Source organism: Hoeflea phototrophica DFL-43 (assembly GCF_000154705.2).
In the GTDB taxonomy this organism is placed as follows: domain Bacteria; phylum Pseudomonadota; class Alphaproteobacteria; order Rhizobiales; family Rhizobiaceae; genus Hoeflea; species Hoeflea phototrophica.
The window spans coordinates 3,829,697-3,887,367 of sequence record NZ_CM002917.1 but is presented as its reverse complement, the minus strand read 5'-3'; the positions used below and the strand labels follow the sequence as shown (position 1 = coordinate 3,887,367).

The window sequence follows — 57,671 nt, the reverse complement described above, 5'->3', positions numbered from 1 at the left end:
CGGCGACCGACATTTCCCACCGCAACACGGCGATTGTTGTGGCTGGCAAGGGCGCGCGGGCGACGCTTGAGGGCGGATGTCCGCAGAACCTGAGCGACGCGGCATTTCCCGTAGGCGCGGCAGCGCGAACTGTCCTGGGAAAAATCGAGGTTGTGATCCACCGCAGCGGTGAGACGGACTATCGCGTCGAATGCTGGCGCTCGTTCTCCGACTACGCCTTTGGCTTCCTGACGGAAACCTCAAAGGACTGCCTGGCCTGAAGGACAGTGTCGGGCATCGCGTGACGCTGGCGTCCGGTCAGCCGGCGTCTTGCGGGCGATCCTTGGGATCGAACTGGCTGATGGTCAGCCAGGTGGCGGTGAGCGCAGGTTTCTTGCTGCCCTCGATCTCGATGGTTACCAGATAGGTCAACATGATCATGCCCGCTCCACGAAAGCGGGCGGCTTCCAGCACGAACCGGCCGCGGATGCGTGTGCCTGCAGGGACCGGGGCCATGAAGCGGACTTTCTCAAAGCCGTAATTGATCCCCATGGTCTGTTCGCGCACAGTGGGGACGCAGTCATAGTTCATGGCTGACAGCATCGACAGTGTGAGAAACCCGTGTGCGATGGTTCCTCCGAATGGCGTCTCTGCTGCCCGTGCGGGATCGACATGGATGAATTGGTGGTCACCGGTGGCGTCGGCGAATGTGTCGATCCGCGACTGAGGAACCTCAATCCACTCTGATACGCCAAGTTCCGTGCCAACAAGGCTCTCGATGTCGGCGAGTGAAATCTCTCGTGCCACGCTGGCCTCCAAATGTCATATTGCAATGCGGAACCTTACAGCGATGCGTGGAGCAGTGCATTGGCAATTTTTGTCGATACCCAGTTTCCGGCATCTCATCGCGGCCGCAAAGTCAGGTATCTGTTTCCCGCCAGACGGTCACGGAGCGGCCTGGGGATTTCTCGTCAAGGGGTGTTCCTGAAAGCGCAGAAACCCATTGGCCCGCAGTCGCCGGAAGAGCTGGATCAACCGCACTGAAGCCTCGGTTGAAGAGGGTTGCTATTCGGTTGCCGGGTGCTCCTAGAACCATCACGAAGGCTGTGCGGTTTGCGTCTTCCCAATCTTCCGGCGTCATCGGTTTGCCGTCGGAGGTGAGCCAGGCAACCTGATCGGGAGTGTCCGAACCGTCTGCGCTACTGAGAAACTCCAGACGTCCAAGCAGCTCCGAGTTGGCCCTGAGCTTCGACCAGGCGCGGGTAAAGGCGAGCCGCTCATGGTTCAGTTGCGACCAGTCGCGCCACGTTATGGCATTGTCCTGTGCATAGGCGTTGTTGTTGCCCCCCTGGCTGTGGCCGAACTCATCACCAGCCGTCAGCATGATCGTGCCGCGGGTGGAGAACAGGGTGGCGAGCAGCGCCCGTGCATCTGCTTCGCGCGCGGCGGCTACAGCCGGGTCTTCGCTCGGGCCCTCTATACCATTGTTCCATGAGTGATTGGCGTTATGGCCATCGCGGTTGTTTTCGCCATTGGCCTCATTGTGTTTGGTTTCAAACATCACCAGATCGCCAAGCGGAAAGCCGTCATGGGCGGCAACGAAATTGATGCTGCGGGTCTTGCGCGCACCATTGCGCGCGAAAATATCCGATGAGCCTGAAAGCCGCGTTGCCAATGCCCCGGTCATCCCCGGATCGCCGCGCCAGAAGCGCCGAATGTCGTCTCGCGCGCTGTCGTTCCATTCAAGCCAGGGAGGGCCGAAATTGCCGAGCTGGTAGCCGCCGGGCCCGATGTCCCAGGGTTCGGCGATCATCACCCGGTCATGCAGGACCGGATCATCCACAATGGCTTGCAGAAGCTGGGCGTCCGCTGAAAAGCCGTCCTGCGAGCGGCCCATGACCGGAGCCAGATCGAAGCGGAAGCCATCAATCCCGGCCTGGGTTACGAAATGGCGAAGTGCGCTGAGAACCAGCGTCTGAACTTCCGGCCGGTCACAGGCCAGCGTGTTGCCGCAACCGGTGTCGTTGACCGGGCTTCCGGGATCATCCCGCTCATGCCGATAGTAAGTGGCGTTGCCGAGCCCTCGCAATGAAAGGGTCGGCCCGTGATTGTCGCTTTCGCCGGTGTGGTTGTAGACAACGTCAAGAATGACGCCGATCCCTGCTTGATGAAGCGCCTCGACGGCGAAACGAAGATCGGCAATTCCGCCCGGTACAAGGCGTGGGTCGAGTGCCAGCATGGTGACGGGATTGTAGCCCCAGGCATTGCTGAGGCCGAGCGGCGGCAGATGCCGTTCATCGATCCAGGCAGCGATCGGTAGCAACTCCACGGTGCTTACATTGAGCGAAACCAGATGGTCGATGATCGCAGGATGCGCCAGAGCCCTGAGCGTGCCGCGATCGCCTTCAGGAACATCCGGGTGCAGCATGGTGAAGGCGCGAACGGGAAGCTCGTAAACCAGACCCCCGGGTACAAAGACCGGTTTGCCGGGGTTGAGGGATGGGAGCGGCGGCTCAAGCACGGCCTTGGGGACCAGGCTTGCGGTGTCCTCCCCAAAAAGGCCGAGGCGCGGGTCGTAGGAAAAAGGCCGGTCGAGCCTTGTGGCGTAAGGGTCAACCAACAGCTTTGACGGGTCGAACCGATCCCCCCTTGCTGGCGCCCAGGGGCCGTGCGCGCGCAAACCGTAGCGCTGGCCAGCGCTCACCCCTTCAACCAAACCGGTGAACAGGCCATCGCCGCTTGCGTCAAGGCTGTGCCGGGCGACTTCGGTGTCGATCTGATCAAACAGGCATACCGAAACCGCCTCGGCACCGGGTGCCTGAACCACGAACCGTGCGCCGGAGGCCGTGAGTGCGGCTCCGGCCCTGAAGGCTGCAGCAGCGTCGTTGATCAACCTCATCAGGTGATGACAGTGGGGGCGTCGCGCCCGGTGCGCTCGCGGATTCCGGCGAGGGTTTCCGCAGCTTCGATCACCGGTGCCAGCGCGGCCTGAGCTTCCTGCTGATGCAGGGCTGGATCAGGCTCATGGCGCTCCATATAGACCCTAAGCGTCGCGCCAGAGGTGCCGGTGCCCGAGAGCCGGAACACCAGGCGTGCGCCACCTTCAAACAAGATGCGAAGCCCCTGATTGCGGCTGATCGAGCCGTCGACCGGATCATGATAGGTGAAACTGTCCGCGCGCTCGACGGTGAGCGATCCGACTGACTGGCCCGGCAATTCGGGGAGCCTGTCTTCCAGCGCCTTCATCAAATGGTTGGCCTTCTCGCTCTCAATGGCCTCGTAGTCGTGGCGTGAATAGAAGGTCCGTCCGTAGGTGGCCCAGTGATCGTTGACGATGTCGCTTACACTTTGACGGCGCACAGCAAGGATGTTGAGCCACAGCAAGATCGCCCACAGGCCATCCTTCTCGCGAACATGATCGGAACCGGTGCCTGCGCTTTCCTCGCCGCAGATCGTGCAGCGGCCCGCGTCGAGCAGGTTGCCGAAGAACTTCCAGCCGGTCGGTGTTTCGTGCATCTCGACGCCGAGCTTTTCAGCGACCCGGTCGGCAGCACCGCTCGTCGGCATCGAGCGGGCAATCCCTTTGAGGCCGGCCTTGTAGCCCGGGGCCAGATGCGCATTGGCGGCTAGCATCGCCAGCGAATCCGACGGGTTGACGAAAACACCCTTGCCGATGATCAGATTTCGGTCGCCATCGCCATCGGAAGCAGCGCCGAAATCCGGCGCATCGGCACTCATCATCGTGTCGTAAAGCGCCTTTGCATGGACCAGGTTTGGGTCAGGATGGTGCCCACCAAAATCCTCAAGCGGGACGGCATTGAGCACCAGGGCCGGGTCGGCGCCCAGGCGCCGGACCAAAATCTCCTTGGCGTAAGGGCCGGTCACCGCATGCATGGCATCAAACGTTGCCCTGAAACCGCCGGCAATCATTGCGCGGATTGCGTCGAAGTCGAACAGCGTTTCCATCAGTTCCGCGTAATCGGTGACCGGGTTGATCACTTCGATGATCATTCCGCCCGCTTCAAAGGTTCCGATCCGATCGAGATCGACGTCGTCGAAATCTTCGATCAGGTAGCGGTCGATCACCTTGCTGCGGGAATAGATCGCATCGGTGAGCTTCTCTGGCGCTGGGCCACCATTGGCGACATTGTATTTGAGGCCGAAGTCTTCGTTCGGACCACCGGGATTGTGGCTTGCCGACAGGATCAGGCCGCCGAATGCTTCATTTTTGCGGATCAGATGCGAGGCGGCCGGTGTCGAGAGAATTCCGCCCTGGCCAACCAGCACCCGGCCAAACCCATTTGCCGCCGCCATGCGTATGGCTGTCTGGATGACCTCCCGGTTGTAATAGCGGCCATCGCCGCCAATCACCAATGTGGTCCCGGCATACCCTTCCAGGCTGTCAAAGATGGATTGGATAAAAGCCTCGGTGTAGCCCGGCGTCTGAAACACCGGAACCTTCTTGCGCAGTCCTGAAGTGCCTGGTTTCTGGTCGGCAAAAGGGGTGATTTTTATGGTCTTGGTCATCAAATATTACTCTGTTCAATCGCTGGAAACGGAAGCAATGATGTCACGGTACATCGTCGCGTAGCGTGCTGCACTTCGCTCCCAGGAGACATCTGAATCCATCCCCTGATTTTGCAACCTAGCCCAGACCTTGGGCTCGGCAAAGGCTCTGGTCGCGCGGCGCAGTGTCTCGCGCAGGGCATCGGGCGTGACTGGAGAAAACTGAAAGCCTGTGGCGACACGGGCGGCGCTTGCAGCCTCATTGGCGTCGATTATGGTGTCGGCCAGGCCGCCGGTGCGAGCGACCACCGGAACATTTCCATAGCGCAGCCCGTAGAGCTGGGTCAGTCCGCAAGGTTCGAACCGTGACGGGACCAGGAGCGCGTCGCCACCTGCCTGCATGAGATGGGATAAGGCTTCATCATAGTCGATGATGACGCCGATATGGCCCGGGTGACGGGCAGCTGCGGCCAGGAGCGCGTCCTCAAGTTCGGGATCGCCTGACCCCAGAACCGCAAGCTGACCGCCCATGGTGACGATGTCATCGGCAACCTCGGCCAGAACATCCATCCCTTTCTGCCAGGTCAACCGGCTGACCACGGTGAAGAGGAGCCCATCTTGCTCGGTCAAGCCGAACCGATCGGCAAGTGCTTTGCGGTTTGGCTGACGTTTTTTGAGTTTTCCTTCGGAGTATTTGGCTTCAATCAGCGGGTCGCTCGCCGGATCCCAGACCGTGGTGTCGATTCCATTGACAATACCGTACAGGTCCGCCGCGCGCGCGTTGACCAAGCCTTCAAGGCCCATGCCGAATTCCGGGGTGCGGATTTCCTGGGCGTATGTCGGGCTTACCGTTGTGATCACGGACGCCAGCTGCAGGCCGCCCTTCAGGTAGCTCACGTCGCCATAATACTCGATGCCGTCGACCGAGAAGACCGAAGGCGGCAGACCAAGCTCGGCAAAGATCGCGGCCTTGAACTGGCCCTGAAACGCAATGTTGTGAACCGTCATGACGCTGGGTGTGGCTGCCGCCGGGCCATGTTGGAGATAGGCCGGAACCAGACCCGCCTGCCAGTCATGGGCGTGAACGACGTCCGGAATCCATCCATCCAGTCCTTCTTCGGCGATGCTGGCGGCCGCGCGGCACAGCGCTGCGAAGCGCCGCCAGTTGTCCGGGAAATCGGTGCCTGATGCATCCGTGTAGGGACCGCCATCGCGGTCAAAAAGATCCGGAGCGTCCAGTACGAGATACTGAACCCCGCCCATCCGGTAGGCCATGATCACTGCCTTGACGCCGAAGAGATCATCGAACTCCATCATCCGAACCGGATTGACGAGCTTGGCCATGACAGGCTTGTAGCCGGGGAGAAGCACCTGCATGTCTACGCCGTGCGCCGCCAATGCGGCGGGCAGGGCGCCGGCGACATCCGCAAGCCCGCCGGTCTTGATCAGCGGATAGACTTCTGACGCAACAGAGAGAACCTTCATTCGTAAATCAGCCCCTCACGGTCGAGCATTTCCTGGGTTATGAGACAGATCCCTGACTCGGTTCGACGAAAACGGCTGGCATCGAGTTCCGGATCCTGGCCGACAACCAGTCCGGCCGGAATCTTGACGCCCCTGTCGAGCACGACGCGGGAGAGATTGGCGTGACGCCCGATGACACATTCGGGCAATACCACCGCTTCGTTGAGTTTTGAATAAGAGCGGCACAGCACACCGGAGAAAAGCAGCGAGCGATGCAATTCTGATCCGGAAATGATGCAATCGCCCGACACCAGTGAGGAAAGCGCCGTGCCGCGACGGCCATCTTCATTGTGCACAAATTTGGCCGGCGGGCGGATCTCCGCATAGGTCCAGATCGGCCAGGACCGGTCATAAAGGTCGAGATCGGGCAGTATTTCGGTCAGATCGATGTTGGCTTGCCAATAGGCGTCCATGGTTCCGACATCCCGCCAGTAGGCTTCATGCTCCGGTGTTTCCCGAACGCAGGAATCGGCGAACCGATGTGCCACCGCTTTACCGTGCTGGACGATGTAGGGGATGATGTCCTTGCCGAAATCACGGCTTGAGCCAGGGGTTTGAGCATCCCGCCGCAACTCCTCCATCAGGAAACCGGTGTTGAAGACATAGATTCCCATCGACGCCAGAGCCATGTCGGGATTGCTTGGGATGCCGGGCGGGTCGACGGGTTTTTCGACGAAGTCTATGATCTGGTCGGTTTCATCGACATGCATGACGCCGAAGCCTGTTGCTTCCATGCGTGGCACCTCGAGACAGCCGACAGTAACGTCGGCGCCGGAATCGACGTGCTGTTGCAGCATCAATTCGTAGTCCATCTTGTAAATATGATCACCGGCCAAGATCACCATGTATTTGGGCTCGTAGCCTTCGATAATGTCGATGTTCTGGAACACGGCATCTGCAGTGCCGTCGTACCATTGGGTCTCTGACACGCGCTGGCTGGCCGGCAGGATGTCGAAACTTTCATTTCGCTCGGGGCGTAGGAAGTTCCAACCACGTTGCAGGTGCCGGATCAGTGAATGTGCCTTGTACTGGGTCGCGACGCCGATGCGGCGAATCCCGGAGTTGAGGGCATTGGAGAGGGCAAAATCAATAATCCTGGTCTTGCCGCCAAAATAAACGGCTGGCTTGGCGCGCCGGTCGGTGAGCTCTTTCAACCGGCTGCCGCGGCCGCCGGCCAACACATAGGCCATGGCGTCTCGTGCCAGTGGCTGTGCCCTTTTCTGCTCCATTTCATCCTCCCCAGACTCAGTTTCGCGCCCGGTTCATCCTGGCGTCAGCATAATTGTCGCCAATGGCGGCAATGTCAGATCGGCGATGATGTGTCCGTCCTCGAGACGTGTCATCACTTCGCCCATGTTCCCCTGTCCAGAGCCACCATAGATGGTGGCGTCGGAATTGAAGACTTCAAGCCAGTTTCCTGCTTCAGGCAAATCAAGCTGATAGCCGGTTCGCACTTTTGGCGTGAAGTTTGTCACGATAACGACTGACTTTTCGCCAGGAGCCCGCCTGATCCAGGCAAAAACCGAGTTGGTGCTGTCATCGGCAATGAGCCACTCAAAGCCTTCGGGTTCGCAATCGCGTGCATGCAGGGCCGGCAGTCTCGCATAGAGCCGGTTAAGGTCACGGACCAGATCCTGCATGCCATGGTGGCGGGGATCATCGAGATGATCCCAATCGAGCTGGCGGGCTTCGCTCCATTCACCGCGTTGGGCGAATTCCTGGCCCATGAACAAGAGTTTCTTGCCCGGATAGCCCCACATGAAACCGAAATAGGCGCGCAGATTGGCAAATTTCTGCCATTCGTCGCCCGGCATCTTGGCCAACAGCGAGCCTTTGCCATGCACCACCTCGTCATGGGAAATCGGCAGTACGAAATTTTCAGAGAATGCGTAGAGCAGTCCGAAGGTGATCTCGTCGTGGTGGTGCTTCCGGTGAACCGGATCGCGGCTGATATAGGACAGGGTGTCATGCATGAATCCCATGTTCCATTTGAAACCGAAACCCAGCCCGCCCTCATGCACTGGGGCGGAAACCTTGGGCCAGGACGTCGATTCTTCCGCAATGGTGACTATGCCGGGATGGCTTGCGTAGACTGCCTTGTTCATGGCGCGCAGGAAATCGACTGCTTCTAGATTTTCGCGGCCGCCATCCTTGTTGGGCACCCATTCCCCGTCCTTGCGCGAGTAGTCTAGGTAAAGCATGGAAGCCACAGCATCCACACGCAGGCCGTCAACATGATAGGCCTCCGCCCAGAACAGGGCGTTGTTGACGAGATAGGAGGACACTTCCTTACGACCGAAATTGTAGATGGCCGTGTTCCAGTCGGGATGAAAGCCCTGACGAGGGTCTGCATGTTCGTAGAGCGCGGTGCCGTCAAAATGCGCCAGGCCATGCTCGTCGGTGGGAAAGTGGGCAGGGACCCAGTCGACAATGATGCCGATGCCGACCTGATGCGCGCCATCGACGAACCGGGCAAACCCCTCAGGTTCGCCGAACCGCGCCGAGGGCGCATACAGCCCCGTTGTCTGATAGCCCCAAGATGGATCGTAGGGGTGTTCGGAGACCGGCAGAAACTCGATATGCGTGAATCTCATCTCGGTGCAGTAGGGGATCAGTTCATCGGCGAGCTGATCCCAACTGAGAAAGGCGCCATCGGCATGGCGGCGCCACGACCCCGGATGCACCTCGTAGATTGACATCGGCTGACGCCGGGCATCCACGTTTGCCCAATGATTACGGTGTGCCTGATCGCCCCATTCATGTGCAATTTCGGTGGTCACGATCGAGGCGGTGGCCGGCCTGAATTCGGCTTGTCTGGCGAAGGGGTCCGCCTTGAGTGGCAGCTTTTCTCCCTGGGCCCCGATGATTTCGAATTTGTAAGCGGTTCCCGCGATCACTCCGGGCGCGAAGATCTCCCAGACGCCGACATCGCTCCGGCGGCGCATGACATGACGGCGTCCGTCCCAGGCATTGAAATCACCCACCACCGACACGCGCCGGGCGTTGGGCGCCCAGACTGCGAAATGCACCCCCTTAGCACCTTCATGCTCAATCGGGTGGGCGCCAAGGCGGTCGAACAGTCGCAGATGCGAGCCTTCGGCAAACAGGTGGTCGTCCACCGGTCCGAGCACGGGGCCGAAACTGTAGGGGTCATCGACCGTCCATATGTCAGTCGAGTCACCAGTGGTTCTTGATGCCTTATAGCGCAGCGGTTGCCGCGTCTTGATATCAACCTTGCCTTCGAAAACGCCTGAGACGGCGCCAGCGTCGAGCTTGCCTGCCGGGGAGCCGTCCAGGATTGTCGCGAAGACGGCATCAGCCCCCGGGATGAAAACACGGGCAAGAAAGCCATCTTCAAATTGGTGAATGCCAAGAACAGAAAAAGGGTCCGCATGCGCTCCCGAAGCGATTGCTTCTGCTGTATCCGCCGGCAGGGCAATGCCTGTTTTGTCGGCGTTACGCGCGGTTCCCTTTTCGATCATGGGCCGGCTTTCCAGATTTCCTTTGCATACTGCCGAATGGTGCGGTCCGAAGAAAACCATCCCATGCGCGATGTATTGAGGATAGTACGGCTATACCATGCCTCTTCGTCAACCCACAAAGCGTCGACCCGGCGCTGAGCGTCGGCATAGGCCTCGAAATCGGCGGCGACCATGAACCAGTCATGGTCATAAAGCCCTGCTACCAGCCCTGCGTAACGATCGCGGTCATCGGGGCTGAAAACACCCGAGGCGATGGCCGTGAGGGCCTGCGACAGTTCCCGTGAGGCCTCGATGATGGGACGAGGTTCGTGACCATTTTCGCGGCGCTCGGCAACTTCCTCGGCTGTCATGCCGAAAATGATGATGTTGTCCTTGCCGACATGTTCCTGGATTTCGACATTGGCGCCGTCGAGGGTTCCGATGGTCAGCGCGCCATTCAAGGCAAACTTCATATTGCCGGTGCCCGATGCCTCCATACCGGCGGTGGAAATCTGCTCCGACAGATCGGCTGCCGGCACCATGATCTCGGCAAGGGAGACATTGTAGTTTGGCAGGAACGCTATTTTCAGAAGACCGCGCACGGCCGGATCATTGTTGATCACCCGGGCGACATCATTGGCCAGTTTGATGATGTATTTTGCGTTGTGATAGCTTGGTGCAGCCTTTCCAGCCAGGAACTTGACGCGCGGCACCCAGTCGCGCTCCGGGTGGGAGCGGATCTGGTCGTAGAGCGCAATGGCTTCAATGATATTGAGCAATTGCCGCTTGTATTCATGGATGCGCTTGATCTGGATGTCGAACATTGCCGAAGGATCGAGCTTGATGCCCATGCGGCGGGCGACGAGATTGGCGAGCCTGACCTTGTTGTCGCGCTTTACTGCGGCGAAGCGGGCGCAGAACTCGCTGTCACCGGCAAAGGCGTCGAGGGCTGAGAGCGCCTCGGTGTTGTCCATGAATTCGTCGCCAATGGCGTCGCGGATCAGGCTGAACAGGCCTGGGTTGCACTGCATCAGCCATCGCCGCGGGGTGATGCCGTTGGTCTTGTTGTTGATGCGGTCGGGGTAAAGGCCATGAAGATCCGAGAACACGGTCTGCTTCATCAGATCGGTGTGCAGAGCCGACACGCCGTTTATCGAATGGGAGCCGACAAAGGCCAGGTTGCCCATCCGGACGCGCCGGTCGCCGCCCTCGTCGATCAGTGAGACTGATCGGATCTGGTCTTCATCAAAGCCGCGCTCCAGCCGGGCGTTGCGAAGAATCTTCGCGTTGATGGCGTAGACCAGTTGCATGTGACGCGGCAGAAGCCGTTCGAACAGTGGCACCGGCCAGCTCTCCAGTGCCTCGGGCAGCAGCGTGTGGTTGGTGTAGCTGAACGTCTTCCTGGTTATCTCCCAGGCGGCATCGAACCCGAAGCGGTGGATGTCGATCAACAGCCGCATCAGTTCGGCAACGGAGATGGCCGGGTGTGTGTCGTTGAGCTGAATGGCGACCTTGTCGGGCAGTGAGCGCAGGTCCCCATATTCCTGAAGATGCCGGCGCAGAATGTCCTGTAGCGAGGCGGAGGAGAAGAAATACTCCTGCCGAAGCCTGAGTTCCTGTCCCGCGGGCGTCTGGTCGGCCGGATACAGAACCCGGGCCAGAGCTTCAGCCTTGTTGCTTTCGCGCAATGCACCGATGTGGTCTCCGGCATTGAACGCATCGAGCAGGATCGGATCGATCGGCTGTGCGGTCCAGAGCCTCAATGTGTTGACGCGCTTGGCCCGCCAGCCGACCACAGGCGTGTCATAAGCCACGGCAACCATTCGCTCCTGGGGTTTCCAGACACAGCGCTGGGTCTCCGCGGGGTTGGCGCCGATGCCGTCAACCGAACCGCCAAAGCCGATCTCATAGGCGCTTTCCCGGCGCTGAAATTCCCAGGCATTGCCGTTGGCGAGCCAGGTCTCGGGCAGTTCAACCTGCCATCCGTCGCTCATCTGTTGGCGGAACAGTCCGTGGACATAGCGGATGCCGTAGCCAAAGGCGGGTACGTCGACAGTGGCCATCGATTCCATGAAGCAGGCCGCCAGGCGACCAAGCCCGCCATTGCCCAACGCCGCATCCGGCTCAAGCGATGTGACGGCATCGAAATCCACACCCAGGGAACCGAGTGCTGCGCGCACCTCATCAAGCATTCCTAGATTGGACACGGCATCGCGCGTCAACCGTCCGATCAGGAACTCGAGAGAGAGGTAGTAGACCCGCTTGCCGCCCGTATCGTAGGTTTGACGGGTGGATTCCATCCAGCGGTCGATGACCCGGTCGCGAATGACAAGAATTGTTGCCGTGAGCCAGTCATGTGGCTTGGCAACCTTTGCGTCCTTGCCGATCGAATAGGTCAGCCGTTCGATGATTTCGGCGGCCAACGCATCGGGATCGGCGCTGCGCGGGGCAGGTGAGGGCAGGTCGGCTAGGGCAGACTTGGAAATCATGGTCGGTTCCCGGTGAGTAGGAAATGGAGCAAGATGGCGCGAGTTTACTCAGCAGAGTCTTGATTAGATCCTACAGCAATGGCGGATTTTGGAGCCAATATCCAGCAATTAAATCCATTAGATTGACCTAATTGCCGTGCATCATCCAAGGCTGTGCTGTCTCGATGACTGTGTTTGTAAGCCGGAACCGGATTGCAGCGCTTGTTCAACGCTGTCAATCGGCAATCACTGCAGAACCAGATCCCCTGACGCAATCCGGCGTCCGATATGCGTATCAACGGCCTCCCTGTCGGGGCAGAAATACAACTGCCCGCCGCACCGCTCCCTGAGGGCGGAGAGGTCGGCGAACATTGGTGATTTGTCCAGTCCAGCTGCGTCCAACAAGGAAACGCCAAGGAAGCCGATATCAAGTTCGGCGGTATCAAACGGCTTCATGTCGAGGTCCACGCCGAATCCATGGACCGTGAAATAGGTCTCGTAGGCGCGGGAGCGAAGATCGTTCATGGCAAATCCGGGATCGGCGTCCGACAAGATTTGTTTGGTTGCGAAGGACTGGTGATCCCCGAATTCGAGAACAATGGAAGGGTGGGTGGCCTTTTCTGCCTTAGATTGAGCCAGGAACCAGCCGAAATCCGCCTGAGACTGTACAACCCGCTGGACATATTCATCCAGTTCGGGATCTCCGGAGTTGATCCCCTCTCCGCTGAGCGGGGTGGCCATGTTGTCGGAATAGGGCGAATGGGCGAACATGGTCTGCACCTGCAAGAAGAGCGGCCGGCCGTCATTTGCGCGGTGTTCTTCGATGAATGCCCGCGCCGCTTCAAAGTAGAACCGATCTTCGTGGGCATACTGGCTGGCGCCGATCTGGTCGTAGTCCAGGATATCTTCAAAGCCGATCGATTCCAGGAAAGGGCCCTCATTGACAAAGCTGTGCTGCATCGGCATCAGCGCCGCTGTTCTGTAGCCACAGCCTGCGAGTTCTGTCGCCAGCGAGCGATGAACCCTGTTTTCAAGTATGGTGGTCAGATAAGGGGCCTGCCAGCCGAACTCGAGACTCGACAGACCGGTCATCAGCGAGAAATTCGAGATCCAGGTGCCGCCTCCAAAGGTTTCGACCCTGAGACCCCTGCGTTTTCCGTCGCCGGAGCGCTGGCTGGATGGAAAGCGTTGGCTGATCCCATGGCGGTCGATACTGCCCAGTTCGATCTGGCTTTCGCTGAGCACGATGAAAATATCGGGTTTTGATATGTCCGAACTGCAAGCGTCGGCCGCGGGGAACGGCTCTTCAGGTGGTCTGTTCGCAAACCGGGATGCAGCATCTTCACCGAGTGCAGCATCCTTCAGGTCGAGCAGCGAGACGAAGAAAGATGAAGCGTTGAAACCGCTCAAATAGTGGAAATAGCGCGGTTCTTCCGCCTGAAGCGGATAGGTTGCGGGAATCAGGCTCAGGACCGCCGCGGCAAGGCCCAGCCGCCATTTCACCGCAAGCCCGGTTTTTTTATCTTTCGAGAACATGAAGCCGAGACACAGCAGGCTGCAAAGCAAAGCCAAAGCAACCGGAACAATCAACACTGTGAATTCCGATAGCAGGAAGCTGAAAGCGCTGGCGTCGGTTCCGGTAAAGACAACATCGTAGATATGCAGGTCAAAGCCCTTGTTGCGGTATTTGACAACGGATGCTGCCGTCAACAGCACGCTCACTCCCAACGCCGTGTAGATCGAAAAGTAGAGCCGGCGACAGAACAGGAAAAGAAGTGCTGAGAGTCCCAGTGTCGACATCAGAACAAACGGCATGTGTGCGATGGCCCGCTCGGCCATATACAAAAACAACGCGCAGAGCACGGCAGCCATGACAGCGGCAGCCGGTGTAAACAATATCCTGAGCATGGTTTTGATTGTCGCCACGGTTGGTGGTCCTTCAGCATGCGCCATTCCCGAGGGACCCCTCTGAATGGAAAAGTCTGGGCTTTGTTTCAAATCAGGACAGCGCCTTTTTTCCGTCCAACTGGGCGTGCGACACAGAAGCATTGCCTATGGTTGGAAACAACGTCTATGCTTGGTTAACCCTAACGACGTTTCTAACAATCGCGCTTCCGCAATGGCCGATGCTGCCCATGCGGATATCTTCTATTGCTGTCGTGGTTGGGTAATCACACAGAGTGAGCGTTTGACACGCTCTGCCCAAGGGGCTGCCGCGAAGCAGCTCTATCAAAGGGGCTTAGATGCACCGGAACTCATCTTGTGGGCCAGATGGTGGGCGTGACAGGGATTGAACCTGTGACCCCTACAATGTCAATGTAGTGCTCTCCCGCTGAGCTACACGCCCATCTGATGCGGCGCATACACCACAAAAAGCCATGTGACGTCAACATGAAAAGAAATCGATTTTCAGCTTAGCCCGGCTTTGCCGGTTTGCGCGGCCGTTGATGTGGCAAAGTGGTCCAGTCAGGCGCCCCGCCGGGGCGACTGGGAGGTTCAATGCGCCGTCGATTCCATTCAAGTCTGCCGTCAGGCGGCAACGATCATCTTGTTGACCTCGTCCACCAGATCGCGCAGGTGGAAAGGCTTGGAGAGCACCTTGGCATCGCGAGGCGCCTTCGAATCCGGATTGAGCGCAACTGCGGCAAATCCGGTGATGAACATCACCTTGAGATCAGGGTCGAGTTCTGTTGCCCGGCGCGCGAGTTCGATCCCGTCCATTTCCGGCATGACGATATCCGTCAGCAGAAGGTTGAACGGCTCTTCGCGCAGACGGTCATAGGCGCTGGCGCCGTTGTCGAAAGACCGGACTTCGTAGCCGGCCTTCTCGAGCGCCTTGACCAGAAACCGGCGCATATCATTGTCGTCTTCTGCGAGAAGAATTTTTGGAGTCATTGTGTTTCCAAACCTGTCATCATGCTCATGGAGCTTTGTCTGCGACGATCATGCGGCATGCCAGTAAACATCCGGTGAATGATGGCGCTTTTGCGGTGAGATGGGAGCTGGACTGGACAGGCTCCAGCCCAACTGGCAAGGTGAATCAGGGAATTGCCGGGACAAAGGGTGTGACATGGGCGATGCCGAAAGGCCACTTGCGGGGAGCAAAACAGAGGCTTCGCACGCAATCGCACCGTTCGAGCTTCACCGCCCGGCACAGCAAACACAGCCATTTGTATTCAATTCACCACATTCGGGACGGATTTATCCCGAAGCCTTTCTGGGCATGTCGAGGCTTGACCGCCGGTCAATACGGCGTTCAGAAGATCATTATGTTGATGAGCTTTTTTCAAGTGTCGTGCAATTGGGAGCACCGCTGCTCGCAGCGTTGTTTCCGCGCGCCTGGCTTGATGTCAACCGGGAACCGTATGAACTCGACCCGCACATGTTCGATGGTGCCCTGCCGCCTTTCGCGAATATCGGTTCAATGCGTGTGGCTGGTGGGCTCGGGACGATTCCACGTCTTGTTGCCGAGAACATGGACATTTACCGCGGAAAACTGAGTGTCGAGGAGGGGCTGTCGCGCATTGAACAGGTGTATCGACCGTATCATGCCTGCCTGCGCAAGACCATTGCCCAAACCCATGTGCAATTTGGCAAGGCGATCCTGATCGACTGCCATTCCATGCCGGCCAATGTGCGTGTGGCCGGAGGCAATCGCAGGCCCGACTTTATCATCGGTGACCGCTATGGCGCGAGTGCTGCGCATGATTTGTCGCGCGCCGCCGTCTCGTTTCTCTCCGGACTTGGCTATCACGTGGTTCGCAACAAGCCTTATGCGGGTGGCTTCATCACTGAGCATTACGGCCGCCCGGGCCGTGGCCTTCATGCATTGCAGATCGAGATCAACCGCGGTCTTTATGTGAATGAGGAAACATTGGAGAAAACGTCCGGGTTTGACCTTTTGCGTGCGGATTTGAGCGACTTTGCGGCCCGGATGATGGCCCATGTGCGCGATGAAGCCGCCGATCAGCGGCTTGCTGCCGAATAGGGTTTGTCTGCCATCACCTGAAGGCCGGTCGCAGCCGCCCGGCAAAGCCCACGGCCTCAAGATCATTCAAAAAAAACCGCGCTCGAAGCGCGGCAGAGTCTAGGGAGGAAACGCCCAAGGAGGGCATTTACAGTCAAAGACTGTAAACAGAATCTAATGTTGCAGCGCACAAATGTCAAGCTTGAGCTGGTCGATTCGGTTCGCGGTTGCGAAGAGATGAGTCGCGCTGGACATAGCCCCTTGCTTTTTTGTCCACAGCGGGCGAGGAGGAGAAGCTGCCGGCACCCTGCTGCAATCGACCCTCCACATATCCTCACGGAGTTCCCGATGCTTCCCGATTTCGCCTTTTTTGAAGCCATCGCCGAGGCCGCGGCGGCTGAAACCCTGCCCCGATTTCGGATGTCGGTCGCTGTGGACAACAAGGAAGCCGCCGGCTTTGACCCGGTTACGGAGGCAGACCGCGAGGCCGAGCGTGCGATCAGAACGCTGATTTCAGACCGGTTTCCAGATCACGGCATTCTTGGCGAAGAGCATGGTGATGTCGGTCTTGATCGAGAGTATGTCTGGGTTATCGACCCGATTGATGGCACACGCGCCTTCATTTCCGGATTGCCGGTCTGGGGGACGCTGGTCGGCCTTTACCACAAGGGCAAGGCGGTGATGGGCATGATGGATCAGCCCTTCACCGGCGAACGTTTCATTGCGGAGCCAGGGAATGCGGTGGTTCAGCGCAATGGCAAGGTGGATCTGATCCGCAGCCGTTCAGGCGTCGACCTCGATCAGGCGATCCTGATGACGACGTCTCCGTTCATCTTCCCCGATGATCTCAAACCAGCCTATCAGCGTATTGAGCAGTCGGTCCGGCTCGCCCGCTATGGCTGCGATTGCTATGCCTATGCGATGGTTGCTGCCGGTCACATCGATCTGGTGGTGGAAAGCGATCTCAAGCCCTACGACGTCGGCGGGCTTATTCCACTGATTGAGGAGGCCGGTGGCAAAATGACCACCTGGGATGGCGGCGCACCAGAAAACGGCGGCAATATCGTTGCCGCCGGATCGCCAGAATTGCATGCCCAAGCGCTCGAAATGCTCAATCGTCCGGATTGAAGGGCGGGTTTACGAATCGCCACCCTGGTCGGGTGGAATAAAGGCATCGATCGCGGCCAGCGCTGCAAACCGGTAGCGGTCGGCTTCCTGCAGAAGTTCATGACGGGCACCATCAATGATGACCGACCGTCCAGCCCTAAAACGGTTGCCGAGTTCCTCAATCGCGTGGGCGGCGACGATTTGGTCATTGCCGGCTCCTATCAGCAGCGTCGGCACCTTGATCTTGTGAAGGTGCTCGACACGTGTGACGCGGCTCATGGCCACGAGCATCTCGCTGACCCAGGAAGCGCTGGGCGGGCCGAGCCGCAATTCCGGGTGTTGCATATACAGCGCGATGTTTCTGTCGAACCGTGCCCGGTCACTGGTCAGCACATTGTTCTCGAAGGCGCGCGGGAACCTGTCCTTGCCTGTTGCCAACCAGCCGAGCCCGAGCATTCTGAACATGCGGGTCAACGTCCGGATAAGACCGGTGGGCAATTTCTGGTTTGACAGCTCAATGAAGGGAGCCAACAGAACCATGCGGTCAATTCGGTTGCCTAGCCGGGGCGCCATCGACAGGGCGACCAGTGCCCCCATCGAGTGGGCCACCATACAAAAGGGCAAGCGGGTTTCAGGCAGCACGATCGTTTCAAGAAAGATCGAAAGATCTGCCTGCAGATCCTTGAACCGGCGAACATGACCGCGTTGCGGGTTCTTTGTCAGCCGCTCGGAAAGGCCCTGGCCCCGCCAGTCGAATGTTGCAACCCAGAGGCCACGACGGGTGAAATGCCCAATGGTTTCGTAGTATTTCTCGATGCATTCATTGCGGCCTTGCAACAGAACCACGGTGCCGCGCGCCGTCGTCGTCTCCGATTTGAAGATTGCATAGCGCAGCCGTTTTCCGCCGGCGCTGTCGAACCAGCCCGCGACATGGTTGCCGGGAACCGGGTTCCCTGGGGTTTCTATCAGAAGCGAAGCGTCCTGTTTCATGATCCACCGGATTAGGCGTTCACTGCACGCAGGTCAAAAGGAAAAGGCTTTCCTGATTCCGATCAAAGCCTGCCGACTGAGCGAAGAAATGGTTTGTGGGGCTCATCGCTGGGGAAAATGGGCATGGTCTTGAAGCACCGGATTTCAATTCCCACATTGTGTTTGCGGACGCCAAATACCGGGTCCGCTGGCCGGGATGCCGCCCATTGTGGGGCAAACCAGATGCCAAAACGCAAAACTGAATGTCGCTCTGAAGGAGGACCCTTATGCGTCACGTTGATTTTTCACCGCTGTATCGTTCCACTGTGGGATTTGACCGGCTTCTGACCATGCTTGATAGCCTGGCGCAGCCCGAACAGACTCAATCCTATCCGCCCTACAACATCGAACGCACGGGTGAGACCACCTACCGCATCACCATGGCTGTGGCCGGTTTCGAAGAGGCCGAAATCTCCATCGAGGCTCGTGAGCATGCGCTTACGGTCAAAGGTGAGAAGGCTGATGAGCAGGATGTCGACGGCGTCGAATTCCTGTATCGCGGGATTGCCAAGCGCGCCTTCGAACGCCGTTTCCAACTTGCTGAGCATGTTGAGGTGACCGGGGCATCTTTGCGAAGCGGACTTCTCCATATCGATCTCACACGCGAGATCCCTGAAGCGATGAAGCCGCGCCGTATCGCGATTTCCAGCGACGCCGGCACCGAGCCGAAGCAGATCGAAGCCAACAAGGCCTGATTCCGTCTCCCCCAGATGGAATGGGTTTCATGGCGCTCAGGAGACTGAGCGCCATGTTCATATCTTGCATGATTGACGCCTGAAGTGCTCAGGCGTGAACCATCCGGCCCATGCCCTGCCGTCTGCGGGCCAGCAATGCATCAATCGACAGCAGCCCTGGCCCTTTGAGGGCGATCACCACGAGCGGCACCATCCAGAGCAGGCGCTGATCGGCGATTACCGCATTTGGAAAACGGTCAAACAGCGATCCAATGGCTTCTGCTCCGATCTGGTGAACGGTGACATCGACATATGTCTGGACCGCGATGAAAACGACCATACCGACGGCCGCAATTCGTGAGAACAGTCCGATCACCAGCAACAGAGGCAGGATGAACTCGGCATAGGTCCCGAGCAACACGATCAGACCCCATGGAATGAACGACACCGCGCCGACATCACCGCCGGCGGCTTCGACCGCCGGGTAAGCGATCTGGTAGTAAGCGCCGGACTGGATGGAGAAGAACCCGGTTATGCCTTCGCCCACCTTGGTTCGGGCCGAATTGAGAAAATAGCCCCAAAGCACTGCTGCGAAGACGAAACGGGCAAACAATCCCAAAAGCCAGCTGTCGGCTGCGCGTTCAAGAAAACCGAAGATCCGGTGGTGCAGATCAACGAGCAAGTCGATTGTTGCTTTCATGGAATATCCTTCCTGGTTGGCTGGCCCTCAGGCTGGCACTTGGTGAATGCGCCGGACTCCAGCATGGCTGTCAGGGCACTTGGCAGATCAAAGCTCGGGTTCTGCTCAACTGTTTGTTCCGCCGCTTCGCCTAAAGTCCGCCCAGCGATCAACGCTTCGAAGAACGGTGCTGCACCAGGCGGCAGAAGACGGATCTGCACTTCGTCCAATGGCCGCGTGACAAGTCCGGCCTCCGGCGTGAGCGGCTTGATCTGGTCAAGCGGCTTGTTTGAACGGCTGGCCGAGAAGATCGAAACTGCTGCAAAGCGGCTGTTGACTGTTCGGGTTGCCGGGTGCGGCGTGAAGCAGAGACTCCCCAAATCTTCAGGTGCAACGGCGGCGAGTGCCTCGGGTGCCAGCGGCTCGGCGTCCGCGGCGTGATAGGCGTCAAGCCAGCTACGTTCGAGACGCGCGACATCTGGAAGGTAGGGGAGTTTTGAGACAGGTTCAAAATGCTCGAGAAATGCTGCGAATCCGTGGCCATATTCAAACAGTCGGGCGGATTGCGGCGGCTCGTGGCTCATATAGAGACGGGCCATGCTGCGGAAGAAGTCCTCGCCGACCAGTCGTGCCACAGCGGGAAAAATGTCCGCCAGCGCGTTTACAAGACTGACCGTGACATTGTTGCGATAGACGGCAAAGCGTTTTGTCGCCGCTTTGCCGCGCGGGCCAACAACACCATGGGGCAGCGGCAAGTCCGGGTCGAGAAGCGCCGCGCCAAACGCCGGCTGTCCGGTCTCTGGCAAGATCTCATTCGGCGGCATGGCGCGATCCAAGCATGGATATCGGGCCGAGCCGGTCGAGAATCCTGTCAACCAGTTGTGCCTCATGGCGCAGCACCGGCCATTCGGGAACGTCATTGTCCCATTCGACCAGTGTTGGCAACGGGCCGGCCTGGCTGATGACGATTTCGTAGAGTTTCCAAACGTCGTCGGCGACGGGCCGGTCATGGGCATCGATCAAGAGCAGCTCGCCTTCATCGTCGGTGTCCTCTGCGTGGCCTGCTAGGTGGATTTCCTCAACCATTTCAAGCGGGAAATCGCGCAGGTACTGCATCGGCTTCCAGCCGTGATTGGTGGCTGAGACAAACACATTGTTGATGTCGAGAAGCAGGCCGCAGCCAGAGCGGCGGGCGATCTCGCGAATGAAATCCGTTTCGCTCATGGTTGTGTCTTCGAACGCCACATAGGTCGATGGATTTTCGAGAAGGATTCTGCGTTTGAGCCGGTCCTGGATCTGACCAATATGGGCGGTGACGCGCTCCAGTGTTTCGCCATTGTAGGGCACCGGAAGCAGGTCGTTGAAGTATCCCGCATCATGGCTTGACCATGCCAGATGCTCGGACACCATGCCGGGCTGATAGCGCTCGACAACCCGGGCGAGGCGTTCGAGATGGTCGGGATCAATTCCGCCTGCCGAGCCAATGGAAAGGCCGACACCGTGTACGGAAAGTGGGAACTCGGCTCGGATGGCGGAAAGGGCACGATGCGGTGGCCCGCCGTCGCCCATATAGTTTTCCGCATGAACCTCCAAAAAGCCGATACGGTAGTCATCCGCCAGGATGGCGTCGATGTGTTCGGTCTTCAATCCCGCTCCCGCACGAGGCGGGAGCGGGTAGCTCGGGAAAGGGGAGCTTCCAGCAGATGTGGTTTCATGGGCGGACCGCGTCATGCCTTGGTTCCCGTTCCTTAAGAGTTGCGCAATCAGGCCGGAAGATCGCGGTCAAGCGGCTCAAGCGAGCCCATGCGATCGCCTTCGGCGCTCATGGTTGTGCATGTGCCGGCGTCAACACTTTTCCAGGCGTTGCCTTGGAAATCGACTGTCGAGGTGCCTGCACATGTGGTGCCTGGGCCTGCTGCGCAATCGTTCTTGCCTGCCAAGGCGATGCCGTAGCACTTTTCAGTGGCAGCGGCGGCGTCGCCGGTGGAAGCGACGAAGCTGGCACCGGAGATGGCCATGGCCACGGCGCCTGCGAGCGCCGAAGCGCCAATGATTGATTTCTGCGACATGTTGATCTCCTTGAAGATGATTTTAAACCGTTACCGGGTGCTGTTTTTGTTCCGGCAGGGAGACCATGACAAAATGCCACATCACTTGGAAATCAAGCGCACGTTATCGGACATCACTTGCCTGTGAAGCAGATGTGAAGAGAATTTTTCGATGCAGGTGTTCGCCTGCGAACCCGATCTACTTGGTTTTGAGGCTTTCAGCCCAGCGCTTCGACGAAGCGGTCAACGTCATCTTCGGTCGTGGCAAAGCTGGTTACCAGCCGAAGCATGGTTTCACCCTCTTTCACCAGGTTCGGATGTGAGCGGGGCGGGTGCCATTCGTAGAACATTGCCCCTTTCTCCGTAAGCGTTTCGGCGAGGGGAGATGCAACGATGGGGAAGATCTCGTTGGCATCACAATGCCAGCCGAGCCGGGCATTTGGTGATGCCAAAATGCCCTGCTGCAACCTTGCCGCCATCCGGTTGGAATGGCGGGCAATCTCAAGCCAGAGATCATTTTCGAAGTAGGCGTCGAACTGGGCCGAGATAAACCGGCTCTTTGAGAAGAGCTGTGCCGCGCGCTTGCGGATGAAAGGAGCCTGGGTGGCCATCGCGGGATCTAAAAACACCAGGGCCTCTGCGCACCAGCAGCCATTCTTGGTGGCGCCGAAAGAAACGATGTCAACCCCCAGATCCACAGTCATTGCCTCCGGGGTGAGGTCGAGCGCCACGAGTGCATTGGCAAAACGCGCACCATCCATATGCAGCGGCAGGCCGTGGGCCTTGGCAATCTTCGAAATCGCGCGGATCTCGTCGGGATTGTAGACAGTTCCGGCTTCGGTCGCCTGGGTTAGCGTGATCGCCATCGGCTGACCACCATGGACGAACTCTTTCGGATAGCGCGCAATCTCGGCTTCAAGCCTGGACGGATCCATCTTGCCTTCCGCTCCCTCAACCGATGCAAGACGTGCGCCCTGGCTGAAGAACTCCGGAGCGCCGCATTCATCGGCAATGACATGTGCCTCGCTATGGCAGAAGGAGACGCCGCCGGGCCTGTTGACCGCCGACAGTGCGAGAGAGTTTGCAGCGGTGCCGGTGCCAACGAAAAACACTGCAACTTCGCGTCCGAAGATTTCGTTGAACCGCTCTTCAACTGTCCGATCAATCTCGCTTGTGCCATACGCGGATGCGTAGCCGGTGGCATGGGCGTTCAGCGATGCTGCAATCGCGGGGTGGGCACCGGCCCAATTGTCCGAGGTGAAAATCATGCGAGCTCGTCTCCGGAGTTTTGTCTCGATCGGCTATCGCATGAATTGCTCAGGGTTTCAAAGTCCGGTTGGATATCCCGGTGGCCGCGCGTGATGCGGTGTTGCGAGCACGTTGGGGCTCGCAAGGCGTTACACCGAAAGGGCACAGCAAAACACTGGAAAATTGATCTGAGGTGTAATAATATTGCGCAAAATCCTCGCTGGAAAACATAATCGGTCTCGGCCGTGGTATTTTTTGGCTTCCCAGTCTTGCGTAGCGTTGCACATTCTGTCATAGGATACGCTAAATAGGACAGCCTTGCTGTCCTATTTGTGTCTGTTGCGGCCATCTGGCTGAGGCCGGGACAGGCATTGTGGGCTTTCGAGCGGCATTTTGCGAATGGGCGATCCATCGTCTCAAGGTGACCGTATCGCCCCTACATGCTACATAAGCGCGCCGCGCCCCGGATGTTCTCCGGGTGCGGTAAAACGGCGCGCGAGGCCAGACGACAAATGCATCGGCAATGCAAGCGCCACCATCCGTGGCGATCGCGCTACGATGCGCCGGGAATCGACCGCTACGGCGGCCATGAAGGAGGAATGAAGATGGCAGAAGTGTCACCATCTGAGATCGCAGCAAACGCTTGTGAGGCCCGCGCCGAAACCAAGCCGGCCGCAATTCATGGCTTTGGCCAAACCTTCGGATTGCCGGCGAAACAGGGTCTTTATGATCCTCGCAACGAGCATGACGCCTGCGGTGTTGGTTTCGTCGCCCACATGAAGGGTGAGAAGTCCCATCAGATCGTTCGTGACGGTCTTTTCATGCTCGAAAACCTGACCCACCGCGGCGCGGTGGGGGCTGATCCGCTGATGGGCGACGGTGCCGGCATGCTGGTACAGATCCCTGACCGCTTGTTTCGCGAAGAAATGTCGCTGCAGGGTGTAACCCTGCCGGAAGCCGGGCAATATGCGGTCGGCTTTCTGTTCATGCCGCAGGATGAAACCCTGCGCGAGCATCTCAAGTCGATCATCGCCGAGGTGGTGAGTGCGGAAGGCCAGATTCTGCTTGGTTTCCGCGAGGTGCCCGTAGACAATTCTTCGCTGTCGAAGGCCCCGGAGATCGCGGCAACCGAACCCTGTCACGTGCAGGTGTTTATCGGCGCCGGCGATGGTGTCGCCAATCAGGAGGAGCTGGAGCGCCGGCTGTTCGTGCTGCGCAAGGTGATTTCCAACCGGGTCTATGATGAGACCGAGGGCGGCGACAATGGCTTCTATTTCGTGTCGCTGTCGACGCAGACGATCGTCTACAAGGGCATGTTCCTGGCCTATCAGGTCGACGCCTATTACACCGACTTGAAGGACCCGCGGTTTGAATCCGCCGTGGCTCTTGTCCACCAGCGTTTCTCGACCAATACCTTCCCGTCGTGGAAGCTTGCGCACCCCTACCGCATGGTGGCGCACAATGGCGAGATCAACACCTTGCGCGGCAACGTCAACTGGATGGCGGCCCGCCAGGCGTCGGTTTCTTCGCCGCTATTTGGCGACGACATCTCCAAGCTGTGGCCAATCTCTTATGAAGGCCAGTCGGACACGGCGTGTTTTGACAATGCGCTCGAATTCCTGATCCGTGGCGGCTACTCGATGGCGCATGCGGTAATGATGCTGATCCCGGAAGCCTGGGCCGGCAACACGCTTATGAGCGAGGACCGTAAGGCCTATTACGAATACCACGCAGCACTGATGGAGCCTTGGGATGGTCCCGCAGCCGTTGCCTTTACCGATGGCCGTCAGATCGGCGCGACGCTCGACCGCAACGGGCTGCGGCCTGCGCGTTACATCGTGACCAATGATGACCGGGTGATCATGGCATCCGAAGCCGGTGTTCTGCCGGTCGAGGAGAGCAGCATTGTTGCCAAGTGGCGGCTGCAGCCTGGAAAGATGCTGCTCATCGACATGGAAGAGGGCCGGATCATCTCCGATGAGGAGGTCAAGTCACGGCTTGCCGCCAAGCACCCATATCGTGAGTGGCTCGAGCGCACACAGCTCATCCTGGAAGATCTCAAGCCGGTCGAACCACGGGCATTGCGCAAGGATGTGTCGCTGCTCGACCGCCAGCAGGCCTTTGGCTACACCCAGGAAGACACCAAGATCCTGATGTCTCCGATGGCGACGACCGGCCAGGAGGCGATTGGCTCGATGGGCACCGATACGCCGATTTCGGCGATGTCGGAGAAGTCAAAGCTGCTCTACACCTATTTCAAGCAGAACTTCGCGCAAGTCACCAACCCGCCGATCGATCCGATTCGTGAAGAACTTGTGATGAGCCTGGTGTCGTTCATCGGCCCGCGCCCGAACCTGCTCGACCACAAGGGGGCTGCAAAGAAGAAGCGGCTTGAAGTCCGTCAGCCAATTCTTACCAATGGCGATCTGGAAAAGATCCGCTCGATTGGTCACACCGAAGACCGCTTCGACACCAAGACGCTCGATTTCACCTATGCGAGCGAAAAGGGTGCGGACGGGATGAAGGGCGCGCTGGAGCGTCTGTGCTCCCGTGCCGAAGAGGCGGTCACCGGCGGCTACAACATCATCATTCTGTCCGACCGTCAGGTCGGTCCGGACCGGATCGCGATCCCGGCGTTGCTGGCGACGGCGGCGGTGCATCATCACCTGATCCGCAAGGGCCTTCGCACATCGGTCGGCCTTGTCGTGGAATCGGGCGAGCCGCGTGAAGTGCATCACTTCTGCTGTCTGGCCGGTTTTGGCGCCGAGGCGATCAACCCCTATCTGGCCTTCGACACGCTGCTCGACATGCACGGTCGCGGTGAGTTCCCGCCGGAAGTCGATCCTTACGAAGTTGTGTCGCGCTACATCAAGGCGATCGGCAAGGGTATCCTCAAGGTGATGTCGAAGATGGGTATTTCCACCTATCAGTCCTATTGCGGGGCGCAGATCTTTGATGCGATCGGACTGTCGAGTGAATTTGTGGACACCTACTTTACCGGCACGGCGACGATGATCGAAGGCGTCGGGCTTGAAGAGGTTTCGGTCGAGACGACCGACCGCCACCGCCTTGCGTTCTCCAATGATCCGGTGCTTGCCACCTCGCTCGAGGTGGGTGGTGAATATGTCTACCGCATGCGCGGCGAAGGTCACGCCTGGACGCCTGATGCTGTCGCCACCCTCCAACACGCCGTGCGCGGCAATGCTCAGGATCGCTATCGGGAATTTGCCGATATGGTCAATGCCTCGACCTTGCGGATGAATGCAATCCGCGGGCTGTTCAAGATCAAGAGTGCAGAAGAGGCTGGCCGTCAGCCGGTGCCGCTTGATGAGGTCGAGCCTGCAGCCGATATCGTGAAGCGGTTCTCGACCGGCGCGATGTCGTTCGGCTCGATCAGCCGCGAGGCGCACACCACGCTTGCCGTTGCCATGAACAGGATCGGCGGCAAGTCCAACACCGGCGAAGGCGGTGAGGAGCCGGACCGCTATCTGCCGCTGATCAACGGCGATCGCAATCCGGAACGCTCGGCGATCAAGCAGGTTGCATCCGGACGGTTTGGCGTGACCACAGAGTATTTGGTCAATGCCGACATGATCCAGATTAAGGTGGCCCAAGGCGCAAAGCCCGGCGAGGGTGGGCAGCTGCCCGGCCACAAGGTTGACGCGACGATCGCCAAGACCCGGCACTCCACACCTGGCGTTGGCCTGATTTCGCCGCCACCGCATCATGACATCTATTCGATCGAGGATCTGGCGCAGCTGATCTTTGACCTCAAGAACGTCAACACCTCCGCCGATATCTCGGTCAAGCTCGTCTCCGAAGTGGGCGTGGGCACCGTGGCTGCGGGAGTGGCCAAGGCGCGCGCAGACCACATCACAATTTCGGGTTATGATGGCGGCACCGGTGCATCGCCGCTGACCTCGCTCAAGCATGCTGGTAGTCCATGGGAAATCGGCCTTGCCGAAACCCATCAGACGCTGGTTCTCAACGGTTTGCGCTCGCGCATTGCGCTGCAGGTGGATGGTGGACTGAAGACTGGTCGCGACGTCGTTGTCGGCGCGCTGCTGGGTGCTGACGAGTTCGGCTTTTCAACCGCGCCGCTGATTGCAGCGGGCTGCATCATGATGCGCAAGTGCCATCTCAACACCTGCCCGGTGGGCGTGGCCACGCAGGACCCGGTTCTGCGCAAGCGTTTCAAGGGGACGCCCGAGCATGTCGTCAATTACTTCTTCTTTATCGCGGAAGAAGTGCGTGAGGCGCTTGCTGCCATGGGCTACCGCAAGCTCGATGACATCATCGGTCAGTCCGAGTTGCTCTCCAAGGACGAGATGATCGAACACTGGAAGGCCAAAGGCCTCGACTTCAGTCGCGTCTTCTACAAGCCCGAGGCTGAAAAGGCCAAAACCTACTGGACAGAGCGGCAGGTGCACCCGATTGACGACGTGCTCGACCGTCGCCTGATCGAACAGGCAATGCCTGCTCTGGAGAGCAAGCAGAAGGTCGAGTTCGGTGTCGAGATCAAGAATGTCGACCGGTCGGCGGGCGCGATGCTGTCGGGTGAACTTGCCAAGCGCCATGGTCACAAGGGGCTTGCGGAAGACACCATCACGGTCAAACTTACCGGTACCGCCGGTCAATCATTCGGTGCGTTTCTCGGGCATGGTATCACCTTCGATCTGGCTGGTGACGCCAACGACTATGTGGGCAAGGGCTTGTCTGGCGGATGCATCATTGTGCGGCCGCCGGAAAACTCGCCAATCGTTGCGGAGAAGTCGATCATCATCGGCAACACCGTGCTTTATGGTGCTGTCGAAGGCGAGTGCTATTTCCGCGGTGTCGCGGGCGAGCGCTTTGCCGTGCGCAACTCGGGCGCCATCGCGGTGGTCGAGGGCGTGGGTGACCATGGTTGCGAATACATGACCGGTGGTCTTGTCGTGGTGATTGGTGAAACCGGCCGCAACTTTGCAGCCGGCATGTCCGGCGGCGTTGCCTATGTGCTCGACGAGGCCGGTGATTTTGCCAGCCGCTGCAATATGGCAATGGTCGAGCTCGAACCAGTGCCTGAAGAGGATGACATCCTCGAAAAGCTGCATCACCATGGCGGCGATCTGGCGCACAAGGGGCGGGTGGATGTATCCGGAGACATGACCCGGCATGATGAGGAGCGGTTGTTCCAGCTGATCTCCAACCACATGCATTACACCGGTTCGACCCGGGCCAAGGACATCCTCGACAACTGGGCCGATTTCCGTCCGAAGTTCCGCAAGGTGATGCCGGTCGAATATCGCCGGGCGCTTGAGGATATGGAACGGATGCGCATGGGGGTGGCTGCTGAATGAGCCGGATGATCACATCAACCACCAACTCGATCGAAGCCCGGCAGATTGTGGAATACAAAGGGATCGTCACCGGAGAGGCGATTCTTGGCACAAACATCTTTCGTGATTTCTTTGCCGGTATTCGCGACATCGTTGGCGGACGTTCCGGGGCCTACGAAAAGTCCCTGCGCGAAGCACGCGAGATTGCGCTTGCAGAAATGCAGGACGAAGCGGCCCGACAGGGTGCCAATGCCGTGATCGGCGTTGATCTCGATTATGAAAACATCTCCGCTGGTGGCAGTTCCTCGATGCTGATGGTCTCAGCTTCGGGGACGGCCGTGGTACTCAGGTGAACAGGACAGCGATATGGGTAAGGTAACGGGTTTTCTCGAAATCGACCGGCAGACGGCGAAGTATCAGCCGGCATCTGACCGGATTCGCCATTTCCGCGAGTTCTCCATCCGGATGAGCGATGAGGAAGTGACCAAGCAGGCGGCGCGCTGCATGGATTGCGGCATTCCCTATTGCCACGGGCCGACCGGTTGTCCAGTGCACAACCAGATCCCCGACTGGAACGATCTGGTCTATAACGGCAATTGGGAAGAGGCGATCCGCAACCTGCATTCGACCAACAACTTCCCCGAATTCACTGGCCGCATCTGCCCGGCGCCGTGCGAGGAGGCCTGCACGCTCAACCTCGAGGACGCACCGGTCGCGATCAAGACTGTCGAACAGGCGATTGCCGACAAGGCCTATGAAATGGGCTTCATCGTGCCGCAGGCGATTACCAGCAAAACCGGCAAGAAGGTTGCGGTGGTCGGATCGGGCCCGGCCGGAATGGCGGCGGCGCAGCAGCTTGGCCGTGCCGGACACGAGGTCCATGTCTATGAGCGTGAGAGCCGCCCGGGTGGCTTGCTGCGCTATGGCATTCCTGACTTCAAGATGGAGAAGCACTTCATCGACCGCCGCATCGAACAGATGGAAGGCGAGGGCGTGACCTTCTTCTGCAACGTCAATGTCGGCGTCGACAAGACGACGGAAGAGCTGCTCGGCGCCTATGATGCCGTGCTGTATTGCGGTGGTTCGGAAAAGCCGCGCGATGTCGGCATTCCGGGTGCGGAGCTTATCGGCGTCCATGATGCGATGCCCTATCTGGTGCAGCAAAACAAGCGCGTGGCGCGCGAGAGCATCGACAATGTCGGCTGGCCGTCCGAACCAGTCCTTGCCGGCGGCAAGCATGTGGTGGTGATCGGTGGCGGTGACACTGCGTCCGACTGTGTGGGCACGGCCTTCCGGCAGGGCGCTGTCCGGGTGACCCAGCTCGACATCCGTCCGCAGCCGCCAGAGAAGGAAGACAAGCTTGCCGTGTGGCCCTATTGGGCAACCAAGATGCGGACTTCCTCCTCGCAGGCTGAAGGTGCAGTCCGGGAGTTTCAGGTCGGCACGCTGGAGCTGATTGGCGAAAACGGCATTCTGTCTGCAGTCAAATGCTGCCAGGTTGATGAAAAGCGCAAGCCGATTGCCGGCAGCGAATTCCTGATCAAGGCGGATCTGGTGTTCGTCGCGATCGGTTTCCGTGGCGCCTATGATGATGGCGTCATCAGCGAACTTGGCGACAGACTATCGATCAGTCAGGACCGCCGCGGCTCGACCAATGTTGCTGCCAGTGACACCGACTACAAGACGTCGGTGGACAAGCTATGGGCTGCAGGGGATGTGCGCCGTGGCCAGAGCCTGGTGGTCTGGGCGATTCGTGAGGGGCGTCAGGCTGCGCGTGCAATCGATATGAGCCTGATGGGTGCGACTGATCTTCCAAGCTGATCGTCACGGGTCTGTTTTGGTCAGGGCAGCGGTCGTGCAGGTCTCGAGGGCCGGACCTTACGGTTCCGATCGTGGCCAGGCAAAGTTGTCGGCGCGGCCTTCAGGCGCGTCAGACAACATCCCGTCAATCACCAGCTGGTCACGCGGAGACCTGACCAGACTGGCGGTCGCCGGCATTTCGCCCAGAAGTGCGGAACCGCCGTCGAGATCCGGGTCGGTCATCGCGACAGGTCGTGTGCGCATGATCGCGGCGGGCGTATCGCCCGGTGCGGGCGGCATGAAAATCTCAGGCAGGTTTTGAGTGCCCAATGTTGTGACGTTCACCGAAGCCGCATCGCCAAGAAGGCGGCGCGCGGGTTTTTCGATGTAGAATGCAATCTTGCGCCGCCCAGCGCGAGTGACGTTGATCCCGTCTGATCCCCGCAATCGCACCTGCTGGCCATTGATATCGGACCCGGTGAAAATGAACTTGCCGCTCTCATCCACAAACCCGTCCCAGATATCGATGAATTCGCCGCCGGCGAGCGCGACCTGTTTTCGGAATATCCCGTTGAGTGCGACAATATCGCTGGTCATGGCAGCCGACTGAAATGCGGGAAGACCAACCCACAGCAAGGGCGCGTTTGCGGCCCGCAGGCGCGTTATGAATTCCCGTGTGCGGCGTTCGTATTCGATCAGCCATTTTGGAGAGCGTACGGCTTCGCTCTCTCCATCGACCACAAGCTGTTGCCGATCATTGGATCCGAGCTGGACCACAATGATGGATGGCTGGATTTCTGCAAGAATTGCCGGAGCTTCTCCCAACCAATCGTAGTAATCGTCCCGAACAAGCCCCGAGGATCCGTTGCTTCTGTCAACGACCACGACACCGGGTGCTTCGGCAAAGGCCTCGCGCAATCCGTCAGCGGCGCCACCGGCAATGAAATCCCCCAAGACAAGTATCTTTCGTGCATTTTCAAGTTTCTCGATGTCTTGTGCTGGTGCTGGAACGGCGGCCGGTTCTGCTCTGCGTTGGGTTCTCTTGACCCGGCTGGTCCGCCGGGTTTCCTGCCGGACCGTATTTTTTCTCCCAAAAAGAAGTTGCAGGATTGACTTGCGCTCGACCCGCTCTTGCGCCGAGGCGGGCGTAGCGGTCTGCGTGGCGAGCAGGGCTGGCGCCATGCCTAAGAGCATCACGGTCAACATCAATACTGCTGTGCGGCGCATATGCACGAGTTGCGAACTCCGTTGCGGTCGCTGCGGCCAATTGCCTGGACCTGAGGGATCCGCCACGTCGGGCTATTGGTAGCGGCGGATCGCTTCGAGTACCTTTTGCGACGGAAGCGCTTCTCCGGTCAAGCCTGCGCGGCTTTGGAAGGAAGCAATTGCAGCGCGTGAACCCGAGCCGATGTTGCCGTCGATCTCACCGTCATAGAAGCCGAGTTGCTTCAATCGTGTTTGGAGTTCGAACTTTTCCTTCACGTCAAGAGTGCCCGGTGGGCGGGGCCAGCGCTGATCGACGCCGCCGAAACCTGCGATTTCATCAGCCAGGACGCCAACTGCCAGTGCGTAGCTGTCGGAGTTGTTGTAGCGCTTGAGGACAAAAAAGTTCTTGGTCATCAGGAACGCCGGGCCGTTTGCCCCTCCGGGCATTTTGAGTTCCGCGCGCCGGTTGCCGACGGGAAACCCTTTGCCGCCCGGACGGGTGAAGCCCAGAGCTGCCCATTGCGAGAGCGTCTTGGTCTGACCCTCGTATTTCGATCCTCCGCGCGGAGCGATCGATTCGTAACCCCAGGTCTCGCCTGTCCGCCAGCCGTTCTTCTTGAGCAGGTTTGCAGCGGTTGCCAATGCATCGGGAATGGAATTCCAGATGTCACGATGGCCATTGCCATCTGCATCGACTGCGAAGGCGAGATAGCTGGTGGGGATGAACTGGGTGTGGCCCATAGCTCCGGCCCAGGAGCCAGTCATCTCGCGTGCCGCAATGTCACCGGATTGCAGAATCTTGAGGGCTGCAACGAGTTGCTGACGGGCAAATTTGGCGCGCTTGCGATCGCCATAGGCGAGTGTTGCGAGGGCCTGCGGAACGTAATGAAGCCGGTCTGTTTTTGTCAGAATCTCGCCGAAATTGGATTCCATGGACCAAATCGCGAGCAGCACCGAGGCGTCAATTCCGAACTTTCGCTCGATGGCAGCCAGGGTTCTGGCGTGGCGGGCCTGCATTTCCCGGCCTTTGGCGATGGTATAAGGGTTGACGCGTGAATCGAGGTAGTCCCACACCTTGGTGGTGAACTCAGGCTGGAAGCGTGCTTTTTCCAGCACCCGCGGGTCGGGCGCGGTCACGCCGTTGAACGCCGCATTGTAGGTTGCCTGCGTAATGCCGGACTTGGCTGCAGTGCTGTAGAAGCTCGCAACCCATTGCCGGAATCCGGCATCTGCTTTTGCAGGAAGCGGAGCGGCAATGCCGATCGCAAGGCTCACGGCTGTGGCGCGGATCAGACTTAGGGGTGATCGGAGCATGTTCCAAACATCCTGTTGTTAGGGTCTTGAAGGTAAGTGATACGAAAGCGTAGCCTAAAGGCGTCAATAAATCGTTTACCATGTTCCGTTGGGGCGTGAAGCCTTCGCCAGTTCCTAAGACTTTCCCGCTACGTTCAAATTGGGTCGCCGAGATCATCTGACGGCATCATACATTCATGAAGAATGAGGAAAAGAAATGACGACAACGCGTAAGATCAAAAAAGCGGTTCTGCCGGTTGCCGGATTGGGGACACGTTTTCTGCCTGCCACAAAAGCCGTGCCCAAGGAAATGCTGACCGTGGTGGACAAGCCGGTGGTGCAGTATGTGGTGGAAGAGGCAATGGACGCCGGGATCGAGCATTTTGTTTTTGTGACCGGCCGCAACAAGGGTGTCATCGAAGATCATTTCGACATTCAGACCGAGCTCGAAGCAACCTTGCGCGAGCGTGGCAAGACGGTTGAACTGAAATCGCTCGAGGACATGTTGCCCTCGGCAGGGGCAACCAGCTTCACCCGGCAGCAGGCGCCGCACGGTCTTGGACATGCAGTCTGGTGCGCACGCGATATTGTTGGAAGCGAACCCTTTGCCCTGCTGTTGCCGGACATGGTCATGCGCGCCGAGGTTGGATGTATGACCGGAATGGTCGAACTCTATGCCGCCGTTGGCGGGAACATCGTCGCTGTTGGCGAATGTGATCCTGAACTGACCCACAAATACGGCATCGTTGGCAAGGGCGAGGAACTGAAAGGCGGTTTCCGTATTACCGAGATGGTGGAGAAACCGGCCAAGGGGACCGCTCCGTCAAACTACTTCATCAATGGTCGCTACATTCTTGAACCGGAGATTTTTGACATCCTGGCACATCAGGAACGCGGTGCAGGCAACGAAATCCAGCTCACGGACGCCATGTTGAAACTTGCCGAGAGTCAGCCTTTTTCGGCCTACCGGTTCGGCGGTGACACCTATGATTGCGGATCCAAGGATGGGTTTATCCTGGCCAATGTGGCCTATGCATTAGCCCGGCCTGATATCAAGCCGATGGTTGCGGAAGGCCTCAAGCGATTGATCGCAGCATCCTGAAGCCAGCAAGCCTTGGCCCGGAGCCCGAGCCGGTGCGGCAGTCGCTGCCTTGCCATCAACGCCGCAGCCGAAGTCCAAGGCCGACCCGGACGGTTTCCTCATCGGTGCGGCCGGGTTCGTCGATTTTCTCGTAGCTGGCATCCGCATCCATATCGAGGTAGCGGTTGATGTTCCAGGTCAGGCCGGCGGACGCGCCATAGCCCGTTTGATTGCTGCGGTTTGAACCGCTGTCATAGTCCCGGTACTCATAAGTCGCACCGAGCCGGGCGACGAGCGCGCTGTTGAGCTCATGCGACAGGCCGCTGTCGAACTCATAGACGACTGCGCCGGCTTCGCCGGCGGTCGTCGCGGCCTCCACTGTCGTGGCAAGTCCGAGATTGAGCTCTGTGCCACGCTGTGGCGACCAGACCAGATCGCCATCAAGCGTCAATCCCGAAATGTCGTCGAGTTGGGCATCGTCCAGAGAGCGGCGCAGATAGCCGGCCGCGAATTCGCCGGAAAGCTTTTCGCCCAGATCGATTTCCGCACCAGCTCTGATGGCATAGGTGTTGGACGAGCGTTCTGCGCCGGTTGAATCTATTTTCTGGTCGTATTTCTCCCGGCCCACCGAAGCCTCGATGAATGGAATCAGCGCAGGGGAAATGGCGTAGCCGATGCGTTTGGTGAACTCGACGTCGAGTGTGTCACGGTCATCGACGTTCACACTGCTGCCATCCGCAAGTGTCGCATTGCCATACATTGTGCGGGTAAGTTCAACGGTTGACGTTCCCCGCAGCAATCCGAATTCCTTTTGCAGGCCGAAGCTGGCCCGGGCCTCATGGATGCCGGACTGTGTGGTGGCGCCCGCAATGGCGTTGGGGTCGGTTTGGCTTTCCTCATAGTAGCTGTAGCCAGCACCGACCGTCGCGGTGATGTCGTTGATCAGGTCAAGGCGCAGCAGCGCGTCAAGGTTGGCATTTGGCGATTCCGTGCCGGTTCCCGACAGGTTCTCCTGCCAGGTTCCCGATCCGGTCAGGGAGAGCTCATGGCGCGCCCAGTCAGAAAAAACCGTGCCTGAAAGCGTGGTCTCGCTGTAGACGCGGCTGGTTTTGCTATCACTGAAACGGACCGATTCGTGGACAATGCGCTGACTGAGGGTTGGCCGCAGCGTCAAGCTGCCGATCATGAAGCCCGGAACACCATCAGGGTCCGCGACAGGTGCAACGGGCAATCCGTCAACGCTTTCAATGCGGGGGTTCTGGCGCGCCAGACTTGCGGCATAATCCAAATCCGCCTGGTCCACCTCCGCAACAGTGGATATTGAACCGGTGGCTTGCGGGAGTTGCACGGAACTGGCTGTCCCCGTGCTGTCGAACACCGCTTCGTCTTCCGGTCCATCGTCCGTGGTGTCCCGGTTTCCGGGCAGGGCACCATAGAGTGTCGAAGCACGGTAGGGGCCGGTTGATTGCGGTGTGGACGCTGTGGTTCCGCGCAGAGGAGACCGCTCGATCAGTGTGCTTCCGCTGGATGCTGTTTGTGCGTGCGCGGTGACCATGCCGACGAACAGGCAGGCGGTCGACACGCCAAGGCCATGGCGGATGGTGCGGGCCGCCAGTGACGTCTGAAATCTTGTTTTACAATCGCGCATGCGTGTTCGGGTCCGGAGTGCTCCAAATCTTTTCAAACCGTAAACACTTGTGGTTAACGCAAGGTTTCGTTCGGGTTACGCGATCGCCGTTATGTGCATGATGGACAGCGCGCGTGCAAAGCGATATTGCGACGACATGAAGAAGATACTTTCAAACTTTCCTGCCGAAGAGATTCTGGGGTCGGCGGGACGCACCATACAGACCGAGAGAACCGGTCTTGATGCGCTGGCCGCGGCACTGGAAAACGGGCTTTCCGAACCGTTTGTACGTGCAGTTGAAGCACTCGGCTCGATCTCAGGACGGGTTATTGTTACCGGCGTGGGCAAAAGCGGCCATGTCGGCGCAAAGATTGCAGCTACGCTGGCCTCCACCGGCACTCCATCACAATTTGTACATCCGGCAGAGGCCAATCACGGTGATCTCGGCATGATCACCCGCGATGATGCGATAATAGTGCTGTCATGGTCTGGAGAAACGGCAGAACTAAAGGGCATTCTTGCCTATTCCCGGCGTTTTCAGATCCCGCTGATTGCCTTTACTTCGGGAAGCAGTTCGACGCTTGCGCGTGAGGCCGACATCGTTCTGGGGCTGCCGCGCGAACAGGAGGCATGCCCTCATGGCCTAGCGCCAACGACTTCGACCCTGATGCAATTGGCCCTTGGAGATGCGCTGGCCGTGGCGCTTCTGGAATCCAAGGGTTTCACCGCAGGTGATTTCCACACCTTCCATCCCGGAGGCCAGCTTGGTGCGAACCTCGCCCATGTCGCTGATGTCATGCACACTGGCGGTGCCGTGCCTCTGGTCCCCTCGGGAACTCTGGCCCCGGATGCAGTCATGACATTGTCAGAGAGAAAGTTCGGCTGTGTCGGTGTCACCGATGCGTCGGGCTGCCTGATCGGAATTGTCACCGATGGCGATGTGGCCCGCAACCTCGGCAAGAACCTGGTTGATCAACCGATTGACGCGATCATGACCCGGAACCCGAAAACCATTGCTCCAACCGCGCTGGCGAGCACGGCAATGGCGATTTTGAACAAGAATGCGATTGGCGCGCTGATCGTGACCGATGAGAACCAGATGCCGCTTGGCATCGTGCATTTCCACGATCTGCTGAGGATCGGCGTGGCCTGATTATTTTCTACGAGCCACTCAGACCGCTTCCACTGTCAGACTTCCGGACTGCGCCGCTACGATGCGCACGCGCGCACCCGCGGGCAGCTCAGGTCCATGGACAATCCATGTGGTGTCATCAAGCCTGATCCGGCCCTGACCTTCCGCAATTGGCTCTTCTAGGGTCGCTGTCCGGCCGACAAGGCCCTCAACCCGGCGGTTGAGCATCGGCTGATCGCTGTCGCCGCCGGCGCGAGACACCCGACGGCCGACCATGGCAAAGACAAGAGACAGCACGGCGAAGATCAAAAACTGCAGCTGCCAGCTCCATGCCGCCATGTCCCAGAACATGAAGGACAGAGCGCCAACCACCAGTGCCGCAAGCCCGATCCAGAGCAGAAAGACGCCAGGGATAAGAATCTCGAGGCCCAGAAAGACGAGCCCGATGATCCACCAGCTCCATGGGCCGAGTTCGCTTGCCAAGGCGCTGATCATGAGTTTGGCTCTGAATCACCGCCGAACGGGGAGCCACCTGCAGGTCTGTCCGTAACGGTTGAGCGTGGCCGGGGCGGAACGCTGGTGCGGCGGGCAGGCGCCGGCTCACCGTCAGAGCCGAAGACCTCCTTGGCAATGGCGCCAATGCCGCCGAGTGAACCGATCAGCGCGGAGGCTTCAAGCGGCATCAAAATGACTTTCTGATTGTTTGCCGATGCGATCTTGCCGAGTGCCTCGGTGTATTTCTGGGCGACGAAGTAGTTGATTGCAGCGGCGTCGCCACCGGCAATCGCGTCAGAAACAAGCTCGGTGGCCTTGGCTTCAGCTTCGGCCAGACGTTCCCGAGCCTCGGCGTCACGGAATGCGGCGTCGCGACGGCCTTCGGCCTCCAGAATGGCAGACTGCTTGGCGCCCTCGGCACGCAGGATCTGGGAATTCCGTGCACCTTCGGCTTCGAGCACCTCGGCGCGCTTTTCGCGCTCAGCCTTCATCTGGCGGCCCATGGCCTCGACCAGATCACGCGGTGGGGCGATGTCCTTGATTTCAACACGGGTGATCTTGATGCCCCATGGCGCTGCGGCCTGATCGACCACGCGCAGCAGGCGATCATTGATGGCATCGCGGTTGGACAGCAATTCATCGAGATCCATCGATCCCATCACCGAGCGGATGTTCGTCATGGTCAGATTGAGCAGTGCCTGTTCAAGATCGGATACCTGATAGGCGGCCTCTGCTGCATTGAGGACCTGATAGAAGGACACGGCATCAGCGGAAACGGACGCATTGTCCTTGGTGATCACTTCCTGTGTCGGAATGTCGAGCACCTGTTCCATGATGTTTATCTTGCGGCCGATTCGATCAACAAAAGGCACGATAAGATTGAGGCCGGGCGTCAGTGTCTTGGTGTAGCGCCCAAAGCGCTCAACGGTGTAGGCAAAACCCTGGGGAACGGTCTTGATGCTGGAGACCAGAACCAGGAGCGCAATGACCACAATGATGATGACGGTGATATCAAGTCCCAACACGGGCACGACCTCCCAAGATCCGGTATCGGGTCGACGCGATCCGCCGCCCCTGTTCAAGAGGTAAGTATTTCCGCACAAGCTTGCAATCACCAGTGCCGATTATCTCGTAAAATCGGCTTTCATGCACTTCAACAAGAAATGGCCGCCCCGGTGGGGCGGCCAGTCCGTTTCAGATTTCTCTATCATTGAACTTGACGGAGTTCCGCAAGCTGCGGACGCTTAGAGCGCCGTGAGTCCAATCGGACGCACAAAGGTCGCTCTAACACTTTGATTTAATGCATGTACGTTATCACTCAATTGAATCCATTTGAGTGCGACATGCATTAGATCCAGCCCTGCAACTCGCGCCGCACGATGGTCTCGATCACCTGCATTCCCGCTGGGCTGTCATTGAGGCAGGGAATGTGGGTGAAGTGCTCGCCGCCGTTCTCATGGAACAGTTCGCCTGCTTCACCGGCGATCTCCTCAAGCGTCTCGAGGCAGTCGGAGACAAATCCGGGATTGATCACAGCAATCCGCTTGACCCCGTCCTGAGCCAGTTTCTCTACGGTCTTGTCGGTGTAGGGCTGCAGCCATTCCTCAGGCCCGAAGCGGGACTGGAAGGTTGGCATAAGCTTTTCCTTGGACCAGCCAAGACGTTCGCGAACCAGCCGCGCCGTCTTGAGGCACTGGCAATGATAGGGATCGCCCTTGAGGAAGTAGGACTGTGGAATGCCATGGAACGAGGTGAGCACGATTTCGGGCTCCCAATCCAGGCTTGCAAGGTGGGTCTCGATCGACTGAGCAATGGCCTCGATATAGGCCGGATCGTCATGGTAGGGCGGGACGGTGCGCAAAGCTGGCTGCCAGCGCATGTCCATCATGGCCTGGAACGCCTTGTCATTGACGGTGGCGGTGGTGGCTGCAGCATATTGCGGATAGAGCGGGAACAGCACGATACGATCACAGCCGGCATCCTTGAGCGCCTGCAGCTTGTCCGGGATCGAGGGTTGGCCGTAGCGCATCGCCCATTCCACCATGATCGAAGGGTGGCCTGCAAGCGCCTGACCCAGCATGTCGGACTGGTTGCGGGTGTAGGTGCGCAGATAGCTCTCGTCGAGATCCTTGTTCCAGATCTCCTCATAGGCCTTACCGACGCGCTTGGGTCTGGTGTTGAGAACTATGCCGAACAGGATCGGGTACCAAAGCGCGCGGGGCCATTCGATAACCCGCTTGTCGGTCAGGAATTCCTTTAGATAGCGGCGCATCGAACGGTAGTCGGTGCCATCGGGGGTGCCGAGGTTGACCAGCAGGACGCCGACCTTCTGGATTTTTACCGGTGGGTGTTCCGGCGGAAGTTCGCCCACAACCCGGCTCGTGTCATCGGATAGCATTACATGGGTGTTCAATGTCGCGTCCATTTCATTGTCTCTACAGCCCCGCGCGTCGGTCTAACGTGCTCATGGCGCAAATGATACTCGGATATCACGTGGGGCCATCGCATGAAAATGATGACCGCGTTTCCCTGATCCCTACGCAGATTTGGACCGGGTGGATGAAACTTTCTGCAAATGAGGCTCGTGACAGTGTTAGCGTCGCAGCCTCGTCCTCATGACAAGCATAGTCCCATCGTGGCGCAGATCAATTGGCTGTGCCTGCGGCTTTTCGCCTACATAGAAAAAGAAAGGACCCGGCAAGCCGGGTCCTCTGTTCGCTACCAGCGCAAAATCATATTGCCGGAATGATCAGTGTGGCGCCGATGATCAGATCGGCCGCGTCAACCGAAGGGTTCGCTTCGGCAATCTTCGACCACATTGTGCCGTCGCCATAATAGGTGTTGGCGAGATCCCACAGCGTGTCTCCGGAAGCGATAACGTGCTCCTTGCCGGCCATCGCAGGTTCAGCCGCAGGAGCCTCTGCAGTAATTGCGGGTGCTGACGTGGTCAGTTCAAGCGCCTCAGCTGGCGGCTCGGGCAGTTGAACCGGAGTCTCGGCTACAGCGGCTGCTGCCATGATGCGGCCATCGGTGTAGGGCGTGTAAGGAGAATTGGCAGCAAGATAGTCAGCCACCACCTGCTCGAGGCCCGGACCGTAGTCATAGGCGTTCATCCCGTCCGTGCGGAAGATCGAATAGCCATCACCGCCGCCACGCATGTAGTTGTTGGTCGCAACCGAATAGACGGCCTCGGGATCGATTGGCGTGAATCCGTCACCATCCGCGACCTCGACAGAGACGACCCGCGACCCGGCCTCAGCATCCTTGTCGAAGCTGTAGCGCATGCCGGCAACCTGCGGGAACCTGCCTGCACCTTCTTCGATCTTGCTCAATCCGTTCTCGAGCGCTGCGACCACGTCGGAGCCCTTGAGGTCAAAAGTGGCGAGGGTGTTCTGGAACGGCAGCACCGTGAGCACTTCACCCATGGTGATCTCGCCGGCGTCAATCGAAGCACGCAAGCCGCCACCATTCTGGATAACGAGCGACACGCCCTGGCTTGAAACGCGGTCAAGCATCGCATCGGCCACGAGGTTGCCCATGGCGCATTCCATGGCGCGGCAGACATCGCGGGAGCCTTCAATCGTATCGGTTGCATCGGCAACGATCTTGTTCTTAAGCTCCTCGATCGGTGCGCCAAGCTCTGTAACCCGGGCGAGGAAATCCTCATCAGGGGTGACAGATGCATCGAGCAGGTGAGGCTCACCTTCTGCACTGATGACCTTGCCGGCATCATCGAAGGTCACTTTCACTTCGCCGACATATTTCGAATAGGCATAGGCCTGGACGATCGGCACATCGACACCCGAAGGGCTGGTTACCATTGTCGGGTATGGACCTGCTGCGCCTTCCTGAGTGTTGGAAAGCAGCGTGTGGCTGTGCCCACCGACGATCACATCGATACCATCGACTTCTGCAGCAATCTTTTCGTCCATCGGCAAGCCGACATGCGAAAGCAGAATGATCTTGTTGATGCCTTCGCCTTCAAGTTCAGCGACCGCTCCCTTGAGATAGTCGATTTCATCCAGGATCAGGACCGAAGGGCCAGGTGATGAGGTTTCGACGGTATCGGCCGCGAGAACCGAAATGATAGCGACCTTTTCACCGCCGATTTCCTTGATCAGGTAGGGTTTAACACTGTCACCGAGCACCGAATTGGCGCCGCTGATGGTGTTTCCCGAGATCACCGGGAAATCAACAATGTCGATGAAATCACGCAGGGCTTCAGGGCCATCATCAAATTCGTGATTGCCGACGGCCATGGCGTCGAAGCCGATGCCGTTCATGAATTCGGCCGCTGCCTTGCCCTTGTAGGTGGAGTAAAAAAGCGATCCCTGGAACTGGTCTCCGGCGTCAAGCACCAGCACATTGGCGCCGGCATCGGTGAGTGCAGAACGGCGCTCATCAATCTTCGTTTTCACGCGGGCGACGCCACCAAAACACTTTCCTTCGATCTCGTCCTCACCGGAACAGGTGGAGTCGAACCGGTTGATCGATTCGATGCGCGAGTGCAGATCGTTGATGTGCAAGATGTCGAGCGTGAAATCCGCCAGTGCCACGCCTGAGCTCAAGCCCAGCGCAGACGCGGACAAAAGTGCGCGCTTGATGAATGTGTTCATGGAACAGCTCCCTGTTTCGCTGCTTGCTAAATGCCGGCACCCCTTTTGTGGAGGTGTCTCAGCAGACCGTTGGCGATGGTTTCACTATCGGCGACGAACTTCAAGAGCCGGTGTGCAACGCGGAATGAAAATCGGCACTGATCAGGCGGAATAGTCGCGTTCGTCGGCGATCACCTTGCCATCGTTGGGCAGGCTGCCGGGAGCCACAATCTCGACGCCGCCGCGCAGCTTGGCGATCGATCCCAAGGTCGCCTCCACGGCTGCAGTTTCCGGGCTTGCATTGGCCGCCGGTTCCACCTTCAGAACCATCGTGTCAGCATCGCCCGAACGGCTGACGACGAGCCGTGCGCGGGCGATTTCGGGATGTTTGGCGAGCACCTGGGCGATCTGCTTGGGATCGACAAACATGCCCTTGACCTTGGTGCGCTGATCTGCGCGGCCCATCCAGCCCTTGATCCGAAGTCCGGTGCGGCCACAGGGAGACGCGCCGGGCAAAACCGCCGAAAGATCGCCGGTGCCAAATCGGATCAACGGGTAGCCGGGATTGAGCGTCGTCACCACCAATTCTCCGACTTCACCATCGACAACCGGATCGTCGGTGCCGGGCCTGACAATCTCGACGATCATGTTTTCGCTGACAATCATGCCGGGGTGCGGCGCGCCATCGGAATCGGCACTTTCATAGGCGATGACGCCGAGATCAGCGGTGGCGTAGGCCTGGAGCACGCTCACACCGCGGTCGGTGTAATATTGTCGCAGAGACGGAAACAGTGCCCCGCCCGAGACCATGGCGCGTTTTATCGAGGAGAGATCAACACCCATCTCGTCGGCTTTCTCGAGAATGACCTTGAGGTAGTCCGGTGTCCCGGTGAAACCGGTCGGATTGAGCCATTTGGCGGCATCAACCTGGGCTTCAGTGTTGCCGATGCCGGCAGGGAAGACGAGGCAGCCCAAAGCGCGCGCACCTTCGTCCAGAATGAAGCCGCCCGGCGTCATGTGGTAGGCGAGACTGTTGTGAACGATGTCACCTGCGCGAAAGCCCGCGGCAAACAGCGCGCGTGCGGATTGCCATGGGTCTATGCCAAGGCCCTGCGGCTCCCAGACCGGGCCGGGTGACATGAACACCCGGTTGCCCTTCAGAGCATCAGCATCGGCGAGGCCGCCAAAGGGTGGATTGGCGGCTTGCATTTCCATCAGATCCGGCTTGCGCAAGACCGGCAGTTTCGCCAGTGCTTGGCGGTCGGTGAGGCTGCCGGGGTCAGGATTGCCAAGCCAGGCGGCAAGCGCTGGCAGGCGTGTCAGGCCTTGGGCCAGCAGATTGCGAAGCGCCAAAAGTGTCTGGCCCTCGCGGACTTCCGGTGCGCGGGTCTCCAATTCATCAAAATGCGTTGTCATGTGCTGTTGTCTCCTCCCGAAACTGCAATTTCTGCTGTGTCAGCCGACGGATTGGCGAACCAGCGTAAACTGAGCTCCTGTGGAAGAGGTGCAATTGAGCTGCGACTGGCTGGCGAGCGCGCAACGGACCACTGATGGTGCCCGGCCGGCGGATAGCGGAGTCACGTTGATCTCGATAAGATTTGCTGAGAGCTCGGTGTAGGTTCCCTGCGCGACCAGTAGACCACTGGCTGACGAACGCGACTCAAAACGGCCGCCGCGAATTGTCGATACGACCAATTCCGAGCCGGATCTCTGCCCGGCAGTATCAACTCCGGATACTCTCGAATTCTGGTCGACCCATTCCCCTTCAACGCCCTGTGGCTGGATTGCCATCGGACGCGGGCTGTAGGTTGCCGATTGGCAGGCTGCGAGAATGGCGGCGAGGATGCCGATTACGAAGATGCGGAGTGTATTCATGGCGCGGTATCCCCTCGATCCGACGTCAACTGGATTGGTGCTCGCAAGAATGCCGCGCAGACGCGGCGAAAGCAAGGCAGTTTCACAATGTGTGCCCTTCCGGTCAGGCTAGCCGGAAGGGCTGTGCAAACAGCTCAGTGCACAAGGATATTGCGGAACTGCCATGGGTCACTTTCATCGATGTCCTCGGGGAACAGGCCGGGGCGGCCGTCCAGTGGGGTCCAGTCGGTATAGTGTCCTTCCACCGGGCCGAGATAGGGCATCTGCACTTCAAGGCAGCGTTTGTAGTCCATCTCGTCCGCCTCGACGATACCGGCGTTGGGATTTTCCAGAGCCCAAACCATTCCTGCCAGCACTGCCGAAGTGACCTGAAGGCCGGTGGCGTTCTGATAGGGCGCAATGCGACGGGTTTCCTCAAGAGAAAGACGGGAGCCGAACCAGTAGGCATTCTTCTCATGGCCATAGAGCAGCACGCCGAGCTCATCCACGCCGTCGACCAGTTCATTCTCGTCGAGCACATGCAGTTGCGACTGCGCCTTGCCGCCATTGCCGAACATCTCGTGCAACGACAGCACTGCGTCATTGGCGGGATGGTAGGCGTAATGGCAGGTGGGGCGGTACTTTACCTTGCCCTTCTTGCTCGAGACGGTGAAGAAATCGGCGATCGAGATGGATTCATTGTGGGTGACCAGGAAGCCGTATTGGGGCCCTGGTGTCGGGCACCAGGTGCGAACCCTGGTATTGGCGCCCGGTTGCTCGAGATATATCGCCGCCTTGCAGCCCTGCTTGTGCTTTTTCGCGTTTTTCGGCTTCCAGGTCTCATGGGTGCCCCAGCCCAGTTCCGAGGGTTGCAGGCCTTCGGAAATGAAGCCTTCCACCGACCAGGTGTTCCAGAACACATCCATCGGCTTGGGAGATTTCGACCGCTGGGTGTCGCGTTCGGCGATATGAACGCCCTTGACACCAAGCTTTTCCATCAGCTTTGCCCAGCCTTTCTGATCTTCTTGCGAGGGCTCTTCAAAGGATAAACCGGTGTCTTTGGCCAGATTGACCAGCGCCTGTTTGACAAACCAGGACACCATTCCGGGATTGGCGCCGCAGCAGGAGACAGCAGTGGTCCCGCCGGGGTTCTTGCGCTTTTCCTTGCGCACGGTTTCGCGCAGCGCATAGTTGGTGCGCGAGGCATTTGATGCTTCGGTGTCGAAATAGAACCCGAGCCAGGGCTCAACCACGGTATCGATATAGGGAACATCGATTTCCCGGCACATCCGGATCAAATCCAGAGAGCCAGTGTCGACCGAAAGATTGACGCAGAAGCCCTGACCTTCGCCTTCGGTCAGCAGGGGCGTCAACAAATCACGGTAGTTTTCGATGGTGACGGCTTCCTGGATGAAGCGGACGCCGTGCTTGTCGAGGAGCTCACGATCGGTATCGCGGGGATCGATGACCACCATGCGGCTTTTGTCGAATTTGAAGTGGCGTTCGATCAGCGGCAACGTGCCCCGGCCGATCGAGCCAAATCCGATCATGACGATCGGTCCGGTGATTTCGCCGTATACCGGATAATCCTGATTGGCCATGTCGTTGCTCCGTTCGCTTCTCGCGCAGCCACACATGCGGCCACTCGCGTGGTAAGAGCGGCCTAAATCATACTTCCCTGATACAATAAAGCGAAATCGGCGTGCTCAGCCCTCCATTGCCTCCAACTCGTCAATCAAGCCCTCGATCATGGACAATCCCTGGTTCCAGAAGCCGGGATCGGAGGCATCAAGACCGAAGGGCTTGAGCAGTTCCGAATGGTGCTTTGTGCCGCCGGCCTTGAGCATGTCGAAGTAGCGTTCGCGGAACCCGTCCGGGGTCTTCTCGTATACGGCATAAAGCGAGTTCACCAGGCAATCGCCGAACGCATAGGCATAGACATAGAACGGCGAGTGAATGAAGTGCGGAATGTAAGCCCAAAATGTCTCATAGCCTTCGGATAGCTCTACCGCCGGCCCGAGGCTCTCGGACTGAACATCGAGCCAGAGTTTTCCCAACTGCTCTGATGTCAGTTCGCCTTCCCGGCGCGCTGTGTGGACCCGGCGTTCGAACTCATAGAAGGCGATCTGGCGGACCACCGTGTTGATCATGTCCTCGACCTTTTGCGCCAGCATTGCCTTGCGCTCGCGCCGGTCTTCGGTGCGCTCGAGAAGCGCGCGGAAGGTCAGCATCTCGCCAAACACGGATGCTGTCTCGGCAAGTGTCAGCGGTGTTGACGCCATCAGTGCGCCCTGGGCGCCTGCCAGAACCTGATGCACGCCGTGGCCGAGCTCATGCGCCAGTGTCATCACATCGCGTGGTTTGCCGAGGTAGTTGACCAGCACATAAGGATGCACCGATGGCACGGTGGGATGGGCGAAAGCGCCAGAGGTCTTGCCCGGCCGGCTCGGTGCGTCGATCCATTGCCGGTCGAAGAACCGGCGCGCAATGTCCGCCATCTCGGGCGCAAAGCCATGATAGGCTGACAGGACGGTGTTCTTGGCCTCATCCCATGGAATGGTCGCCTTGGGCGTTTCGGGCAACGGCGCATTGCGGTCCCAGAACTCAAGCTTCTCAAGTCCGAGCCAGCGGGCTTTCATGGCATAATAACGGTGGGATAGCCGAGGGCATGCTTCGCGAACAGCCTGGGCGAGCGCATCGACAACCGGGCGTTCGACCCGGTTGGCAAGATGGCGGCTGTCGGCGATATCCTCAAAACCGCGCCAGCGATCGGAGATCTCCTTGTCCTTGGCGAGCGTGTTGGTGATCAGCGTGAATGTGCGCAAATTCTGTTTGAATGTGGCCGCCAGCGCCAGCCCGGCCTTCTTTCGCCTTTCGCCGTCAGCGTCCTGCAGCATTGAAAGCGTGGCTTCAAGCGGCAAGTGCTCTCCATCGATGTCGAACTCAAGACTGGTCATGGTTTCATCGAACAAACGGTTCCATGCCGCCCGGCCGGTCACCGATTTTTCGTGAAACAATTGCTCCACCCGGTCTTCGAGCTGGTATGGTTTGTCGAGCCTAAGATCACGGATCCATGGTGCATATCTGGCTGCGCGGCTGTCGTTATCGATGCAGGCATCGATAACAGCGTCGTCGATCCGGTTGAGCTCGAGTGCGAAGAACAGAATGTGCGCACTGATGTCGGTGATGGCGCTTTGGACATCTCCGTAGAACTTTGCCTTGGCCGGATCCACGCTGTCGGTGAAATAGGTCAGCCCGGCATAGGAAATGATCCTGCCCATCAGTTCCTCGAGCCGTTCATAGGCTTCAATTGCAGCGCCCAGACCGTCATCCGCGGTTGCGTTCACCGCAGCTTTGAGACCGCCTTTCCAGCGAGCCTCGAAGTCTGCTGCTTGGGTGCGTGCCTTTGAAAGGTCGGAAGTGAATTCGGCGGATTGAGGGCCAGGGTAAAGATCGTCGAGGTTCCAACCGGGCAAGTCCCCCAATTCGGAATCGGCACTTCGCGCAGTCATGGCTGCGTGCACGGGCGCAACGTGCTTAAAAATCATTGGCATTCGGAGCTCTCACTTTCAAAGCGGGGGGACGGCAATGAGACGCCCCGGTTTTACGGGCAGCGGCTGTTAAAATGCAATCTTTTCCCGAAATGCGATTTTCAGGTTTCGCAGGCAGTGTGGCTTTCAGGCGATATCCATCCAGCCTTATCGCAAGAACAAGGAAGCAAAATCCGTGTCCAGTCGAATTGTGATTGTTGATGATGATCCGGTGCAGCGCCGGCTGCTCAAGGCGGCGGGTGAAGCTGCCGGGCATACCTGCGAAATGTTTGACAATGGCCGAGCGGCATTGGAACGCTTGATGTCCGATGGCCCGGCCATTGATGCGCTTGTGCTTGACCTGATGATGCCCGAGATGGGTGGGCTTGAGGTGCTTGAACGCCTCACGGCAGCAAAGTCCAGGATCCCCGTGATTGTCCAGACCAGCCATGGCGGGATCGAGATGGTGGTCAAGGCGATGCGCGCCGGTGCATTCGATTTTGTTGTCAAACCAGTTTCACCGGAGCGTCTGGCTCTCTCAATCGCCAATGCGCTCAAAGCCACCCGCACCCCGGTCGCACCGAGAGCGCGCAGCCGTGCAGCAGGCTTTGGCGGAATTGTTGCGGCGAGCCCGTCCATGGACCGCGTGATCTCGCTCGCCCGCCGAGCCGCTGGTTCGGGGATCCCGGTCGTCCTGGAAGGCGAATCCGGTGTTGGCAAGGAAATGATTGCGCGTGCAATCCAGGCGGAAAGCGCGCGCCGGAGCAAACCGTTTGTTACCGTGAATTGCGGCGCCATTCCCGAAAATCTGGTCGAGAGTATCCTCTTTGGCCATGAAAAGGGCGCGTTTACCGGGGCTTCCGAACGCCATGTCGGCAAATTCTCCGAGGCCGATGGGGGCACGTTGTTCCTTGACGAAATCGGTGAGCTGCCTGTCGAAGTGCAGGTAAAGCTGCTCCGGGCAGTTCAGATGGGCGAGATCGAGACCGTTGGCGCGCGTCAGACCCAGAAAGTGGATGTCCGGTTGATTTCAGCCACCAACAAGGACCTCATCGAGGAGGTCAAGGCCGGGCGATTCCGCGAGGATCTCTACTATCGTCTGAATGTGTTTCCGATTCATGTGCCGGCGCTGCGCAAGCGCAAGGAAGACATTCCGCAACTGGTGCGGCATTTCATTGCCCGCTTCTCGTCTGAAACCCTTAGCCAGAATATCACAGGCATCGTGCCTGATGCCATGGCGCTTGTCACAGGGCATGATTGGCCAGGAAACATTCGCGAGCTTGAGAACGCCATTCACCGTGCGATCGTGCTTTGCGATGGCGGGTTGTTGACCCGCGACTTGTTCCCTCAGATCGAAGCGCAGATGCCGGGTTACAAGCTCGCCTCTTCGGAGATGTCTGGATTTGAGACGGATGATCAAAGCGCGGCGGAATCCGGACCTTCTGGTGGCCACCAAACAATGGCGGCTCTCCATGATTCCGCGCCGACCACGCCTGAGCGGCAGTACATCGAGCCTGCCCGCCCGGCGGTTGATGCGGTATCGGTGGATGGGGAAGTCCGTCCGATCGCCGAGATCGAGGAAGAACTCATCCGCTTTGCGCTGTCATTTTACCACGGCCAGATGAGCGAGGTTGCGCGGCGGCTCGGAATCGGCCGGTCGACGCTCTACCGCAAGCTCAAGGATTATGCCATCGACCCTGACGACCCAGGGCAGCAGGCAGCCTAGCGCCAGCGCGGGTTTGCCTGCGACCAGTCCTGATCGGTGCTGAAAAGTCTTGTTGCCGAATTGATCTGCTTCATTCCTTGTTAAGTGATCATTCACTATAAGGGTGCTTGCATCGACCGGTGGCAGAAATGCCATTGTGTCACCGCAATTGCCCTTCAAAGGGTATGGATCACGGCTTTTCCGGCTTCTGGGGACAGCATTGGCGACAGTGACAGCAGAATCAGATCAGGTGTCGGTCGCAACAGCGTCTTTGGCAAATAGCAGGCGTGGCATCTGCGCCAGCGCCTTTTCGCGCCTAGTTCGCCTGGTGCTGCTCGGGTTGATCGTTGTCTCGGCCGGGCTTACGGCGACTTCAAGCGCATCTGCCGAAACCCGTTCGCTGAAGCTCTATTACATTCACACCAAGGAACGTGCGGAGATCGTCTTCAAGCGCAACGGGCGCTATGATCAGGCCGGCCTCAACAAGCTCAACCGGTTTCTGAGGGATTGGCGGCGCAATGAGCCGACCAAGATGGACCCGCGGCTGTTTGATCTGGTCTGGGAAGTCTACAGGCAAGCCAATGCCCGGGACTATATTCATGTGGTCTCTGCCTACCGGTCTCCCGCGACCAATGCCATGTTGCGACGGACCCGTGGTGGGCAAGCCACGAAAAGCCAGCATATGCTTGGTAAGGCCATTGATTTCTACATTCCCGGCGTCAAAGTCTCCAAGCTGCGTGAAATCGGAATGAAACTGCAGGGCGGCGGCGTCGGATATTACCCCAAGTCAGGCTCTCCGTTCGTGCATCTGGATGTAGCGGGCGTGCGTGCCTGGCCGCGGATGAGCCGTCAGGAATTGACCCGGTTGTTCCCTGACGGCAAAACGCTTCATCTTCCTCCCGATGGTAAGAAATTGCCTGGCTACAATGTGGCCCTCGCCGAATACAAGGCGCGAGGCGGAGCGATTGCGTCTTCAGGTGGCGGCAACAGCAATTCCGGTCGTTCGGGTGGAGGGTTGCTCGCGGCTTTGTTCGGCGGCGGGGATGAAGATGAAGAGCCCGATGCGATTGCAGCCGCGCCGAAACCGGTGCCGGCGCCTCCACGCACGGAAATTGCCGCCTTGCCGGTGGCGGCCGCTGCACCTGAGCCTGCTGCTGTTGAGAGCCTTCCCGAGCTCCCGCTCAACGCCCCGGTGCCGGTGGCGCGGCCTGCAATCGAGCAGCCTACCGTGGTTGCGGCTCTTGTGCCGCCTGCTCCGGTCCTGCCGGCGCAGGCAGAAATCGATGCCTTTGCCGCAGCGGCAAGTGCCGAGGTGGCATCTCCGGCCAATGAGGTGGTCGATCTTTCATTGATCCGCGCGCCGGTTCCGCAACTGCTGGCCGAGCGAGCCGCGCCTGCGGTTGCGCCACCAGTTGCTGTTGAAGTGGCTGCGCTTCCCGAGCCCGATCAGATCAGGGCGCGAATGCTTTCCGGTGCAGAGCCCGTTGTTGCTGTTCAGACAGCGGAACCAGCGGAGGTCGCCAGCAGAACACTGGTATCCGGTGATGCGATCGTAACCGAACCAGTTCTTGCAAAATTGCCTTCAGGTGAGGATTTTGTCCCACTGCCCATTCGCCGTCCAGGAAATCGGCCGGTGGATCTGGTGGCAGATCGTCCTGTACAGGTTGAAGTGGCGGCGCTGGTTCCTGTCGAACGCGGAAGCCGACCCGTTGCTGCAACGGTGGTCTCGAGCAAGGGCAACCGGCCAAACGCGGCATCCGCCGCGGGCCAGCTGCAACGTGCGGCGACCCGTACCGAGCCGAAGCTCACAGAAACCATCATATCGAACTGGGCGTTGACGCGGGAACGAGTCAAGACAATGCCGACGCCACCGGCGAGTGTGCAGCGCTTCGTGGTCTCGCAGCTCAGGGCCGCCCCGAAGGTGGTTTATGCCAACGGCTTCGCTCCGAATGGCGGTGAACTGCCACACAACCAGTTCACCGGATCCGCGGTGAACTTCATTTCGGTTGCCCGCTTCGGCAATTGATGCCGGCGCTCACTCACACTTTGATTGTCCGATGAAAACCGATCAAAACTGATGGGTTTTCAAGTCGATGTATTTGCAAGTGAGCGGTGGCCGTTTTCGGGCCGAAAATGCAGGCCTGATCAGCTTGCGCCTTCAGGCTCCGGAGCCATGCCGAGCGCATGCAGATAGGTGTCGAGAATTGCTTCCTGCTCAAGCCGGTCGTTCTCGTCCTGCTTGCGGATCGCGACAACCTTTCGCAGCACCTTGGCGTCGAACCCCATGGCCTTGGCCTCGCCATAGACATCCTTGATGTCGTCAGCGATGGTTTTCTTTTCTTCTTCCAGCCGCTCGATGCGTTCTACGAAGGAACGAAGCTGGTCGCGGGCGACGGCGCCGGCATCAGACATGGGGACACTCCTGGACGGATGGGTGAGCTTGTTTGTGTGATCGCTCCAAGTGCCCAAAGCCCGCGGCGGGGTCAAGGGTGTTTAGAGCTTTCCAGCCGATTATCCCGGTTTGTGTTGGCCCTGCTCAGATCACTCGCGAGCCATGCAGCTCGATCTCGTGCATTTGAGGCAGTGCGGTCATCTCGGAGAGGATGGGGGTGAGCCGGTCGATCCAGGAATCGATCCCTGCGGGGTGGGAAATCAGATCCTGTCGGATTTCCAGCAATCCATGAGCAAGGCCGGTGGTCGAGCAGTGACGGTGCATGGTGTCACCGCGCAATGCACCGTCATAGGGCTCGTTGTCTCCAACGATCAAGGCCGGGTCTGCGCGTAAGCGTTCGATCAGAGTCTGCGCGGCGCGCGGATCCGTGTCCCACAAGACTCCCGCATGCCAAGGCCGGGGAACACCTTTCCATGCATGGGTGAAGGAGTGAACCGAAATCACCAGCGGCGCTTTGCCGGACTTACGTTGGGTTTCCGCGATGACGGTCGCGACGGCATCATGATAGGGGCGATGAAAACCATCAAGGCGCCGCTCACGCTCTTCAGGCGCAAGCGGATGGTTGGCGGGAATCACCATTCCATCAGACAGCTTCATGATCAGCGTCGGATCGTCCTCTCCGCGGTTCGGGTCGATCAACAGCCTGGAGAAGCAACCCAGGACGCCCGGAACGCCAAGGCGGGCGCACAGCCCGCGGGTCACGGCTTCAACTCCAATGTCATAGGCGATGTGGCGCGAAAACGCTTCTGCGGGCAGGCCGAGATCACCGTATTCCGGCGGCAGCCGGTTCATGGCATGATCAGCCAGGATCACCAGTGCGGGATGTGGGTCGCCTGGAATGATTTCGAATGGCGCAAAGCCGGACATGGCAGGTTTGAACACATGGTAAAGGGTGGACTGAGATTGGACGGATCAATTGCACAGCCGCGGTCCGTGAGCAAGCGCCTGCAGCTGCTTGTCGGGCGCGGCAACGGCCAATTTCGGTGCCATGTCGGATCATAGGTTGGGATGTTTGACTATAGTCTCGTGTCTTTCGTTGACTTTCACCGGCCCGCGTCGCAAAAAACAACCCACATGCTATGAGCGGAGACTGACCGAAATTGATGTTTCGAAAGTTGCCAAACGCCTTTTCCTTCATGTCCAGGTTTGCGGTGCTGATACCGATGGTGGCCGGCATTCTGATGTTGGCATCTGTTGAAGACGCAAAGGCGGATTTCCGTGTCTGCAACGGTACTCAGTCGCTGGTCGGCGGGGCGATAGGATACAGGACCGCAGAGGGCTGGGTGACCGAAGGCTGGTGGCAGATTCCTGCCAATTCCTGCGCGACTCTCATCGAAGGGCAGCTGCAGTCGCGCTACTACTATCTCTACGCGGAAGACGCGGGTGGTGGTGGACGCTGGGCCGGTGGTATCAATATGTGTGTGGCTGACAATGAATTCCGAATTGTCGGCGTCGAGGATTGTTTCGCCCGCGGCTTTCAGCGCGTGGGATTCAAGGAATATGACACCGGGCGACAAGGCAGCTGGATGGTCCAGCTTTCAGACGCTCCGGAAGCGCAAGAAAGCAATAATTAATGAAGCGGCATCGCAAGGTGAAAATCCTGGCAACACTCGGACCCGCGTCGTCCGATGAGGCAATGATCAAAAAACTCCATGAAGCGGGCGCGGACCTGTTCCGGATCAACATGAGCCATTCGAGTCATGAGCTCATGCGCACGCTGGTGGGGCGTATCAGAGCGGTGGAGGCGAGCTGCGGCCGGCCGATTGGCATTCTTGCCGATCTTCAGGGGCCAAAGCTCCGGGTCGGCAAATTCGCTGATGGAGCTGTCACGCTCGAGGCAGGGCAGACATTCACGCTCGATAATCGCGATGAGCCGGGTGACGCGAAACGTGTGTTCCTGCCGCATCCGGAAATCCTCGAGGCTGTTCAGCCGGGCCATCGCTTGCTGATCGATGACGGGCGGCTGCAGTTGCTTGCTGTCGAATCGGACAAGACGTCGATCACCTGCAAGGTGGTCAGCGGAACCAAGATTTCCGATCGCAAGGGCGTGAGCCTTCCCGACACGACGCTGGGCGTCGGCGCGCTGACGGAAAAGGATCGTGCCGATCTTGATGCCGTTCTGGCGGTGGACGACGTGGACTGGGTGGCGCTGTCCTTCATCCAGCGTCCCGAGGATCTGGCGGAAGTGCGCAAGATTGCCCGTGGCCGGGTTGGCCTGATGTCAAAGATCGAGAAGCCGCAGGCGCTGGAGCGGATCGACGAAATCATCGAGCTGTCAGATGCGCTGATGGTTGCGCGTGGTGACCTTGGTGTCGAGATGCCGATCGAATCGGTGCCTGGCATTCAGAAGCAACTGACGCGCGCCTGCCGCCGCGCAGGCAAGCCGGTCGTGGTCGCGACGCAGATGCTTGAATCCATGATTTCCGCGCCGGTTCCGACCCGCGCTGAAGTGTCCGACGTGGCAACGGCTGTTTTTGAAGGTGCGGATGCGGTGATGCTGTCGGCTGAATCTGCCGCCGGTGACTATCCTGTCGAAGCCGTTACCACCATGGCGGCGATCGCCCGCAAGGTCGAGCGGGATCCGAACTATCCAAGCATCATCTATTCGCAGCGCCCGCAGCCTGATGCCACCGGCGCCGATGCGATTTCGCTTGCCGCGCGGCAGATCGCTGAAACGCTCCATCTGTCGGCAATTGTCTGCTACACGTCTTCGGGCAGCACCGGCCTTCGGGCAGCACGCGAACGGCCGCAAGTGCCGATCATTGCGCTGTCGCCGGTGATCCAGACGGCTCGCCGGCTTTCGGTCGTCTGGGGACTGCATTGTGTGGTGACGGATGATGCGAGCGATCTGGATGACATGGTCAATCGCGCCTGCCGCATCGCCTTTGCAGAGGAATTCGGCAAGCCTGGGGACCGTTTGATCATTTCTGCGGGTGTGCCGCTTGGCACTCCGGGATCGACCAATATGCTGCGGATCGCATATATCGGCTCTGACGGCATGACTGGAATCTAGGTCTCGTTTTCACGCCAGTTGCCATTTCAAGTAAGCTCATGTCCCCGGAGATGCCTCTCCGGGGCAAATTGAGTTGTCGGCAGAGAGTTCAGCTTCCGCGCGCCTTCCGGCTTCCTGCAGATCGACATCAAGCCCGGCGACACGTTCGATGGCGCGCACTGCCAACTCCGTTGTTACATGGTCGGGCTTGTGTCCGAGATTGCGGATCCACAGGAGCTCTGCTCCTTTGATGTCACGGGCCAGTCCTTCGGAATGGATATGCGCAAGCACGACCGAATCGCTGTCGCCGGTGATGACCACTGTTGGCGCCATGATCTCGGTGTAGCGTGGTGACACCCGCGTCACATAGGGTTTGAGGTTGGCGACATCGACCGCATTGTGGCGGAAGGCGCTTGGTCTGAGCACCAGGGCCGGCCCGGTGCCGCTGACATAGTCCTCAGGCTTGGGGTTCGGTGCGAACACGCAGGACGAGCCGCTTTCAAGCCGTGTCAGCCCTGCAGGCAATGCCAGTGTATGAGCAAACAATGACCCGATCACGGGAATGGATGTGAGGTCGTAGTACCAGCTTACGCCGCCCGGCCAGGGATGGGTCGCCGGCGCCAGGAACACCAGTCCCGAAGTCATGTCCGGGTGATCGAGCGCGAAGCTCGCTGCGATGGCTCCGCCAAAGGAGTGACCAATGATGATCGCCTTTGAGATCCCCTTGGCCTGCATTGCGCGGGCTATCGCCGCAGCCTGGCCGTCGGGTGTCTGGTTTTCCGGGCCGCCGCGTTCGGACCAGCCATGTCCTGGCCGGTCGATGAACAGCATCTCCGCGCGACCCTCGAGCATGGGCCTGAACGGCGTCATCTGATCGCGCAGATTGCCGCTGGCCCCATGAATGAACACAAGCGGTGGCAGATCGGCACTGTCAAGCCGTGGCAGATGGACGGCGTGCATTGAATAGCCGCCGACATCGATCATCTCTCCGATGGCCGGAAATCGTGTTTCGATTTCTCTTGCCTTGACGTTGCTCCAGATCGCCAGACCCGCAATCAGGACGACGATGGTGGCCAGAAGACTCAACATGGTCACTCGAATTCTAGATAGAGGCATGGGACGGATCGCCGTAGCTGTGGCCCTTGTCTGAAATGGCCCCCGGCTTGGCGGTGCGGCACGGGACTGGTTTTGCGGGGGTCAGGTTTTGCTGCCCGCAAGCTTGTCGGCCAACTCGCCGACCTTTGTCTGTGCCTGCTTGTTGGCAGGGTAGACTTCCAACATCTGCTCCCAGGCCCTCAGCGCCAGTGCATCATTGCCCGATGCGTCCAGAATGGCGGCCATTCCGGCCATGGCTCCGAAATGCCTTGGTTCCAGCGACAGCACGCGGTTGATGTCGGCCATCGATTTGGAATGGTTGCCCATTGCGTAGTGCAAGGTGGCACGGCGGTTCCAGCCCTCCGCAAAGTCCGGCATCAGCACCACCACCTGGTCGAGCAGATCGAGCGCGAGGCTGTTTTTCTTGTCCGCCATGGCCTTGTCGGCCCATTGCAGCAGCAAGTTTGTGGTGGCGCTGCCTGAATCGCGCCAGCGCGCCCAGATGCGTTCGCTGATGCGTTTGGCCTGGTTGGTGTCGCGTTCCCGCTTGAGTTCCGAAAACAGGCTGTCGAGCTGATCGGCTGCCTCGGTGAGGGAGCTTGCAGCCGGTTTGGCCGCTTCGGTCTGTGCCAGTGCAGTGAGAGGCGATGCCAGCAAAAGGGCAAAGCTCGCGGCTACGGTCACAGGCAGAATCGTAAACTGAAAATGGCGCATGACGGAAAGTTAGTCCGTCTGCGCCAAAGATCAAATGCAAATTTCAGTGATGGGCCAAGCGGCCGCCTGTTTCAGCCCTGACGAGCCTTGAAACGGGGGTTCTGCTTGTTGATGATGTAGACCCGGCCCTTGCGGCGAACCAGACGGTTGTCACGGTGACGAGCCTTGAGCGCCTTGAGCGAATTCTTGATCTTCATTGTTCTGATCCGCGAGTTATGTGGGCAAAGCCCATTCAATCAAAAGCGCGCCAGCCAGGGGCGCGCATCGGTTGGCAGGCATTTACCGGCTTGCGAATTTGTTGTCAACCGCGACAGGCCGCTTTCCCGGCGAGATCCGCGCAGTTATGCAGTCTTTTGAGTGATCCTTGTGACATGACCCATCTTTCGTCCGGGGCGCGCCTCGGCTTTGCCGTAGTGATGGATGACCGCGCCTTTTTCGGTGGCGATTTCGCCAATGGTGTCAATCTCATCGCCGATCAGGTTTTCCATCACGCAGTCTGAATGGCGCCCTGTGTTGCCCAGTGGCAGTCCGGTGATGGCGCGAATGTGCTGCTCGAACTGCGACACGGCACAGGCAGCTTCCGTCCAGTGGCCGGAATTGTGCACACGCGGCGCCATTTCATTGACCAGTAGGCGATGCTGTTCGCCGTCACGCACGGCAAAGAACTCAACAGCAAAGACCCCGACATAGTCGAGATGGCTGGCGATCGCCTCGGCGATCCCGAGTGCCTGTGTCTGAGCTTCAGGCCCGAGCGCTGAGGGCACCTTGGATGTGTGAAGGATATGATCGCGGTGAATGTTCTCAGCGACATCGAAAGCGCACACCTCCCCTGACAGGCCGCGTGCAGCGATCACCGAAACTTCGCACTCGAAATGCACGAAGGCTTCCAGAACCGCCATCTGTCCAGCCATGGCCTGAAGGGCCGCATCGGCATCCTCCGGGCGCACAATCCTCGCCTGTCCCTTGCCGTCATAGCCCAGCCTTGTGGTCTTGAGCACGGCAGGCAGGCCGGTGACAGCCATCGCGGCATCAAGATCGGAGCGGGTTGCCACTGGCGCAAAAAGGGCGGTCTGCGCGCCCAGATCGCGCGCCATGGCTTTTTCCAGCAGCCGGTCTTGGGCCACCTTGAGGGCTTTCGAACCGGGACGAACGGGAAGCCGCGCCTCGAGCCACTCGACGGCTGCAACCGGAACATTTTCGAATTCGTAGGTAACCACGTCGCACAGGTTGGCCATTTGCGTCAGCGCTGCCGGATCGTCATAGGCCGCAACGATCTGCCTGTTGGCGACCTGGGCTGCCGGCGCTTCGGGGGCCGGGTCGAGAATCACGGTCTTGTATCCGAGTCTGGCCGCAGCCATGGCCAGCATCCGGCCAAGCTGGCCGCCACCGATGATTCCGATTGCCGAGCCCGGCTTGAGTGGTGCGACGCTCATGGCTGGTCAGATGGCTGGTCTGCGACCGCATCGGTACGCGCCTGACGCCAGGCATCGAGGCGTTGAGCCAGATCCGGGTCCGAGAGAGCCAGAACACTGGCTGCGAGCAATGCTGCATTGATTGCACCGGCCTTGCCGATGGCGAGCGTTCCCACCGGAATGCCGGCCGGCATCTGGACGATCGACAGCAGGCTGTCCTGGCCGGACAGCGCTTTGGATTCGACCGGAACGCCGAACACCGGCAAGGGGGTGAATGCCGCAGTCATGCCTGGAAGATGCGCAGCCCCACCGGCGCCTGCGATGATAACCTGAAAGCCCTCATCACGGGCGCCCTTGGCGAATGAGACCAGCCGGTCGGGCGTGCGGTGCGCAGAAACGATTCGCGCCTCACAGCCGATTCCCAGCTCTTCCAGAGTGTTGGCCGCGTGTTTCATCGTGGGCCAATCCGATTGGCTGCCCATGATTACGACCACCTTGCAGGTCCGGGTGAGAGTCATGTTCCGCTCCCCATGCTCAGGCTATAATATCTGGAATGATCTGGTCTTCGATCTCGGTGATCTTGTCCTTGATCGCCAGCTTTTTCTTCTTCATTCGCTGGATGCGCAACTGATCGCATCCCGTCTGAATCATGGCGTTAATGGCAACGTCAAAGTCTTCAT

At 59.0% G+C, this 57,671-nt stretch carries 47 protein-coding genes and 1 tRNA gene (2 of these 48 running past the window's edge); 13 read left to right on the top strand and 35 right to left on the bottom strand.

Going from position 1 to position 57,671, the window contains the following annotated elements; translation table 11 throughout:
* Positions 1–260 carry the 3' portion of a sarcosine oxidase subunit gamma gene (locus HPDFL43_RS18380; protein ID WP_007198909.1) on the top strand. The gene continues 325 nt to the left of window position 1, outside the view, so only the last 260 of its 585 coding nucleotides appear in the window; its start codon lies off the left edge, out of view; the stop codon is at positions 258–260.
* 37 nt (positions 261–297) lie between these two features.
* Here the strand turns inward: HPDFL43_RS18380 and HPDFL43_RS18375 are convergent, their stop codons facing one another.
* From HPDFL43_RS18375 to cpdR, 10 genes are all read right to left on the bottom strand, one after another.
* Positions 298–786 carry a MaoC family dehydratase gene (locus HPDFL43_RS18375; RefSeq protein ID WP_040450514.1) on the bottom strand — a complete coding sequence of 163 codons (489 nt, stop codon included), beginning with the start codon at positions 784–786 and terminating at the stop codon, positions 298–300.
* Positions 787–898: 112 nt separating this feature from the next.
* Positions 899–2,878: a glycogen debranching protein GlgX gene (glgX, locus tag HPDFL43_RS18370; RefSeq protein ID WP_007198907.1), complete on the bottom strand. Its 1,980-nt coding sequence runs from the start codon at positions 2,876–2,878 to the stop codon at positions 899–901.
* Positions 2,878–4,506: an alpha-D-glucose phosphate-specific phosphoglucomutase gene (locus HPDFL43_RS18365; RefSeq protein ID WP_007198906.1), complete on the bottom strand. Its 1,629-nt coding sequence runs from the start codon at positions 4,504–4,506 to the stop codon at positions 2,878–2,880. Before HPDFL43_RS18365 ends, glgX begins: the two co-directional genes overlap by 1 nt.
* Positions 4,507–4,521: 15 nt before the next feature.
* Positions 4,522–5,970, bottom strand: a complete 1,449-nt coding sequence (glgA, locus tag HPDFL43_RS18360) for a glycogen synthase GlgA (RefSeq protein WP_007198905.1) — start codon at positions 5,968–5,970, stop codon at positions 4,522–4,524.
* The gene (gene glgC / locus HPDFL43_RS18355) at positions 5,967–7,238 is read right to left on the bottom strand and encodes a glucose-1-phosphate adenylyltransferase (RefSeq protein ID WP_040449329.1); all 1,272 of its coding nucleotides are present in this window, start codon (positions 7,236–7,238) and stop codon (positions 5,967–5,969) included. The genes glgA and glgC overlap by 4 nt, the downstream gene beginning before the upstream one ends.
* A 33-nt stretch (positions 7,239–7,271) precedes the next feature.
* Positions 7,272–9,491 (bottom strand): 1,4-alpha-glucan branching protein GlgB, encoded by a 2,220-nt coding sequence (gene glgB / locus HPDFL43_RS18350; protein ID WP_007198903.1) that lies wholly within the window; start codon positions 9,489–9,491, stop codon positions 7,272–7,274.
* The gene (locus HPDFL43_RS18345; RefSeq protein ID WP_007198902.1) at positions 9,488–11,959 is read right to left on the bottom strand and encodes a glycogen/starch/alpha-glucan phosphorylase; all 2,472 of its coding nucleotides are present in this window, start codon (positions 11,957–11,959) and stop codon (positions 9,488–9,490) included. Before HPDFL43_RS18345 ends, glgB begins: the two co-directional genes overlap by 4 nt.
* Before the next feature lie 225 nt (positions 11,960–12,184).
* The gene (locus HPDFL43_RS18340; RefSeq protein WP_169743266.1) at positions 12,185–13,864 is read right to left on the bottom strand and encodes a sulfatase-like hydrolase/transferase; all 1,680 of its coding nucleotides are present in this window, start codon (positions 13,862–13,864) and stop codon (positions 12,185–12,187) included.
* Positions 13,865–14,210: 346 nt separating this feature from the next.
* Positions 14,211–14,285: transfer RNA gene (locus tag HPDFL43_RS18335), tRNA-Val, on the bottom strand.
* Positions 14,286–14,467: 182 nt separating this feature from the next.
* Positions 14,468–14,833 carry a cell cycle two-component system response regulator CpdR gene (cpdR, locus tag HPDFL43_RS18330; RefSeq protein ID WP_007198900.1) on the bottom strand — a complete coding sequence of 122 codons (366 nt, stop codon included), beginning with the start codon at positions 14,831–14,833 and terminating at the stop codon, positions 14,468–14,470.
* Positions 14,834–15,008: 175 nt separating this feature from the next.
* Here cpdR and HPDFL43_RS18325 point away from each other — a divergent pair, with 175 nt between their 5' ends.
* Both HPDFL43_RS18325 and hisN read left to right on the top strand, forming a co-directional pair.
* Entirely contained in the window at positions 15,009–15,926 is a 918-nt protein-coding gene (locus tag HPDFL43_RS18325; RefSeq protein ID WP_007198899.1) for an N-formylglutamate amidohydrolase, read from the top strand.
* A 327-nt stretch (positions 15,927–16,253) separates the two neighbouring features.
* Positions 16,254–17,033 (top strand): histidinol-phosphatase, encoded by a 780-nt coding sequence (hisN, locus tag HPDFL43_RS18320; RefSeq protein WP_007198898.1) that lies wholly within the window; start codon positions 16,254–16,256, stop codon positions 17,031–17,033.
* Positions 17,034–17,042: 9 nt separating this feature from the next.
* Here the strand turns inward: hisN and HPDFL43_RS18315 are convergent, their stop codons facing one another.
* Complete coding sequence (locus HPDFL43_RS18315) at positions 17,043–18,002, bottom strand: alpha/beta fold hydrolase (protein WP_007198897.1); 960 nt, start codon at positions 18,000–18,002, stop codon at positions 17,043–17,045.
* A 266-nt stretch (positions 18,003–18,268) separates the two neighbouring features.
* Between HPDFL43_RS18315 and HPDFL43_RS18310 the strand changes: the two genes are divergently transcribed.
* Positions 18,269–18,736 carry an Hsp20 family protein gene (locus tag HPDFL43_RS18310; protein WP_007198896.1) on the top strand — a complete coding sequence of 156 codons (468 nt, stop codon included), beginning with the start codon at positions 18,269–18,271 and terminating at the stop codon, positions 18,734–18,736.
* 88 nt (positions 18,737–18,824) lie between these two features.
* On the opposite strand, the gene HPDFL43_RS18305 is transcribed toward HPDFL43_RS18310, so the two are convergent.
* From HPDFL43_RS18305 to HPDFL43_RS18285, 5 genes are all read right to left on the bottom strand, one after another.
* Positions 18,825–19,415 carry a DoxX family protein gene (locus HPDFL43_RS18305; protein ID WP_007198895.1) on the bottom strand — a complete coding sequence of 197 codons (591 nt, stop codon included), beginning with the start codon at positions 19,413–19,415 and terminating at the stop codon, positions 18,825–18,827.
* Positions 19,412–20,218: an HvfC/BufC N-terminal domain-containing protein gene (locus HPDFL43_RS18300; protein ID WP_007198894.1), complete on the bottom strand. Its 807-nt coding sequence runs from the start codon at positions 20,216–20,218 to the stop codon at positions 19,412–19,414. Before HPDFL43_RS18300 ends, HPDFL43_RS18305 begins: the two co-directional genes overlap by 4 nt.
* On the bottom strand, positions 20,205–21,125 hold the full coding sequence (gene bufB / locus HPDFL43_RS18295) for an MNIO family bufferin maturase (RefSeq protein ID WP_040449328.1): 921 nt from the start codon (positions 21,123–21,125) through the stop codon (positions 20,205–20,207). Before bufB ends, HPDFL43_RS18300 begins: the two co-directional genes overlap by 14 nt.
* A 32-nt stretch (positions 21,126–21,157) precedes the next feature.
* On the bottom strand, positions 21,158–21,463 hold the full coding sequence (locus tag HPDFL43_RS18290) for a BufA1 family periplasmic bufferin-type metallophore (protein ID WP_007198892.1): 306 nt from the start codon (positions 21,461–21,463) through the stop codon (positions 21,158–21,160).
* A gap of 197 nt (positions 21,464–21,660) precedes the next feature.
* Entirely contained in the window at positions 21,661–22,710 is a 1,050-nt protein-coding gene (locus HPDFL43_RS18285; RefSeq protein ID WP_007198890.1) for a threonine aldolase family protein, read from the bottom strand.
* A 585-nt stretch (positions 22,711–23,295) separates the two neighbouring features.
* On the opposite strand from HPDFL43_RS18285, the gene gltB reads away from it, so the two are divergent.
* Genes gltB through HPDFL43_RS18270 form a run of 3 tightly spaced genes read left to right on the top strand, consistent with a single transcriptional unit; the run spans position 23,296 to position 29,829 of the window.
* Positions 23,296–28,029 carry a glutamate synthase large subunit gene (gene gltB / locus HPDFL43_RS18280; RefSeq protein ID WP_040450508.1) on the top strand — a complete coding sequence of 1,578 codons (4,734 nt, stop codon included), beginning with the start codon at positions 23,296–23,298 and terminating at the stop codon, positions 28,027–28,029.
* Positions 28,030–28,034: 5 nt separating this feature from the next.
* Positions 28,035–28,361 carry a heavy metal-binding domain-containing protein gene (locus HPDFL43_RS18275; protein WP_007198888.1) on the top strand — a complete coding sequence of 109 codons (327 nt, stop codon included), beginning with the start codon at positions 28,035–28,037 and terminating at the stop codon, positions 28,359–28,361.
* Between the two features lie 13 nt (positions 28,362–28,374).
* Entirely contained in the window at positions 28,375–29,829 is a 1,455-nt protein-coding gene (locus HPDFL43_RS18270; RefSeq protein WP_007198887.1) for a glutamate synthase subunit beta, read from the top strand.
* Positions 29,830–29,886: 57 nt separating this feature from the next.
* Here HPDFL43_RS18270 and HPDFL43_RS18265 read toward each other — a convergent pair whose 3' ends face one another.
* Together HPDFL43_RS18265 and HPDFL43_RS18260 are read right to left on the bottom strand one after the other, a co-directional pair.
* On the bottom strand, positions 29,887–30,762 hold the full coding sequence (locus tag HPDFL43_RS18265; RefSeq protein WP_245271069.1) for a DUF459 domain-containing protein: 876 nt from the start codon (positions 30,760–30,762) through the stop codon (positions 29,887–29,889).
* Between the two features lie 345 nt (positions 30,763–31,107).
* The gene (locus HPDFL43_RS18260; RefSeq protein WP_040449327.1) at positions 31,108–32,328 is read right to left on the bottom strand and encodes a lytic murein transglycosylase; all 1,221 of its coding nucleotides are present in this window, start codon (positions 32,326–32,328) and stop codon (positions 31,108–31,110) included.
* A 196-nt stretch (positions 32,329–32,524) separates the two neighbouring features.
* Here HPDFL43_RS18260 and galU point away from each other — a divergent pair, with 196 nt between their 5' ends.
* Positions 32,525–33,409 carry a UTP--glucose-1-phosphate uridylyltransferase GalU gene (gene galU, locus HPDFL43_RS18255; protein WP_007198884.1) on the top strand — a complete coding sequence of 295 codons (885 nt, stop codon included), beginning with the start codon at positions 32,525–32,527 and terminating at the stop codon, positions 33,407–33,409.
* A 55-nt stretch (positions 33,410–33,464) separates the two neighbouring features.
* Here the strand turns inward: galU and HPDFL43_RS18250 are convergent, their stop codons facing one another.
* Positions 33,465–35,036 carry an outer membrane beta-barrel protein gene (locus tag HPDFL43_RS18250; RefSeq protein ID WP_007198883.1) on the bottom strand — a complete coding sequence of 524 codons (1,572 nt, stop codon included), beginning with the start codon at positions 35,034–35,036 and terminating at the stop codon, positions 33,465–33,467.
* A 136-nt stretch (positions 35,037–35,172) separates the two neighbouring features.
* Between HPDFL43_RS18250 and HPDFL43_RS18245 the strand changes: the two genes are divergently transcribed.
* Positions 35,173–36,168 (top strand): KpsF/GutQ family sugar-phosphate isomerase, encoded by a 996-nt coding sequence (locus HPDFL43_RS18245; RefSeq protein ID WP_052093356.1) that lies wholly within the window; start codon positions 35,173–35,175, stop codon positions 36,166–36,168.
* 18 nt (positions 36,169–36,186) lie between these two features.
* On the opposite strand, the gene HPDFL43_RS18240 is transcribed toward HPDFL43_RS18245, so the two are convergent.
* From HPDFL43_RS18240 to HPDFL43_RS18205, 8 genes are all read right to left on the bottom strand, one after another.
* On the bottom strand, positions 36,187–36,642 hold the full coding sequence (locus tag HPDFL43_RS18240) for an NfeD family protein (RefSeq protein WP_007198881.1): 456 nt from the start codon (positions 36,640–36,642) through the stop codon (positions 36,187–36,189).
* Positions 36,639–37,667, bottom strand: coding sequence for an SPFH domain-containing protein (locus HPDFL43_RS18235; RefSeq protein WP_084594713.1), 1,029 nt, complete (start codon positions 37,665–37,667; stop codon positions 36,639–36,641). Before HPDFL43_RS18235 ends, HPDFL43_RS18240 begins: the two co-directional genes overlap by 4 nt.
* A gap of 323 nt (positions 37,668–37,990) precedes the next feature.
* Entirely contained in the window at positions 37,991–39,040 is a 1,050-nt protein-coding gene (hemH, locus tag HPDFL43_RS18230) for a ferrochelatase (RefSeq protein ID WP_052093233.1), read from the bottom strand.
* 334 nt (positions 39,041–39,374) lie between these two features.
* Entirely contained in the window at positions 39,375–41,258 is a 1,884-nt protein-coding gene (locus HPDFL43_RS18225) for a 5'-nucleotidase C-terminal domain-containing protein (RefSeq protein WP_007198878.1), read from the bottom strand.
* Between the two features lie 141 nt (positions 41,259–41,399).
* A complete protein-coding gene (locus HPDFL43_RS18220; protein ID WP_007198877.1) occupies positions 41,400–42,653 on the bottom strand; it encodes a phenylacetate--CoA ligase family protein in 1,254 nt (417 codons plus the stop codon).
* Between the two features lie 39 nt (positions 42,654–42,692).
* Complete coding sequence (locus HPDFL43_RS18215; RefSeq protein ID WP_007198876.1) at positions 42,693–43,112, bottom strand: Omp10 family outer membrane lipoprotein; 420 nt, start codon at positions 43,110–43,112, stop codon at positions 42,693–42,695.
* 134 nt (positions 43,113–43,246) lie between these two features.
* Entirely contained in the window at positions 43,247–44,692 is a 1,446-nt protein-coding gene (locus tag HPDFL43_RS18210) for a homospermidine synthase (protein ID WP_007198875.1), read from the bottom strand.
* 105 nt (positions 44,693–44,797) lie between these two features.
* On the bottom strand, positions 44,798–46,603 hold the full coding sequence (locus tag HPDFL43_RS18205; RefSeq protein WP_007198874.1) for a M3 family oligoendopeptidase: 1,806 nt from the start codon (positions 46,601–46,603) through the stop codon (positions 44,798–44,800).
* A 214-nt stretch (positions 46,604–46,817) separates the two neighbouring features.
* On the opposite strand from HPDFL43_RS18205, the gene HPDFL43_RS18200 reads away from it, so the two are divergent.
* Both HPDFL43_RS18200 and HPDFL43_RS18195 read left to right on the top strand, forming a co-directional pair.
* A complete protein-coding gene (locus HPDFL43_RS18200; RefSeq protein ID WP_040449324.1) occupies positions 46,818–48,347 on the top strand; it encodes a sigma-54-dependent transcriptional regulator in 1,530 nt (509 codons plus the stop codon).
* Positions 48,348–48,555: 208 nt separating this feature from the next.
* Positions 48,556–50,352 carry a peptidoglycan L,D-endopeptidase MepK gene (locus tag HPDFL43_RS18195; protein ID WP_245271068.1) on the top strand — a complete coding sequence of 599 codons (1,797 nt, stop codon included), beginning with the start codon at positions 48,556–48,558 and terminating at the stop codon, positions 50,350–50,352.
* Between the two features lie 119 nt (positions 50,353–50,471).
* Here HPDFL43_RS18195 and HPDFL43_RS18190 read toward each other — a convergent pair whose 3' ends face one another.
* The gene (locus HPDFL43_RS18190) at positions 50,472–50,738 is read right to left on the bottom strand and encodes a DUF2312 domain-containing protein (RefSeq protein WP_007198870.1); all 267 of its coding nucleotides are present in this window, start codon (positions 50,736–50,738) and stop codon (positions 50,472–50,474) included.
* A 124-nt stretch (positions 50,739–50,862) separates the two neighbouring features.
* Complete coding sequence (locus tag HPDFL43_RS18185) at positions 50,863–51,645, bottom strand: N-formylglutamate amidohydrolase (RefSeq protein ID WP_007198869.1); 783 nt, start codon at positions 51,643–51,645, stop codon at positions 50,863–50,865.
* Positions 51,646–51,941: 296 nt separating this feature from the next.
* Between HPDFL43_RS18185 and HPDFL43_RS18180 the strand changes: the two genes are divergently transcribed.
* A complete protein-coding gene (locus HPDFL43_RS18180; protein WP_245271067.1) occupies positions 51,942–52,352 on the top strand; it encodes a DUF1036 domain-containing protein in 411 nt (136 codons plus the stop codon).
* Positions 52,352–53,791, top strand: a complete 1,440-nt coding sequence (pyk, locus tag HPDFL43_RS18175) for a pyruvate kinase (RefSeq protein ID WP_007198867.1) — start codon at positions 52,352–52,354, stop codon at positions 53,789–53,791. Before HPDFL43_RS18180 ends, pyk begins: the two co-directional genes overlap by 1 nt.
* Positions 53,792–53,827: 36 nt before the next feature.
* Here the strand turns inward: pyk and HPDFL43_RS18170 are convergent, their stop codons facing one another.
* The 6 genes from HPDFL43_RS18170 to HPDFL43_RS18145 all read right to left on the bottom strand — a co-directional run.
* Positions 53,828–54,859: an alpha/beta fold hydrolase gene (locus tag HPDFL43_RS18170; protein ID WP_007198866.1), complete on the bottom strand. Its 1,032-nt coding sequence runs from the start codon at positions 54,857–54,859 to the stop codon at positions 53,828–53,830.
* A 108-nt stretch (positions 54,860–54,967) separates the two neighbouring features.
* Positions 54,968–55,579, bottom strand: a complete 612-nt coding sequence (locus tag HPDFL43_RS18165; RefSeq protein ID WP_007198865.1) for a tetratricopeptide repeat protein — start codon at positions 55,577–55,579, stop codon at positions 54,968–54,970.
* Between the two features lie 71 nt (positions 55,580–55,650).
* Positions 55,651–55,776: a type B 50S ribosomal protein L36 gene (gene ykgO / locus HPDFL43_RS18160; RefSeq protein WP_003497670.1), complete on the bottom strand. Its 126-nt coding sequence runs from the start codon at positions 55,774–55,776 to the stop codon at positions 55,651–55,653.
* 144 nt (positions 55,777–55,920) lie between these two features.
* The gene (locus HPDFL43_RS18155) at positions 55,921–57,012 is read right to left on the bottom strand and encodes a 5-(carboxyamino)imidazole ribonucleotide synthase (RefSeq protein ID WP_007198864.1); all 1,092 of its coding nucleotides are present in this window, start codon (positions 57,010–57,012) and stop codon (positions 55,921–55,923) included.
* Positions 57,009–57,509, bottom strand: a complete 501-nt coding sequence (gene purE, locus HPDFL43_RS18150; RefSeq protein WP_007198863.1) for a 5-(carboxyamino)imidazole ribonucleotide mutase — start codon at positions 57,507–57,509, stop codon at positions 57,009–57,011. Before purE ends, HPDFL43_RS18155 begins: the two co-directional genes overlap by 4 nt.
* A gap of 16 nt (positions 57,510–57,525) precedes the next feature.
* A protein-coding gene (locus HPDFL43_RS18145; RefSeq protein WP_007198862.1) for a YdcH family protein crosses the window boundary here: on the bottom strand, positions 57,526–57,671 show its 3' portion. 58 nt of this gene lie beyond the right edge of the window; the window shows 146 of its 204 coding nt (coding positions 59–204); its start codon lies off the right edge, out of view; the stop codon is at positions 57,526–57,528.

Bases quoted from the DNA above. Each gene is read 5' to 3' on its own strand.
- glgX (WP_007198907.1), bottom strand. From the start codon at position 2,878: ATGAGGTTGATCAACGACGCTGCTGCAGCCTTCAGGGCCGGAGCCGCA.
- HPDFL43_RS18365 (WP_007198906.1), bottom strand. From the start codon at position 4,506: ATGACCAAGACCATAAAAATCACCCCTTTTGCCGACCAGAAACCAGGC.
- glgA (WP_007198905.1), bottom strand. From the start codon at position 5,970: ATGAAGGTTCTCTCTGTTGCGTCAGAAGTCTATCCGCTGATCAAGACC.
- glgC (WP_040449329.1), bottom strand. From the start codon at position 7,238: ATGGAGCAGAAAAGGGCACAGCCACTGGCACGAGACGCCATGGCCTAT.
- glgB (WP_007198903.1), bottom strand. From the start codon at position 9,491: ATGATCGAAAAGGGAACCGCGCGTAACGCCGACAAAACAGGCATTGCC.
- HPDFL43_RS18345 (WP_007198902.1), bottom strand. From the start codon at position 11,959: ATGATTTCCAAGTCTGCCCTAGCCGACCTGCCCTCACCTGCCCCGCGC.
- cpdR (WP_007198900.1), bottom strand. From the start codon at position 14,833: ATGACTCCAAAAATTCTTCTCGCAGAAGACGACAATGATATGCGCCGG.
- HPDFL43_RS18325 (WP_007198899.1), top strand. From the start codon at position 15,009: ATGGGCGATGCCGAAAGGCCACTTGCGGGGAGCAAAACAGAGGCTTCG.
- hisN (WP_007198898.1), top strand. From the start codon at position 16,254: ATGCTTCCCGATTTCGCCTTTTTTGAAGCCATCGCCGAGGCCGCGGCG.
- HPDFL43_RS18315 (WP_007198897.1), bottom strand. From the start codon at position 18,002: ATGAAACAGGACGCTTCGCTTCTGATAGAAACCCCAGGGAACCCGGTT.
- HPDFL43_RS18310 (WP_007198896.1), top strand. From the start codon at position 18,269: ATGCGTCACGTTGATTTTTCACCGCTGTATCGTTCCACTGTGGGATTT.
- HPDFL43_RS18305 (WP_007198895.1), bottom strand. From the start codon at position 19,415: ATGAAAGCAACAATCGACTTGCTCGTTGATCTGCACCACCGGATCTTC.
- HPDFL43_RS18300 (WP_007198894.1), bottom strand. From the start codon at position 20,218: ATGCCGCCGAATGAGATCTTGCCAGAGACCGGACAGCCGGCGTTTGGC.
- bufB (WP_040449328.1), bottom strand. From the start codon at position 21,125: ATGACGCGGTCCGCCCATGAAACCACATCTGCTGGAAGCTCCCCTTTC.
- HPDFL43_RS18290 (WP_007198892.1), bottom strand. From the start codon at position 21,463: ATGTCGCAGAAATCAATCATTGGCGCTTCGGCGCTCGCAGGCGCCGTG.
- HPDFL43_RS18285 (WP_007198890.1), bottom strand. From the start codon at position 22,710: ATGATTTTCACCTCGGACAATTGGGCCGGTGCCCACCCCGCGATTGCA.
- gltB (WP_040450508.1), top strand. From the start codon at position 23,296: ATGGCAGAAGTGTCACCATCTGAGATCGCAGCAAACGCTTGTGAGGCC.
- HPDFL43_RS18275 (WP_007198888.1), top strand. From the start codon at position 28,035: ATGATCACATCAACCACCAACTCGATCGAAGCCCGGCAGATTGTGGAA.
- HPDFL43_RS18270 (WP_007198887.1), top strand. From the start codon at position 28,375: ATGGGTAAGGTAACGGGTTTTCTCGAAATCGACCGGCAGACGGCGAAG.
- HPDFL43_RS18260 (WP_040449327.1), bottom strand. From the start codon at position 32,328: ATGCTCCGATCACCCCTAAGTCTGATCCGCGCCACAGCCGTGAGCCTT.
- galU (WP_007198884.1), top strand. From the start codon at position 32,525: ATGACGACAACGCGTAAGATCAAAAAAGCGGTTCTGCCGGTTGCCGGA.
- HPDFL43_RS18250 (WP_007198883.1), bottom strand. From the start codon at position 35,036: ATGCGCGATTGTAAAACAAGATTTCAGACGTCACTGGCGGCCCGCACC.
- HPDFL43_RS18245 (WP_052093356.1), top strand. From the start codon at position 35,173: ATGAAGAAGATACTTTCAAACTTTCCTGCCGAAGAGATTCTGGGGTCG.
- HPDFL43_RS18240 (WP_007198881.1), bottom strand. From the start codon at position 36,642: ATGATCAGCGCCTTGGCAAGCGAACTCGGCCCATGGAGCTGGTGGATC.
- hemH (WP_052093233.1), bottom strand. From the start codon at position 39,040: ATGCTATCCGATGACACGAGCCGGGTTGTGGGCGAACTTCCGCCGGAA.
- HPDFL43_RS18225 (WP_007198878.1), bottom strand. From the start codon at position 41,258: ATGAACACATTCATCAAGCGCGCACTTTTGTCCGCGTCTGCGCTGGGC.
- HPDFL43_RS18220 (WP_007198877.1), bottom strand. From the start codon at position 42,653: ATGACAACGCATTTTGATGAATTGGAGACCCGCGCACCGGAAGTCCGC.
- HPDFL43_RS18215 (WP_007198876.1), bottom strand. From the start codon at position 43,112: ATGAATACACTCCGCATCTTCGTAATCGGCATCCTCGCCGCCATTCTC.
- HPDFL43_RS18210 (WP_007198875.1), bottom strand. From the start codon at position 44,692: ATGGCCAATCAGGATTATCCGGTATACGGCGAAATCACCGGACCGATC.
- HPDFL43_RS18205 (WP_007198874.1), bottom strand. From the start codon at position 46,603: ATGACTGCGCGAAGTGCCGATTCCGAATTGGGGGACTTGCCCGGTTGG.
- HPDFL43_RS18190 (WP_007198870.1), bottom strand. From the start codon at position 50,738: ATGTCTGATGCCGGCGCCGTCGCCCGCGACCAGCTTCGTTCCTTCGTA.
- HPDFL43_RS18185 (WP_007198869.1), bottom strand. From the start codon at position 51,645: ATGTCCGGCTTTGCGCCATTCGAAATCATTCCAGGCGACCCACATCCC.
- HPDFL43_RS18180 (WP_245271067.1), top strand. From the start codon at position 51,942: ATGGTGGCCGGCATTCTGATGTTGGCATCTGTTGAAGACGCAAAGGCG.
- pyk (WP_007198867.1), top strand. From the start codon at position 52,352: ATGAAGCGGCATCGCAAGGTGAAAATCCTGGCAACACTCGGACCCGCG.
- HPDFL43_RS18170 (WP_007198866.1), bottom strand. From the start codon at position 54,859: ATGTTGAGTCTTCTGGCCACCATCGTCGTCCTGATTGCGGGTCTGGCG.
- HPDFL43_RS18165 (WP_007198865.1), bottom strand. From the start codon at position 55,579: ATGCGCCATTTTCAGTTTACGATTCTGCCTGTGACCGTAGCCGCGAGC.
- ykgO (WP_003497670.1), bottom strand. From the start codon at position 55,776: ATGAAGATCAAGAATTCGCTCAAGGCGCTCAAGGCTCGTCACCGTGAC.
- HPDFL43_RS18155 (WP_007198864.1), bottom strand. From the start codon at position 57,012: ATGAGCGTCGCACCACTCAAGCCGGGCTCGGCAATCGGAATCATCGGT.
- purE (WP_007198863.1), bottom strand. From the start codon at position 57,509: ATGACTCTCACCCGGACCTGCAAGGTGGTCGTAATCATGGGCAGCCAA.